We start from the raw sequence: 54,524 nt of genomic DNA on the forward strand, positions 1-54,524 counted from the left end.
CGGCGGACAGCCGCGACCGGCTCTATGCCGAGGCGCATACCCTCTCGACCGGCGTGGTCGCCGCGGCCTTCGGCCTGCGCCGCGCCGGAATCGACATCTCGCCGGAGCTGCGCGCCATGGCGGCCGCCTGCCGTCCGCGCGAGAAGGCGCCACCCCACGCGATCGCGGACGCCGCCGAGCGCGTCGCGGCCTATGTCAGCCAGGCCGCGCCAGCCGGGCTGTAGACCGGACGATTCAGCTCGCGCCGATGCGGGTCCGGCTGAAGGGCAGGCTGCGGATGCGCTGGCCGGTCAGGGCGAAGACCGCATTGGCGACGGCGGGCGGCACGCCCGGCGTGCCCGGCTCCCCGATCCCGCCCATCTGCGCGCCGCTTTCGACGATGCGGACGTGGACCCGCGGCATGCGGTCGCGGCGCAGCACCGGGTAGGTGTCGAAGTTGCGCGTCGCGACCTCGCCCCGCTCGAACTGCACCTCCTCCGCCAGGGCGGCCGAGAGGCCGATCGCGGCGGCGGATTCCACCTGTTCCGCAATGGTGCGCGGGTTGACGATGCTGCCCGGGTCGATCGCGATCCAGAGGTCGTGGACCACCACCTCGCCGTCGCGGGCGGAGACCTCGGCGATGGTCGCGACCTCGGACCCGAAGGGCGAGGCGAGGGCAATGCCGCGCGCGCGCCGCGAACCGTCCGGCGCGTCGTAGGGCCCGCGCCGCCAGCCGCCGGACATCCCCGCGACCGCATCGAGCAGCGCGCGATGTCGCCCCGGATCGGGCAGCAGCGCCGCGCGCAGGGCGAAGGGGTCCTTGCCGGCGGCTTCGGCGACCTCGTCGAGGAAGCATTCGAGGAAGAAGTCGTTCATCGAATGCCCGACCGAGCGCCAGAAGCCGAGGTTGATGCCGGGGGGATGCGGCACCGGCACGTACTCGACCCGCTTCGCGGGGAAGCGGTACGGCTTGCCGATCAGGCCTTCCATGATCGAGCGGTCGACCGGGGGCGTGCCGAGCGCGGCGGCGCCGAAATGGCGCGTCATCGGCCCTTCGCCATAGCCGGCGGCCTGGAAGGCCACGACCTCGCCCCGTGCGTCGAGGCCGGCGCGGAAGGTCGCGAAGGCCAAGGGGCGATAGGCGTCGCGGGCGAATTCCTCTTCCCGGCTCCAGATCACCTTGACCGGCTTGCCGGTCGCCTTGGCGAGCTGGATCGCCTGCAGATGCGCATTGGCCGACCCATAGGCGAAATGCCGGCCGAAGAAGCCGCCGAGCGGCGGGGAGTTCAGCCGCACCTGGGCGGGATCGAGCTGCGCTGCGCGGGCGGCCGTTGCCAGGAACTGGTCCGGCGCCTGGTTCGGCACCCACAGATCGAGCGTTCCGTCCGCGTTGAAGCGTGCCGTGGCCGAGGTGGGCTCGAGCTGGGCATGCGCCAGGTAGGGGGCGTCGTACTCGGCCTCGACGATCCGCGCGGCGCCCGTGAGGGCGGTGGCGGCGTCGCCCGCTTCCTCGGCCGTATTGCCTGGCGTACCGGCCGCTGCCTTGAGCCGTCCCAGCATGGCGGCCGCCGTGAAGTCGCCGTCCATGATCGGGCCCTGCAGCGCAGCCCAGGCCACCTGCGCCTGGTCGATGGCGCGCTTCGCCCGCCACCAGGTATCCGCGACGACCGCGACCGCGCCGGCGAGGCGGTGGACCGAGTTCACGCCCGGCAGCGCGCGGAGCGCGGCTTCGTTGGTCACCGCGGCGGGCTGCGCACCGGCCCGCGGGGCGTGCAGCACGGCGGCGAGCAGCATCCCCTCGACCTTCACGTCGATGGCATAGGTGACCCGGCCCGTCGCGCGGGCCCGCACGCCGAGCCGTGGCAGCGGCTGGCCGATGGTCCGGAACGCGGCCCGTTCGCGCAGCGCGACCTCGGCGGGCGGCGTGAGCGCCGCGGCCGCGGCGGCGAGTTCGCCGTAGGGGAGGGCGCGGCCGGACTCGGCATGGACCACGCGCCCGGGCTCGGTCGCAAGCGATGCCGCCGGGACGCCGAGCCGCGTGGCCGCGGCTTCGAGCAGCATCGCCCGCGCCGTCGCCCCCAGCGTGCGGAAATGCTGAAAGGACGACCGCACCGAGGATGAGCCGCCGGTGTAGCGCGCATGCCCCCCGGCCTGGAGGCGGAAATCCTCCCCGGGCGGAGCGCAGGTGACGGTGAAGCGGGCGGGGTCCGCGTCGAGTTCCTCCGCGACGATCTGGGCGACGGCCGAATCGATGCCCTGGCCGCCCTCGATGAAGGGATTCTGCAGGTGGATCCCGCCGTCGGGGGCGATGCGCAGATAGGCGCCGACGCGGGTCGCCCGGCGCTGCGTCGTGCCGGCGCCCTGCGCCCGCGGTGCCGGGCTCGGCATCGCCAGGCCCAGCACGAGCCCCGCGCCGAACAGGCGGCGGCGCGACAGGTTGATCGGGCCCGACCGCATCGCCGCGGCGCTCATGCGGCCCCGGCCGCCGCGGCGATGGCGCGGGCGATGGCGTTGTAGGTGCCGCAGCGGCAGATGTTCGTCATCGCGACCGCAACCTGCTCGGGCGTCGGCTGCGGCGTGGCCGCGAGCAGGGCTGTCGCGGCCATGACCTGGCCCGACTGGCAGTAGCCGCATTGCGGCGCCTGTTCCGCGACCCACGCCGCGACGACGCGGCGGCCCACGGGGTGGTCCTCGATCGCCTCGATGGTCGTCACGCGGCGGCCGGCGGCGGCCTCGAGCGTGATGGAGCAGGACCGCACGGCCTCGCCGTCCAGCAGGACGGTGCAGGCGCCGCACTGGGCGACGCCGCAGCCGTACTTCGTGCCGGTCAGGCCGAGATGATCGCGCAGCACCCACAGAAGGGGCGTGTCCGCCTCCGCCTCGACGCGCTGAACCGTTCCGTTGACGTTGAATTCGACCATCGTTTCGTCAGGGATCCCCATCCTCGCCGCAAGATGGTGCGGCGAGGACGGCCGGGGAAGCCCGGCGACGCATCACGGCCAGGCGACGGCCGGCGGCAGGGACATCAGGATCGCCTCGACATTGCCGCCCGTGCGGAGGCCGAACAGCGTGCCGCGGTCGTGCAGCAGGTTGAACTCGACGTAGCGGCCGCGGCGGACCAGCTGTTGCTGGCGCTCCTCCCCGGTCCAGGGCTCGTGCATGCGGCGGCGGACGATCGCCGGATAGGCCTCGAGGAAGGCGCGCCCGACATCCTGGGTGAAGGCGAAGTCCGCCTCGATGCCCTTGCCCGGCGTCCGATCCCCCAGCCAGTCGTAGAAGATGCCGCCGAGGCCCCGGGGCTCCTGGCGGTGGGGCAGGTAGAAATACTCGTCGCACCACTGCTTGAAGCGCGGGTACCAGTCCGGGTCGACCTTGTCGCAGGCCGCCTTGTAGGCGGCGTGGAAGCCGCGGGCGTCCTCCTGCGACTCGGGGCTCGCCGGGAACATCGGCGTCAGGTCCCCGCCGCCGCCGAACCAGGCGCGCGTCGTCACGATGAAGCGGGTGTTCATGTGCGCCGCCGGCACGCGGGGGCTGCGCATGTGGGACACCAGGGAGATGCCGGTCGCGAGGAAGCGCGGATCCTTGTCGGCGCCCGGGATCTGGGCGCGGAACTCGGGGGAGAATTCCCCGAAGACGGTCGAGACGTTGACCCCGACCTTCTCGAACACCCGGCCATGCATCACGGACATCACGCCCCCGCCGCCGCCGTCGCGGTCCCAGGCGGTGCGCTGGAAGCGTCCGGGCGGGAGGTCCCGGTGCGGGCCGCTGGCGAGTTCGTCCTCGATCCGCTCGAACTCGGCGCAGATGAGGTCGCGGAGATGCTGGAACCAGGTGCGGGCCGGTGCGGCCAGCGGATGGTCCACCGGGGCCGTGCCGGCGGTCGCTTCGATCATGTAACGCTCCCTAGCATGCGTCCGGGTGGCATGGACACCCTGCGTAACGCACCCTTATAAGGTCCGCCGCCCAGGGAATGCTGCGCGTGCGTGATGTCGCGCGCCTTTTCACGGGCGACCGGGGGGTCCGGCGGGGCCTCACGGAACTTGAGATTCGGCCGGTGTCCCCGTCATCCCTGGGGCGCCCCGGCAAGAGGGGTGGTGAGGTATGGCGGCAAGTGGTGGCGCCACCGCGTCCGAAGGGACGCCGCGGCGGGACTTCCTGAACCTGGTGACGGCGTCCTTCGCCGCCGTGGGCGTGGGCGCTGTCGCCTGGCCCTTCATCGCTTCGATGCAACCGGCGCGCGACGTGCTCGCGCTCGCCAGCACCGATGTCGACCTGGCGCCGATCGCGGCCGGTCAGGCGATCACCGTGATGTGGCGCGGCAAGCCGATCTTCGTGCGCAGCCGTACCCCGCAGGAGATCGAGGCGGCGCGCGCCGCGCCCCTGTCGGAACTGAAGGACCCCGCCACCGACCAGTCCCGCATCCAGCGCGACCCCTGGCTGATCGTGATCGGGATCTGCACGCATCTCGGCTGCGTGCCGCTCGGCCAGAAGCCGACCGACCCGCGCGGCGACTACGGCGGATGGTTCTGCCCCTGCCATGGCAGCCACTACGACACGTCCGGCCGCATCCGTAAGGGGCCGGCGCCGCTGAACCTGGCGGTCCCGCCCTACGCATTCACCTCCGACACCAAGATCCGGATCGGCTGAGGAACGCGACCATGTCCATCGGCCTGCACAACAGCGACATCCCGAACCCCGTCCTGCGCTGGATCGACCAGCGCATGCCGGTCTTCACCATGATGCAGAAGGAGTACGGCTCCTTCCCGACGCCGCGGAATTTCAACTACTTCTGGAATTTCGGCGCGCTCGCCATGGTCAACCTGGTGATCATGATCGCGACGGGCGTGTTCCTCGCGATGCACTACACGCCGCACACCTCGATGGCCTTCGACAGCGTCGAGCGCATCATGCGCGACGTGAACTACGGCTGGCTGCTGCGCTACGTCCACGCCAACGGCGCGTCGATGTTCTTCATCGTCGTCTACGTCCACATCTGGCGCGGCATGTACTACGGCTCCTACAAGGCGCCGCGCGAACTGCTCTGGATGCTCGGCGTCGTCATCTTCCTGCTGATGATGGCAACGGCCTTCATGGGCTACGTGCTGCCGTGGGGCCAGATGTCCTTCTGGGGCGCGACGGTCATCACCAACCTCTTCTCGGCCTTCCCGGTGGTGGGCGAGTGGATCGTCCAGCTGCTCTGGGGCGGCTTCTCCGTCGACAACCCGACGCTGAACCGCTTCTTCGCCCTGCACTACCTGCTGCCCTTCGTGATCGTCGGCGTCGTGTTCCTGCACGTGGTGGCGCTGCACATCACCGGCTCGAACAACCCGCTCGGCATCGAGCCGAAGGGCCCGCAGGACACCCTGCCGTTCCACCCGTACTACACGGCGAAGGACAGCTTCGGCCTGGTGATCTACTTCATCGTCTTCGCCGTGCTGGTGTTCTTCGCGCCGAACTACCTCGGCCACCCGGACAACTACATCCCGGCGAACCCGCTGGTGACGCCCGCGCACATCGTGCCGGAATGGTACTTCCTGCCGTTCTACGCGATCCTGCGCGCGGTGCCGGACAAGCTCGGCGGCGTGCTCCTGATGTTCGGCTCGATCGCGGTGCTGTTCGTGCTGCCCTGGCTCGACGGCAGCCCGGTCCGCTCGATGCGGTTCCGCCCGATCGCGCGCATCGCCTTCCTGCTCTGGACGGTGGCGTTCTTCGTGCTCCTCTACTGCGGCGGCAAGCCGGCCGAGGAGCCCTACGTGACCATCAGCCGGATCGCGGCCGCGTACTACTTCGCGTACTTCCTGGTGATCCTGCCGCTGCTCGCGCGGCTGGAGAAGCCGCTGCCGCTGCCCGAGAGCATCGCCCGTGCCGTGCTCGGCGGTGGCCCGCTGCCCGGCGGCGCCGCGGCCAAGCCGATGGAGAAGGCCTGACCATGTTCCGCACCACGCTCAAGGCCCTGGCCGTCCTCGGCAGCCTCGTTGCCTTCGCGCCGGCCCCCGCCTCCGCGGCGGGGGAGACGATCCACATCCCCGACACCCGCTTTTCCTTCGACGGGATCTTCGGGACCTATGACCGCGCGAGCGCGCAGCGTGGCTTCCAGATCTACAAGGAAGTCTGCGCCAACTGCCACGCGATGCACCTGCTGTCCTACCGCAACCTCCGCGCCCTCGGCCTGACCGAGGCGCAGGTCGCGGCGATCGCGGCGACGGTCCAGATCCAGGACGGCCCGAACGACGAAGGCCAGATGTTCGAGCGGCCCGGCCGTCCGTCCGACCGCTTCCGCAGCCCCTTCCCGAACCCGCAGGCGGCGCGCGCGGCGAACAACGGTGCCCTGCCGCCGGACCTGTCGGTCATCGCCAAGGCGCGCGAAGGCGGCGCCGACTACCTCTACGCGCTGCTGACCGGCTACGGCGACCCGCCCGCCGGCGTCACGGTGATGGAGGGGATGAACTACAACCGCTACTTCCCCGGCCACCAGATCGCGATGGCGCCGCCGCTGAGCGCGGGTCAGGTCGAGTTCGCCGACGGGACGCAGTCCACGCTCGAGAACATGTCCCGCGACGTCGCCACCTTCCTGCAGTGGGCGGCCGAGCCCGAGCTCGAGGAACGCCGCGCCATGGGCATCAAGATCATCCTGTTCCTCACGGTGCTGGCGGGGCTCGCCTATGCCGTGAAGCGGAAGATCTGGGCCAACGCGCACTGACGGCGGGGTGCATCGCCATGCCGTGAAGGGCCGCCCTCGGGCGGCCCTTTTCGTTTGCGGCGACGCTGGCTCGCGACTGCGATTCCTGCGATTTTGTCCCCCAAGGCATCCCGGCGGATCGAAGGACCGGGAGACCGTCAGGGAGTAGCGACATGAAGGTCAATCCGGGCGGGAAGACCCCCCGACACATCTCGGCCGCCGAGGCCGCGGCCCTCGTGAAGTCCGGCGACTGGCTCGACTACGGCGTCATCACCGGCCAGCCCGACGTGTTCGATGCGGCGCTCGCCGCCCGCAGGGACGAACTCGAAGGCGTGAAGATCCGGAACTGCCTGTCGCTGCGCCCCCGCGCGGTGCTCGAGGCCGACCCGGAGGGCAAGCACTTCCTGTGGTTCTCCTGGCACTTCTCCGGCTACGACCGGAAGAAGCACGACGCCGGCATCAGCCACTACATCCCGGTCAACCTCGGCGAGATCCCGGACTACTACCGCCGCTTCAACCCGCCCGTGGACGTCGCGATCATCAAGGCGCGGCCGATGGACGAGAATGGCTGGTTCAACTTCGGCGGCGCCAACCTGTGGCACCGCGCCGTCATCGAATGCGCCCGCACCGTCATCATCGAGACCAACCCCGCCATCCCGCACTGCGAGGGCGAGATGAACGGCGTCCATGCCAGCGAGGTCGATTTCATCGTCGAAGGCGACGGCCAGCCGCCGACCGAACTGCCCAACAGCCCGATCGGCGACGTCGACCGCGCCGTGGGGCGCCGCATCGCCAACGAGATCGAGGACGGCGCCTGCCTGCAGATCGGGATCGGCGGCATGCCGAACGCGGTCTGCGCGTTGCTGCTCGACAGCAGCGTGAAGGATCTCGGCATCCATACCGAGATGCTGACCGACGGCATCGGGGAGCTCTATCGCGCCGGGCGCATCACGGGCGTGGCGAAGCGGCTGCAGCCGGGCAAGATCGTCTATTCCTTCGCGCTCGGCACCAAGGAGCTCTATCGCACGATCGACCGCAACCCGGACTTCCAGTGCCTGCCGGTCGAGAACACGAACATGCCGCATGTCATCATGCAGAACGACAAGGTGGTGGCGATCAACAACACCACCCAGATCGATCTGCAGGGTCAGGCGGCATCGGAATCGGACGGCCACCGGCACATCAGCGGCACCGGGGGGCAGTTGCAGTTCGTCCGTGGGGCCTATGCCTCGAAGGGAGGCAAATCCTTCGTCTGCCTGGCGTCCACCTATGAGCGGAAGGGCCAGCGCCGCAGCCGCATCGTGCTGAACCTGACGCCGGGCAACGTCGTGACCACGCCGCGGTCGGACATGATGTACGTCGTGACCGAGTACGGCATCGCGAACCTCAAGGGGAAGTCCGTGGCCGACCGCGCGAAGGCGCTGATCGGGCTCGCGCATCCGGATTTCCGGGAGGACCTCGAACGGCAGGCCCGCGAGCACGGCCTGCTGCCGCGCCACTACTACTAGGGCCGGCGGGCGACGGCCTCGATCTCGATCAGCGCGCCGCGCACCAGCGCGGTGACGCCGACGCAGGTCCGCACGGGGCGCCCGCCAGGTGGCAGCGCCGCCGCATAGGCGAGGTTCATCGCCGCGTAGTCGCGCTCGAAGCCCGAGAGGTAGACGCGCACCGAGACCAGGTGCTCAAGCCCCATCCCGAGCGCCCGCAGCGCGCGGGCGAGGTTCGCCATGGTGCGCGTGGTCTGCGCCGTGATGCCCTCGGGCAGCGGCGCCCTCGGGTCGTCGAGGTCGCGCGGGAACTGGCCGGTCAGGAAGACGAAGCCATCCGTCTCGACCGCATGCGAGGACGGCGAGACCGAGGGCGGGAAGCCCGGCAGGATGTGGTGCTGCACGCCCTCAATCCTCCCGCTTCGCGCCGTCGAGCAGCGCCTGGCGCCGCTCCTCGGTCCGGCGGTCGTTGTCCTTCTCCGCCTTGGTCCGGCCGTGCTTGGTGCGGTTGGCGGCGGCCTGGGCCGCTTCCTCCTGCTTCGCCCGCGCCTTGCGCGCCCGGTTCAGGTTGACGATCTCGGCCATGCGGGGAGGATACGCGCGCCAACCGCCCGAGGGAAACGTCCATGCCCACCATCTCGCTGACCGCCGCCGACGGCCACCGTCTCACCGCCTATCGCGCCGGGCCGCAGAACGCCGGCCGCGCCCTGGTCGTGGTGCAGGAGATCTTCGGCGTGAACCGGCACATCCGGAACGTGTGCGAGCGCTTCGCCGCCGAGGGCTACGCCGTCATCGCGCCCGCGCTGTTCGACCGCGTCGGCCCGGGCATCGAGCTCGGCTACGAGGCCGCCGACGTCGCCCAGGGGCGCGAATTGCGGGGCAAGATCCCGGACGGGCTGACGCTGCTCGACGTGCTCGCGGCGGCGGCGGCGCTGCCGCGCGGGGCGAAGCGCGGCATCGTCGGCTATTGCTGGGGCGGCACCGTCACCTGGCATGGGGCGACGCGCACCAGCGCCTTTGCGGCGGCCTCTGGCTGGTATGGCGGCGGTATCGCCGCGGCGAAGGACGAGACGCCGCGCTGCCCGGTGCAACTGCATTTCGGGGAGCAGGACGCCTCCATCCCGATGACGGATGTCGCTGCGATCCGCGCGGCGCAGCCCGGCGTGGACCTGCACGTCTATGGCGGCGGGCACGGCTTTGGCTGCGACGAGCGCGGGTCCTATGTCGAGGCGGACTACGCGCTGGCGCAGAAGCGCACGCTGGAGTTCTTCGCGAAGCATCTCTGACGACAGGCGGGGGGAGAAGGGAACTTCTCCCCCCGGACCCCCCTCAACCTTCCTTGGAACAAAAAATCAAAGAAGGGAGGGGGTTTGGGGGAGGTTCTCCTCCCCCGACCTCGTCACATCAGTTCGTCGACCATCGCCCGTGTCGGCGTCGCGCCGTCCCGCGCCCGCAGGGCGCCTGCCGCCGACGCGAATCGCATCGCGCGGTCCGTCGGCATCCCTTCCGCAATGGCGAGCGCATAGGCGCCGTGGAACACGTCCCCCGCGCCGGTGGTGTTCGTCGCCTCGACCGGGAAGGCCGGCGTGCGGGTCGCCTTCCCGTGCCCGGGCAGCAGCCACAGCACGCCCTTCTCGCCTTGCGTGACGGCGGCGACCTTCACGGGGCCGGAGGCGAGCGCTTGGCGCAGTCCTTCCTCCGGGCTGCGGCCGGGCGCGTAGTTGGCGAGGCCCGGCACCGAGAAGATCGCGTGGTCCACGCGCGGCACCAGGTCGACCAGGATGCGCGTCTCGCTGCGCTCGCCGTCGAGCACCACCGGCACGCCGGCGGCACGGGCCGCGGCCGCGGCGGCCGCGACGCCTTCCGGCCAGCGCGGATCGCAGCACAGCGCCGCCGCGCCGGCGATCCGGTCCAGCGGCAGCCAGGCCGGATCGGTGCCGAGCCCGGAGCCGCGGAAGGAAACGATGGTCCGTTCCCCGCGCGGGTCGACCAGCACGGCGCCGACGGGCGTCCGCCCGCCGGGCACGCGCCGCAGGCCCGCGACGTCCACGCCTTCCTGCTCGAGCGACTGCGCCAGCGGCTCCCCGTTCAGGTCATCGCCCACCCGGCCCCAGAAAGCGGCGCGGCCACCGAGGCGCACCACCGCGATCGCGGCGTTGGCCGCCATGCCGCCGGCGCCGATGCTGTACGACCGGGCGGCGATCTTTGCGGGTGGCTGGGGTATGTCCTCGACCCGGAATGTGTGGTCAGCGACGACGTTGCCGAGGCAGATGACGAGAGGAGGAGCCGACATGATGCGCCGCAGCGTCACACAGGGTGGCCCTCGGCGCCAAGCATTGCCGGACGCGATCGCCGCGCGGGTCCTGCTGCTGCGCGACGACGCGATCGTGATCGACAAGCCGGCGGGCCTCGCGGTGCACCGCGGTCCGCGCGGCGGCGCGTCGCTGGAGGACTGGCTCGAGCCGCTGCGCATGGGCAAGCGGCACCTGCCGCAGCCGGTGCACCGGCTGGATGCGGATACGGCGGGCTGCCTGGTGCTGGGGCGGACCAAGCCGGCGCTCGCCGCGCTCGGCCGCTGCTTCGCCGAGGGTCGGGCGCGCAAGACCTATTGGGCGGTGGTGCGCGGCGGGCCGGCGGAGGATGCCGGGCGCATCGATGCGCCGCTGCGCAAGGTCTCGACCAAGGCGGCCGGCTGGCGGATGGAGGTCCATCCCGAGGGCCAGCCGGCGGTGACGGAGTGGCGCGTCCTGGGCCGCGCACCGGGCCTGGCCTGGATCGAGTTGCGCCCCGCCACGGGCCGGACGCATCAGTTGCGCGTGCATGCCGCCGCGTCCGGATGGCCGATCCTCGGCGATCCCGTCTATGGCGGCGGGGAGGGCGGCGGGCTGCACCTGCTGGCCCGCGCCATCGAGCTGCCGGTCGAACCGCCGCTCGCCACCGAAGCGCCGCCGCCCGAGCACATGCGCGCCGCGCTGCTGGCCTGCGGCTGGACCCTCACGCCCCCAGGCTGACGAAGCGCCAGGACCGCGTCGCCAGCGCGAGGTCCACCAGCCCCCGCACCTTGGCCGAGAGCAGCCGCGCGGAGGGATAGACGAACTGGATCGGCAGCGGCGGCGGCTCGAAGGCCTCGAGCACGAGGCGCAGACGGCCGGATCGCACGGCGTCCTCGGCCTGGTAGGCGAGCGTCTTCGCGATGCCGCCGCCCTGGCCCGCATGCCACAGCGCCGCGTCGATGCTGTTGGTGACGTAGCGCGGCGCGATGGCGTGCTTCTCGGCCACGCCGTCGCGCCAGAAGGTCCAGGCCGGCTCGGCGCCGAGCGAGGTGCTGTGGATGATGCGATGCCCCGCGATGTCCTCCGGCGCCGCGGGCATGCCGGCGCGGGCCAGGTAGTCGGGTGCTGCGACCCAGACGCGCCGCGTCTCGCCCACGCGCCGTGCGACCAGCGTGCTGTCCTCGAGGTGTCCGATGCGCAGCGCGACGTCGACGCCTTCCTCGACCAGGTCGATGTAGCGGTCGGACAGGGTGAGTTCGGCCGTCAGGTCGGGATGCTGCGAGAGGAACTCGCAGACCAGCGGCCCGGCATGCAGGCGCCCGAACATCACGGGTGCGGCGACGACTAGGTGCCCCGACGGCGCGGCGCGTTCGGCCGCGGCGGAATCCTCCGCCTCCCGCAGGTCCGCGAGGATCCGCCGCGCCCGTATCAGGAAGCGTGCCCCCGCATCGGTCAGCGCCACGCGCCGCGTCGTCCGCTGCAGCAGCCGCAGCCCGAGCCGGTCCTCGAGCCCCGCGACCAGCCGCGTCACGGCCGAGGACGACAGGCCGAGCCGCCGCGCCGCGGGGGCGAAGCCCTCGGCATCCGCGACCGCGACGAAGGCAGCCATGGCGTCGAATCGGTCCGTCATTATTGCTTATTCTGCATCGATCTCATTTCAATCGGAATGATTATCACGGAACACGCTCATAGCCATTCTCCCGGCCACGGACAAACCAGGAGAAAGCCCATGCCCCGCATCGCCACCCCCGCCACCATCGCCGAGGCCCCCGAGGCGACCCGCTCGCAGCTCGAGGCGGTGCAGAAGCAGCTCGGCTCCGTGCCGAACCTGTTCCGCCTGCTGGCGAGCAGCCCCGCCGGGCTGAACGGCTACCTCGGCCTGTCCGGCGCGCTCGGGAAGGGCGCCCTCGACATCCGGACGCGGGAGCGCATCGCGCTCGCGGTCGCCGAGTTCAACGGCTGCGGCTACTGCCTGGCGGCGCATGCCTTCATCGGCGCCAACATGGCGAAGCTCGACGCCGCGGAGATCGCCGCCGCGCGCGCCGGCCGCTCCGCCGACCCGAAGGCCGACGCCGCCGTGCGCTTCGCCATCGCGGTGACCGAGGCCCGCGGCCGCGCGGCGGATGCCGACCTCGCCGCGGTGCGCGCCGCGGGCTGGAGCGATGCCGAGATCCTCGAGATCGTCGCCCATGTCGCGCTGAACACGCTGACCAACTACGTCAACGAGGTTGCCCGCACCGAGGTGGATTTCCCCACCCCGGCCGCCCGCGCCGCCTGACATGCCAAGGGATGGCGGAACCCCCGCCATCCCCGCCCCTCCGAGGAGTGACGCCATGACCGAAGCCCCGTCGAGCGACGTCGCCTTCTCCCCCGCCGTCAAGGCGATCCAGGCCGCGCGGGGGTCCCGCGACTCCTACGCCCGGATGGAACGCCGCGGCGGCTGGCGCACCGAGCTCACCCCCGACATCGCCGGCTTCATCGCCGCCCAGCGCAGCTTCTACCTGGCCAGCGCCAGCGCCGAGGGGCAGCCGTACATCCAGCACCGCGGCGGGCCGCCGGGCTTCCTGCGCGTGCTCGACGCCGAGACCCTCGCCTTCGCCGATCTCTCGGGGAACCGGCAGTACATCACCCTCGGCAACCTCTCGGAGAACCCGAGGGTCCAGCTGTTCCTGATGGACTACGCCAACCGTCGCCGGGTGAAGATCTGGGGCGAGGCGCGCGTCGTGCAGGACGATCCCGCGCTGCTCGCCATGCTGATGCCCGAAGGTGCCCCGGGCCGCGCGGAACAGGCGATCGTCATCCGCGTCACGGCCTGGGACAGCAACTGCCACCAGCATATCCCGCAGCGCTTCGAGGCGGCGGATGTGCTCGCGGCGATCGAGAAGCGGGATGCGCGGATCGCGGAACTCGAGGCCGAGCTGGCGCAGGTCAAGGGCGGGGGGAGAAGGGAACTTCTCCCCCCGGAACCCCCCTCAACCTTCCTTGGAACCAAGGGGGGGTGAGGCGGGGGTTTCTTCCCTTCCGGGGCGGGGCGGGCGATCCTGGCGCGTGCCTTATCTCGTCGAACTGCTCCTGTTCCTCGCGCCCTTCGCCGCCTACGGGGTCTGGCGTCGGATGAACCCGACCACGGAACCCAGCACCATCCTTCTGGTGCTGGCCGGGACAGGCGTCGTGCTGATGCTGGCCGGGGCCTTCTGGTACGGATCCTCCCGCAGCATGGCGCCCGGCGAGGCCTACGTGCCCGCCCACCTGGAAGGCGACCGCGTCGAACCAGGCCATGCGGAACCGCGGCGGTGAGCGACGCCCCGGCGGAACGCATCCCACGGCCAGGCTTCCTCGACACCCCGGCCGTCGCCGCGGTCCTGGCCACGCTGCCGGGCGCCCGCGCGGTCGGCGGCTGCGTGCGCGACGCGCTCGCCGGCCGGCCCTCCGCCGATGTCGACGTCGCCGCCCCCCTGCCGCCCGAGGAGATCGCCGCCCGCCTGCGCGAAGCGGGCCTCAAGGTGTTCGAAACCGGCCTGTCGCACGGCACCGTCACGGCGGTGAAGGACCACGTCCCGGTCGAGGTCACGGCGCTGCGCCGCGACCTCCTCACCGATGGGCGGCACGCACAGGTCGAATGGACCACCGACTGGCGCGAGGACGCGGCGCGGCGCGACTTCACCATCAACGCCATGTCGCTGGCGGCGGACGGGTCGCTCTACGACTACTTCACGGGGCGGGCGGACCTCGCGGCCGGCGCGGTGCGATTCGTCGGCGACCCGGATACGCGCCTCGCCGAGGATTACCTCCGCGCCCTGCGCTTCTTCCGCTTCCAGGCGCGCTACGGCCTGGGTGCGCCCGATGCGCCGGCGATCGCGGCGATCCGCCGCGCGGTGCCGGGCTTGGCGCGGCTGTCGGCCGAGCGGGTGTGGATGGAACTGAAGCGCATCCTGGCGGTGCCGGATCCGGTGGCAACGGTGGCGCTGATGGCGGAAACCGGCGTGCTGGCGGCGGTGCTGCCGGAGGCGGAGGGACTCGATGCGCTGCGGCGGCTGGTCGCGGCCGGCGCGCCGGCCGACCCGCTGCTGCGGCTCGCGGCCCTGATCCCCGATGGCGAGGCCGGCCGCGCCGCGCGCCTTCGGTCCCGTCTGCGCCTGTCCGGCGCCGAGGCCGATGCGCTGGCCTGGCTCATGGGCAGGGCGCCCTTGCCGCGGCCCGAACCGGATGTCGACGGCGATGCCCTTCGGGTCTTCCTTGCCCGCCGTGAAGGCATGGCGCCGGAGGACGTCCAGCGCGAGGCCTGGCTGGCCGAGGCGCGCGACGGGCGCGACCGCAGCGCGCTGCGCGCGCGCATCGCCGCGGCGGATTGGCCGCGCTTCCCGCTGCAGGGGCGCGATGCGCTGGCGTTGGGTGCCGCGCCAGGGCCGGCGATCGGCCGCGTGCTCGGGGAATTGCGGGCATGGTGGATCCAAGGCGGCTGCCGGGCGACGCACGACGAAGCCCTCGCCGAACTCGCCCGCCGCATCGGCGGAGGGAGCGGCGGGACCTCACTCGGGGGATGAGTGGGGGATCGGTCCCGCCGCATTCACCGGAACGAAACAAGAACTAGCACAGGATTTCGGGCGCCCGCAAGCCCGTTGATGTGACGGTTCGCCGGCAGGGCGGATACCGCCCCCCGCCATTCCGGGCTATGCCGCCGCCCCATGGCCGCTGCCCTCGACACCACCACCCGCGCCCTGCTCCGCCGCCTCTGGTCGGCCTATGTCGGCCATCACCGGAAGGGGATCGCCGTCGCGCTGGTCTGCACCGTCGCGGTGGCGGCGATGACCGCGCTGTATCCGGTGGTCATCCAGCAATCCTTCGACCTGTTCACCGCGGGACGGGAAGACCTGCTCTGGGCCATCCCGATCGTCATCGTCGTGGTGACGGCGCTGAAGGCGCTCGCGCAGTTCGGCCAGGCGGTCGCCATCCAGTCGGTCGTGCTGCGGGTGATCGAGGCGGTGCAGAACGACCTGTTCCGCGCGCTCACCCGCGCCGACCTGGCCGTGGTGGCGCGCGAGGCGCCCGCCCGCCACGCCGCCCGCTTCACCACCGATGCCGCCCTGATCCGCGAGGCGCTGACCAAGTCGATCAACGCACTCGCCGACGTGCTGACGGTCGTCGGGCTGGTCGCGTCGATGGTCTATCTCGACTGGCAGATGTCGCTGGTGGCCGCACTGCTCTACCCCATCGCGGTGGTGCCGATCCTCAAGCTCGGCAAGCGCATCCGTCGTGCGTCGGGTGGCATGCAGGAACGGGTGGGGGAGGCCGCGGCCGCCCTGACCGAATCCTTCGGCGCCGCGCGCGTGGTCCGCGCCTACCGGCTCGAACAGGCGGAGGAAGCCCGCGCCGCCGGGCTTTTCGCGCGGCTGCGCGAGAGCCTCTATCACATCGCCCGTACCCGGGCCTCGCTCGACCCGATGCTCGAGGCGCTGGGCGGCTTCGCGGTCGCGGCCGTGCTGGTCTTCGTCGGCTGGCGCGTCTCGACCGGCGCGGGCACGCTCGGCGAGTTCACCGGCTTCGTGGCCGCGCTGCTGATCGCCTCGCGCCCCGTGCGCGCGCTGGGATCGCTGAACGCGGCGCTGCAGGAAGGGCTGGCGGGCCTCAACCGCGTCTTCGGCGTGATGGACGAACCGCGCCGCATCCTCGACGCGCCTGGCGCCGGCCCGCTGCCCGAAGGCCATGGCCAGATCGCCTTCGACGGCGTCGGCTTCACCTATGACGGCGTGCCGGACGCGGCGCTGGCGGGCCTTACCTTCGCCGCGCAACCGGGCCAGACGGTCGCACTGGTCGGGCCCTCGGGCGCGGGCAAGTCGACGGCGATCGCGCTGGTGCCGCGGCTCTATGACGTGACGGAGGGGCACATCGCCATCGACGGGGCGGATGTGCGGACGGTGACGCTCGCCTCGCTGCGCGACGCCATCGCCTATGTCGGGCAGGATGCGGTGATCTTCGACGACACGGCGCACGCCAACATCGCAGCCGGCCGTGCCGGGGCGACGCGCGCCGAGGTCGAGGACGCCGCCCGCGCCGCCGCCGCGCACGACTTCATCGCGGCGCTGCCGAAGGGCTACGACACGGTCCTCGGCCCCGGCGGGTCGCGCCTGTCGGGCGGGCAGCGGCAGCGCATCGCGCTGGCCCGCGCCCTGCTGCGCAACCCGCGCATCCTGCTGCTGGACGAGGCGACGAGCGCGCTCGATGCCGAGAACGAGGCGCTCGTGCAGCAGGCGCTGGCCCGGCTGCGCGCCGGGCGCACCACCCTCGTCATCGCGCATCGCCTCGCGACCGTGCGCGACGCCGACCGCATCGTGGTGATGGAGAACGGCCGCGCGGTCGAACAGGGCACCCATGCCGAGCTCATGGCGCTCGACGGTCTCTACGCGCGTCTGGTGCGGACCCAGGCCTTCGCGGGCTGATCGTCCGCGTCAGCGAACGAAGGTGATTTCCGCGCGGCGCGACTTGGTCAGGTAGGCGAGGGAGATCCCGCCGACCACCAGGATCGCACCCCATTCCGGCGCGTAGTCCAGCAGATGGACGAAGACGTGCGCCACCGGCACCTCGGCGCCGTAGAGCAGGTTCATGATCGCCGCGACCATCGGGATCGCGAGCACGTTGTAGCTGATGTAGTAGTAGAAATGGATCTCGAAGATGCCGGGGAACCGCCGCGACCGGCGCATCATGGTCGCGAAGGACACGAGGGCGAAGAGCAGGTCGATCACGATCAGCCCCGTCAGCGCGCCGCGCGCAATGGGGAAGTCCCCCGGCACGCCGAACAGCCAGGAGTCCGGATTGCCGTCCGGTCCTCGCAACGCGAGGACCAGGTCCAGCGTGGCGCGGATCGGTGTCATGCTCTGCAGCGCGACGAAGACGAACAGCAGGCCCTTGAAGCCCGGCGTGATGCCCTCCGACTCCCGCGCCGAGGAGATGTAGGCCACCGACACGACGAGGATCCAGAAGGCCGAAGCGACCGCGGGAAGCGCGAGCTGCATCCAGTACGACTGCGCATGCAGCGCGAGGAGATAGACGACGGTGTCGGTCATTGCCGCAGGCGTCCGGACGTTTCCTTCGCCGCCACTTTGGCCATGGCGGGCCGGCCGTCGTATTGACGCGCATCAAGCGTCAGGGCTTGTCACGCTTCGCGCGCTCCGCCTCGCGCAGGTAGTCTTCCGTCGTCCTGGTCGCCGGCCGCTCCGGGCCCGCATAGGGATCGATGCCGCCTGAGGTCGCCGCGTCGATGCGACATTCCTCGCAGAGGTCGAGCAACGCCTGGCGCCCCGGATCGGCGAACATCCAGTGCGCCGAGAGCTTCGCCTTCACCCGCGCGATCGAGGCCTTGGTGCCGAACAGCTTGCCGCAGCGCTGGCAGGCGGCGGGTTCTTCTTCCTTCACCACCTGCGGGACAGTGGCGGCCTCGGCGAAGTTCAGCCGCGGCTCAAGGCTGATGACCTTCTCCGGGCAAGTCGCGGCGCACAGGTTGCATTGCACGCAGGCATCCTCGAGGAAGCGGAGCTGCGGCCTCTCGGGGTTGGCCGAGAAGGCCGAGGTCGGGCAGACGCTCGTGCAGGCGAGGCAGAGCGTGCAGCCTTCCGTCCCGACCTTCGCCACGCCGAAGGGGGCGAGGGCGGGCATCGGCACGGTCTCGGCCGGCGCCTTGGCCGCGGCGCGCAGCGTCCGGAAGGCCTGCAGCGCCATCTCCCGCGGCGTGCCGATCGCCTGGTGGGTGGACGGTGCGAAGGCGAAGGGTGTGCGGGGCAGGGCGGTGAGCGCCTCGCCGAGCGAGAAGGGATCGTCCGTCTCGATCGCCGCCGCGCGCGGGCTCGCATGGCCGAGGCCGAGGCCGGCCAGCGCGGCGTTCGCATAGTCGAGGTTGCGAAGCAGCCCCTCCGCGCCGTGCTTGCGCCTCGCGGGCAGCAGCACGCGGATCGCCGACGCGCCCCAGGCGAAGGCGCCGGCGATGAGCGAAAGGTCGAGCGCGGTCGGCTCATTCACCTTCAGCGGCAGGACGCGCGCGGGCAATCCGTCGCCATGGCGGGCCAGGGCGTCGAGCAGCGGCTCGCCCTGCGCCTCGTCGTGCAGCAGCAGGACGGGGGCCTCGCCGCCGGCCTCGCGATAGGCGAGCAGCAGGGTGCGGATGCGCCGCGCCAGCGCCCGCGCCGGGGGCAGGGTGTAGGTCGCCGCGCCGGTCGGGCAGACCGCCGCGCAGGCGCCGCAGCCGGCGCAGATCTCCGCGCTGATGACGACCTGGTCCTTGAGCGGCCCGGTGCCCGGCGTGATGGCACCGGTCGGGCAGAGGTCGATGCAGCGCGTGCAGCCGTTCCGCTTGTTGCGCGCGTGCGCGCAGAGGCTGCCCTCGAAGGTGACGAAGCGCGGCTTGTCGAAGGTGCCGACGAGCTCTCCGGCCTGCGCGATGGCGCGTTCCACCGCCGCGGCATCGGCCGGATCGGCGCGCAGGTAGCCCTGCCGCACCTCATGCGTCGGGAACAGCGGCGGGTTGCTCGTGAGGTCGAGCACGATGTCGGCGCGGCTGGTCGCGCCGTCCTTGCCGGGCCCCCAGTCGAAGCGCGCGCGGGAGGAGGGGCGCGGCATGGCGGCGCCATCCACCGTCACCTCGAAGGCGCCGAGCCATCCGGTCGCGGCGCGCGCACGACCCCTCATCACCGGGAAGGGCACGGTCCGCGGCGGCGTGACCTCCTCCGCGTCGGTCAGCAGCACGGTGAGGTCGAGCCGGTCCTGCAGCCGCGCCGCAGCCTCCAGCGCCACGGCATCGCGGCCGAGCACCAGCGTCACGCCGTTGCTCTCGAGCAGCACCAGCGGCGTCGCGGGCATCGGCTCGGCGGCGGCGGCGATCAGCGCGGCCATCTTGGCGCCGGCGTTGCGGCCCTCGGTGGACCAGCCGGCGTGCTCGCGGATGTTGACGAAGGTCGGCGCCGGCACCTGCGCCGCCTCGGCCTCCTGCGCGAAGAGCGGCGCCTGGGCCGTGCAGGCGACGGTCAGCGGCCGCCCTGTCGCGAGCGCTGCGAGGAAACGGTCGAGCTGCGCCATGCAGAGCTGCTCGCCGGTCCGTACCTCGGCGCCGCAGCCGCGCGCGATGGCCTTCTCGTCGAGGCGCATCGTGTCTTCGCAGGTGCACACAAGGGCGATGCGCCCGTCCGTTCCACTCATCGACCGAAAGCCCCCGAGGCGCCCCAGATTGGACCTTGGGGCCTACGCGCATATATGCCGCCCGTCACGGGAGTGCGAGGGAGCGGCGTGTCCGAGGGCCTGCCCGAGTTGCCGAGCGTCTTCACCCCCATCATCGCACTGCGCGAGGTGGGAGACGCGATGGCGCGCGCGGTGGCCGAGGCGCCGCGCCATGGCGCCGGCACGCTGGTCTGGGCGCGGTCGTGGTCGCGCATCGAGGCGGCGGTCGTGCTGGAGCCGGAGCAGACGCTCGCCGCGGCGCGGCCGGCATTCTTCGCCGCCCTGACCGCCTTCGCGGATGCGGTCGCCCCCTACGGCCCCTCCGAGCTCCCGCTGACCTTCGACTGGCCGGGCGGTATCCGGGTGAATGGCGGGCTGGTGGGCCGCGCGCGGCTCGCCGCGCCGCCGGGCTGTGCCGATGATGCCGTGCCGGACTGGCTGGTGGTCGGCATCGAGGCGGCCTTCGCGGCGCCGATGGACGACGAGCCAGGCCGCGATCCCGGCCGCACCACGCTGTTCGAGGAAGGCTTCAACGACACGACGCCGACGGACCTGACGGCGGGCTGGGCGCGGCATCTGATGGCGAACCTCGCCGACTGGCAGGGCGGCGGCTTCCGCGTGCTGGCGGAACGTTACCTCGCACGGCTCGACCCGGCGCTGGCGGGCGGCGCGCAGCGCGGGCTCGATCCGGCGACGGGGGACCTGCTGCTGCGCCGCGGCGGAGCGACCGAGCGGCTTCGGGTCACGGGGGCGTTGGTCGCATGACCCGTCTGCTGCGCACCCTCCGGCTCGATCCTTCCGATGCCGTGGTCTTCCCGCTGGCGGCCGCGCCCGGCGAATGGGCCGTGCCCGGGGGCTTCTGCTACTGGGACGACAACCTCGAATCGCTGACGGGCAAGCGGCGGCAGGCCTTCCGCGCGGGCTTCCTCGGTCTTGGTTCCTTCGGCTGGTCGACGCTGGTCGAGGTGGCGGAGGCCGATCCCGCGCAGCGCGCGGCGGCGGTCGCGGCGCTCGCGGCGCATCTGCGCGCGGCCTATGGCGCGCCGGACGAGGCCGCGGCGCGGGCGGCGGCGGAGGAGGAGATCGCCTTCGCCGAATCGCTTTGCGGGCATCCGCCCGGCACCATCGTCGCACTCGCCCGCAGCGCCGAGGGCGGCGAGGTGCGCGAACGCTTCCGCACCCTGCACGAGCGCCCGCGCGCGGCGCGCGAATATGAGAGCATGCCCGTCTTCGCCGCCATCAGCGTCGAAGGCGAGGAGGAACCAGTGCAGCATCCCGACCTTGCGGCCATGGCGAGGACCCGCCGTTGAACGAATTGCTGTCTCCCGGCGATTTCTGGGTCGCCTCCGGCCATCACCTTTGCGACGTCGTCGAGCATGGGCGGCTGGCGGCGACGCCGGACCTCTGGCGCGCCTTCCTCGCCCGGCCCGAACTGATCCCGCCCGAGGAGGCCTGCGACGCCGAGCGTGCATTGCACGCCGCGCTGATGGCGGACCCGGCGCAGCCGGTGGACCCCGCGCGCATCGCCGCGCTGGCCGATGCCGATGCGCAGGAGAACTTCACGCAGTTCCTGGCCTTCCGCGACCGCGTCGTGCCGCAGCCGTCGCTCGAGGAAGCGTGGCTCGCGCTCTATCGCGAAGGCGTCGACGGCGTCCCGCCGATCCTGCTGCAGATGCTGACGCACCTCGTTGCGCGCGCGGCGCTCGAGGGGGAGGGCGATCCCTTCGTGCTGCGCGCCGGGGAATTGCTGTACCGTGCCCAGCGCGCCGGCATCCACCAGGGTGCCACGCTGCTCGCCGACGAGGAGGTGGTCGAGATGCGCGGCCGCGACGGCGGCTTCGGCGCGCTGGGGCAGTTGCTGGTCGAAGCCGGCGCGCCGCCGCGCGAGGTCGAGCTCGACGTGCTGAACGAGATGAACGGCACGGCCTATCACGGACGCTCCGACGCGCATGACTTCGCCCTCGACATCGCCGAGGGGCGGGAAGGCAGCCGCGGCGTCTCGCGCATGCTCGAACGCTTCATCCGCCACATGTTCGGGGAGGAGGTCGAGATCCGCGCCGTCCCGGTGATCGAGGACCGCGCCTGGACCTGGCATGTCGGCCTCGATGCCGAGGCGACGGCGATCGCCAACGATCTCTGGCACGGGAAGAAGGTGCGGCAGGAGCGGCTGGCGCGGATCCTCTGGCTGGGCGTTCTGGAATTCCGGGATGCGTCCCGCGTGCTGCCCCGCGTGGCGGGGCGGCCGGTCTACCTGGCGCTGGCGATGGATGCGGCGAACAGGGTGCGGATGAAGCCGCAGAACCTTGTCGCCGGCCTGCCGCTGGTCGCGAAGGAGGCCGCGGCATGACCCTCGAGATCCCGGGCACCGTGCGCGTGCCGGTCGGCGTGGTGGTGGAACGCCGGCCCGGTGCGACCCCCTGGGCCGAATACGCCTGGCAGGCGCGCGAGGTGATCGAGGACGCGCCCGAGGCGCCACCCTGGACGGTGCTGCGAGAGGAGGGCGGCCGCACCCTGTTCCTCGCCGGCACCGCCGAGGTGTCGCTGCATCCGACCGACACCGACAACTACATCCACAACCTGCAGCAGGACCCGCCGCGGGCCTGGGTGGTGCTGCGCCCGGTCGCCGACGCGCCGGGCTTCGCGCTCAAGACCGTCACCGTCGATGCGGGGGAGGCGCAGCTCTACGCCGAATCGGGGACCGACCTGCTCGAGGCCCTGCCCATGCCGCCCGGCCTGCGCCTGCTGCTCGAGCGCTTCGTCGCCGAGCACCACAAGGAGCGGGAGTTCCACAAGCGCAAGCGTGACCGCGCGGATACCGAGGCGCTCGGCCGCCGGTCGCGGATCGACGGGCCGTGAGCGGCGAGGGCTTCCTGTCGCGCTGGTCGCGCCGCAAGCGCGCGGCCGAGGCCGGCCAGCCGGACGAGGAACCGCAGGTCGCGCCGGCCGCCGTGGCGCCGTCCGCGCCCGAGCCGCCGCCGCCCGAGCCGGTGTCCGAGGAGCCGCCCTTCGACCCGGCCACGCTGCCGCCGGTCGAATCGCTGACGATCGAGAGCGACATCACCGCCTTCCTCCGCAAGGAGGTGCCCGAGGCGCTGAAGCGGGCCGCGTTGCGGAAGGCCTGGGCGCTCGACCCGGCGATTCGCGACTTCGTGGGCCCCGCCGACTATGCCTGGGACTACAACGCGCCGGATGGGGTGCCGGGCTTCTCGCTCGATATCGTGGGCGACGTGCAGAAGATGTTGGCGCAGGCGATGGGATTCGACGCGCCGGCCCGGCCGGCCGCCGCCGAGCCTGCGACGCCGGGCGGCGATGCATCGGGCGACGAGCCGTTGCCGGCGCCGGAGCCCGCCGCCCCCCCGGCGGACGCGCCCGTGCTGCTGGCCGAGGCGCCGGCCGAACCTCCGACCCCGGACCGCCCCGAGCCCGTGCAGCGCCGGCACGGCTCCGCGCTGCCGAATTGAGAGTGGGTCGCAACAACTCGTAATGATTTCAATGCATTGTGTTGTCGTGGACAGGCGAGTAAATCAGTCGGAAATTAGGGAGAGAGGGGAGACGGGTCCGGCATGAGTGCCCAGGGCACCGCCGTTGCCGCAGCCGACGCCCTGACGACGGAGCGTGCGCGGCTCTTTGCGCTTCTGGGGCGACTGCTGGTCGCCGCGCCGGATGCGCGCCTGCTCGACGCGTTGACCGCGCTGCGGAGCGGGCGAACGCCGCTGGGCGAGGCGTACGGCGCGCTGGCGAAGGCCGCGGCCGCCACCGATTCCGTGGCGACGGAGCGGGAGTTCCACGACCTCTTCATCGGGCTGGGGCGCGGCGAGCTGGTGCCCTTCGGTTCGTACTACCTGACCGGCTTCCTGCATGAACGCCCGCTCGCCGACCTGCGCGCCGACCTGGCGCGCCTCGGTCTGGAACGCGCCGACGGCGTCGCGGAGCCGGAAGACCACGTCGGATCGGAATGCGAGGTCTATGCCGGGTTGCTCTCGGGCAGCTTCGAGGGCGGGGCCGGCGAGGCGGAAGCCTTCTTCGTGAAGCATCTGCGGCCGTGGGCCGGGCGGTTCTTCGCGGATCTCGAACAGGCCCAGGCGGCGCGCTTCTACCGCGCCGTGGGGCAATTGGGACGCGTGGCGGTGGACATCGAGCAGGCAGCCCAGGAGTTGCCGCAATGAGGATGACCGGGGAGAGGCATGAGATGAGCAGGACCGAGAAGAACGTCGCCGAGCGCCGTGGCCTCCTGAAGGCCCTCGGCCTGGGCGGCGCGGCCGCCGCGGCGACGACCGTGGCGGCGAGCGGCGTGGCGGAGGCCGCGGACTGGGTCCGCGCCGATGCCGTGGCCCCCGGCATCGCCCGCAAGGAGAACGAGGCCGAGCGCGTCAAGGCGCGCTACCAGGCGAACAGCGCCGAGGTGCAGGCGTTCTACCGCACCAACCGCTACGGCAGCTGACGCCGGGAAGAGGGAGCGAAGCCCCATGCTGATCAAGCGTTCCGAGGCCCGCGCCGGCAAGCAGCGCCTGGCCGCCGCCTATTCCGGTCTGTCCTCCGGCGGTCTCGACCGTCGGGCCTTCCTGAAGCAGGCCGGGGTCACCGGTCTGGGCCTGTCCGCGCTCGGCGCCATTCCGCTGACGACGGTCCGTCCCGCCAAGGCGGGCCCGACTGATTTCTCGACGCCGGTCACGCGGGTGAAGAACATCTGCACCCATTGTTCGGTCGGCTGCACCGTGACCGCCGAGGTGCAGAACGGCGTGTGGGTCGGCCAGGAGCCGACCTATGCGAGCCCGATCAACCGCGGCACGCATTGCGCGAAGGGCGCGTCGGTGCGCGAGGTCGTGCACGGCGAGCGTCGCGTGAAGTACCCGATGAAGCTGGTGAACGGCCAGTGGCAGCGGATGACCTGGGATGCCGCGCTGGGCGAGATCGGCGAGAAGCTGATGGCGGTCCGCCAGGCCTCCGGCCCCGATTCCGTCTTCTGGTTGGGCAGCGCCAAGTTCTCGAACGAAGGCTCCTACCTGTTCCGCAAGTTCGCCGCCTTCTGGGGCACGAACAACGTCGACCACCAGGCGCGCATCTGCCACTCGACCACGGTCGCGGGCGTGGCCAACACCTGGGGCTACGGCGCGCAGACCAATTCGTACAACGACATCCGCAACGCCAAGACCATGATCATCATGGGCGGCAACCCGGCCGAGGCGCATCCGGTGTCGCTGCAGCACGTCCTCTCCGGCAAGGAGATGAACCGTGCGAACATGATCGTCATCGATCCGCGCTTCACGCGCACCGCCGCCCACGCCACCGAGTACATGCGCATCCGCCCGGGCACCGACATCCCGATCATCTGGGGGATGCTCTGGCACATCTTCGAGAATGGCTGGGAGGACAAGGAGTTCATCCGCCAGCGCGTCTACGGCATGGACGACGTCCGCGCCGAGGTCGCGAAGTGGAACCCGCAGGAGGTCGAGCGCGTCACCGGCGTCCCGGGGGCGCAGCTGCGCAAGGTGGCGGAGATGTTCGCCACCCAGAAGCCGTCCACGTTGATCTGGTGCATGGGCGCCACGCAGAAGACGGTTGGCACGGCCAATGTGCGCGCCTATTCGATCCTGCTGCTCGCCACCGGCAATGTCGGCAGGGAAGGCACCGGGGCGAACATCTTCCGCGGCCACTGCAACGTGCAGGGTGCGACCGACTTCGGCCTCGATGTCACGTCGCTGCCGGCCTATTACGGCCTCGATGAGAACGCCTGGCGGCACTGGTCGCGCGTCTGGGGCGTCTCCTACGAGAGCATGATCGCCCGCTTCGACAGCAAGGCGATGATGGAAACGCCCGGCATCCCCACCACGCGCTACTTCGACGCGGTGACGATGCCGGTGAATGCGCAGACCGGCCTCGCGCAGCGCGACAACTTCAAGGCCATGATGGTGTTCGGGCACGGCGGCAACACCGTCACCCGCATGCCCGAGGCGGTGAAGGGGCTCGAGAAGCTCGACCTGCTGGTCGTCGCGGATCCGCATCCGACCACCTTTGCCGTGCTCTCGGGCCGCAGGGACAACACCTACCTGCTGCCGATCTGCACGCAGTTCGAGACCAATGGCAGCCGCACCGCGTCGAACCGGTCGGTCCAGTGGGGCAGCCAGATCGTCAAGCCGATCTTCGAGAGCAAGGACGACTACGAGGCGATGTATCGCCTCGCGGGTGCGATCGACGCCGCGGCGCAGAAGCGGAACATGACCTTCCGCATGCAGGCCGAGGTGTTCAAGGACCTCGAGATCAAGGACAACGCGCCGACCGCCGAGAGCATCCTGCGGGAGATCAACCGCGGCGCCATCAGCACCGGCTACACGGGCCAGTCGCCCGAACGGCTTAAGCTGCACATGCAGCACCAGGACAAGTTCGACCTGGTGACGCTGCGCGCGAAGGACGATGCGCCGGCCGAGATCCGCGGCGACTTCTACGGCCTGCCCTGGCCCTGCTGGGGCAAGCCGGAATGGCGCCACCCGGGCACCCACGTCCTCTACAACACCAACCTGCACGTGAAGGAAGGCGGCGGCACCTTCCGCGCCCGCTTCGGGGTGGAGCGCAACGGCGTCTCGCTGCTCGCCGACGGCTCCTTCTCCAAGGGGTCGGAGCTCACCGACGGCTATCCGGAATTCACCACCGCGGTGATGGCGCGGCTCGGCTGGGATGCGGAGCTGACGGAGGAGGAGAAGGCCTCGATCCAGCGCCAGGGCGGGACCGCCTCCTGGGCCACCGACCTGTCCATGGGCATCATCCGCGTGACCATGGAACACGGCGTCATGGCCTACGGCAACGCCAAGGCCCGCGCCAATGCGTGGAACCTGCCCGACCCGATCCCGGTGCACCGCGAGCCGATCTACACGCCGCGCACCGACCTGATCGCGCAGTACCCGACGCTGTCCGATCGCCGCGGCTTCCGCCTGCCGAATATCGGCCAGACGGTGCAGAACCGTGCCAAGGACCTCGCGCCGAACTTCCCGATCATCCTCTCCTCCGGCCGCCTGGTGGAATACGAGGGCGGCGGCGAGGAGACGCGGTCGAACCGCTGGCTCGCCGAGCTGCAGCAGGACATGTTCATCGAGATCAACCCGCGCGATGCGGCGTCGCGGAACATCCGCGACGGCGCCTGGGTGCTCGTGAACGGGCCCGAGATGCCGCAGGGCAAGGCGGTGAAGGTGAAGGCCCTGGTGACCGAGCGCGTCGGCGCGGGCGTCGCCTGGATGCCCTTCCACTTCGCCGGCTGGTTCATGCAGGAAGACCAGCGATCCAAGTATCCGCAGGGCACCGATCCGATCGTGCTCGGCGAATCCGTGAATGCCGTCACGACCTACGGCTACGACCCGGTGACCTTCATGCAGGAGACGAAGGTCACCCTCTGCCAGATCCGCGCGGCGTAAGGGAGGAACACGATTATGGCCCGCATGAAGTTCCTTCTCGACTCCGACCGCTGCATCGAGTGCAACGCCTGCGTCACGGCGTGCAAGAACGAGAACGAGGTGCCCTGGGGCATCAACCGCCGGCGCGTCGTCACGCTGAACGACGGCAAGCCGGGCGAACGGTCCGTCTCGATGGCCTGCATGCACTGCACGGACGCGCCCTGCGCGGCCGTGTGCCCGGTGTCCTGCTTCTACACGACCGCGGATGCGATCGTGCTCCACGACAAGGACCTGTGCATCGGCTGCGGCTACTGCTTCTACGCCTGCCCCTTCGGTGCGCCGCAGTATCCGCGCATCGGCAACTTCGGCAGCCGCGGCAAGATGGACAAGTGCACCTACTGCGCCGGCGGCCCGCAGGCCGACAACTCCGAGGCCGAGTTCATCCAGTACGGCGCCAACCGCATCGCGGAAGGCAAGCTGCCGCTCTGCGCGGAGATGTGCTCGACCAAGGCGCTGCTCGCCGGCGACGGCGAGGTGATCGCCCAGATCTACCGCGAGCGCGTGCAGCGGCGCGGCTACGGCGCCGGCGCCTGGGGCTGGCGCACCGCGTATCGCGAAACCGTGGCGATCTGAGAAGGAGCGAAGAGATGAAGATCCGCATCCTCGCCCTGTTCGCCGTACTGATGATGGGCGCGGCGCTGCCGGCCTTCGCGCAGGGCACCGCGCGCGAACCGTCGGTCGCCGACGAGATGGCGATCCAGTCCCTGCTGACCGGGAACCCGGTGCATGGGCGCATCACCATCCCCGATCAGCGCGCGGCGAACCTGATCCAGCCGCAGGGCCGCGAATGGCGTGAGTTCCACAACGTGACGCTCGCCTGGGTCGGCGGCATCGCGGTCGTGGGCATGCTCGCGATCCTCACCGTGTTCCGCATGGTGAGGGGCCGCATCCCGATCGAGGGCGGTCGGTCCGGCCGCACCATCCAGCGCTTCAATGTCTTCGAGCGCGGCAATCACTGGATGGTGGCGTCCTGCTTCATCATCCTGGCGCTGTCCGGGCTGAACCTGACCTTCGGCCGGCACGTGCTGCTGCCGCTGGTGGGGCCGGTCGCGTTCACCGAGATCAGCCATTGGGGGAAGATGGCCCACAACTTCCTGGCCTTCCCCTTCACGCTCGGCCTCGTCTTCATGCTGCTGCTCTGGATCAAGGACAACATCCCGAACGGCACGGACATCCGCTGGCTGAAGGCGGGTGGTGGCCTGGTGGGCCATGGCGAACCGGAAAGCGGTCGCTTCAACGCGGGGCAGAAGGGGATCTTCTGGATCACCGTGCTCGGCGGCGCCGCCGTCGCGGTGTCGGGCTACATGCTCGTCTTCCCCTTCTTCTTCACCGACATCCAGGGCATGCAGCTCAGCCACATCGTGCACAGCATCATCGCGGTGCTGATGATCGCGGTGATGGTGGCCCACATCTACATCGGCACGGTGGGGATGGACGGCGCGGTCGAGGCGATGACGACCGGCCAGGTCGACCTGAACTGGGCCAAGCAGCACCACAACCTGTGGGTCGAGGAGGAGATGGCGAAGGGCCGCGGCGCGGCGCCGCCGGCCTCGGCCAAGGCGGCCGGCGCCGATTGACCGCGCCCCCTTCGGGTCGCATGACAGGCGGGCGCACGGTTCAGGCCGTGCGCCCGTCGCATTTTCGGGGGATGCGCAAGTGACGCGGATCATCGGCCTCGCCGGCTGGAGCGGGGCAGGCAAGACCACGCTGATGGTGAAGCTGCTGCCGGCGCTGATCGGGGGCGGGCTCGCCGTCTCCACCCTCAAGCACGCGCATCACCGCTTCGACGTCGATACGCCGGGCAAGGATTCGTATGAGCACCGCCGCGCCGGCGCGCAGCAGGTGATGGTCGCCTCGGGCGCGCGCTGGGCGCTGATGACGGAACTCCGCACCGCGCGGGAGCCGACGCTGTGCGAGCTGCTCGCGCGTATGGACCCGGTCGACCTGGTGATCGTGGAAGGCTTCAAGCGCGACCTGCACCCCAAGATCGAGGTGCACCGCGCCGCGAACGACAAGCCCTGGATGCGGCCCGACATGCCCGGGATCGTCGCGGTCGCCTCGGACGTCGCGCCGCCCTACGACCTGCCGCGCGCGCATCTCGACGATGTCGCGGCGATCGCCGCCCTGGTGCTCGCCCATGCGGTGCCGGTCACGGACATCGCCTGGGCCGTGCGGCAGGAGGCCTGAATGGCGCAGCTCAGCGACGACTGCTTCGCCTTCGGTGGCGCGCTGATGTCGGTGGAGGAGGCGCAGGCCCTGATCGCCGAGCGCGTCCCGCCGGCCGTGGCCGCCGAGCAGGTGCCGCTCGCCGCCGCGCGCGGCCGCGTTCTCGCGTACGACCTGGTCGCCCCGATCCCATTGCCGCCCTTCTTCAATGCTGCGGTGGATGGCTGGGCCTTCCGCCATGACGACCTGGCCTACGGCGCGGAGACGCGCCTCGACGAAGTGGGGCGCGTCGCCGCCGGCCATGTGCCGGCGCGCCCGGTCGAGCAGGGCCAGGCCGTGCGGGTCTTCACCGGCGCACCCATGCCCTATGGGACCGACACCTGCGTCATGCAGGAGGATGTGCGCCACAGCGGCCGGTCGATCCTGGTGCCCGACGGCCTGAAGCGCGGCGCCAATGCCCGGCCCGCCGGCGAGGACGTCGCCCAGGGGGCCGTGGCGCTGACCGCCGGCCGCCTGCTCGGCCCGGCGGAGATCGGCCTCGCCGCAGCCCTCGGCCAGCGGACGCTCGCGGTCCGGCGGCGGCCGCGGATCGGCGTTTTTTCCACCGGGGACGAGCTCATGGAACCCGGTGCGCCGCTCGGCCCGGCGCGGACCTATGACAGCAATCGCTTCACGCTTCTGGCGCTCCTCGGGGGCCTGCCCTGCGAGGCGGTGGACCTCGGCATCCTGCCGGACGACCGCGAACACACCGCCAAGGCGCTGGCCGCCGCCGCCGACCATCATGACCTCCTGTTGACGAGCGGAGGGGTCTCGACCGGCGAGGAGGACCATGTCCGCGCGGCGATCGAGACGCAGGGGCGGCTGGTGTTCTGGCGGCTCGCGGTGAAGCCGGGCCGGCCGGCGGCGATGGGCGTGGTGGCGGGCACGCCGGTGGTCGGGCTGCCGGGCAATCCGGTGGCGGCGGTGGTGTGCTTCCTGCACCTGGCGCGGCCCTTGTTGATGCGCCTCGCGGGCGCTGCCGACCGGCCGCTGCCGCGCGTCGGCGCCGTGGCGGATTTCGCCTATCGCAAGAAGGCCGGGCGCCGCGAATACGTGCGTGTCACCCTCGCAACGCAGGACGGGCAGACCATGGCGCGGAAATTCCCGCGCGAGGGGGCGGGGCTGCTGTCCTCCCTGACGGAGTCCGACGGCTTCGCCGAGTTGCCCGAGGCCGTGACGGCGGTCGCGCCGGGCGACCGCCTCACGGTGCTGCCCTTCGCCGGCATTCTCTGAGTGCCGTCGACCACCTCGGGATTGCTGTTGTGCCTGTTGGGCCTGGTGCTGCTGCGACAGGACATCCGCAGCCTGTGGCGGCGGATGCGGTGGCGACGCGCACGAGCGACGGTGCTGTACCAGCCGACCTCCGCGGGGCCGGCCTGGCGGTTCGACTTCGTCCTGCCGGACGGCGCCCCGGTCAGCGTGCCGACGAACAGCCTGCGCGACGTGGCGCGGCGGGATGGGCCCGGGCCGGTGACGATCCTCTACGACCCGCGCGCGCCGTCACGGGACGTCGAGATCGTCGGCCGGCCGGGGCTCGGCGCGCTGGTCGGGCTGGGGCTCGTCGGTCTGGGGCTCGCGACCCTGGTCCGGTAGGTGCGCGTCAGATGCGCGCGCCACCCGTGGTGAAGGCGACCTGCACCGTCTCCTGGACCTTGGTGTCCAGCACATAGGCCGCGCCGACGGCGATGACGACCGCGATGACGATGCCGGAAATGATGGCCTTCATGACTGCGCTCCCTCAAGCGTTCAGACCTGTTCTATGGGGCGGCAGGGCCTGCTTGCAACAGCGGCAGCAGCGCCTCGGCGGCTGCGAGGTCCTCGGGCGCATTGGCGTTGAAGAAGGGATCGACGGGCCGGTCGGGCCAGTCGACGTGGGCGCAGCCGTGCCGCGCCGTCCAGCGGTCGATCTTGCGCTCGCCCCCGGTCAGCGCGGCGCGCAGGTCGGACCGCAGCGCGACGGGCCACAGGCCGACCGGTGGGTGCGTTTGGCCGCCCGACCGCGCGCAGGCCAGCGGCTGGCCGGTCTCGTCCCGCGCCGCATGAAGCCGGGCCACGAGATCCGCCGGGATGAAGGGGGAATCGCCGGGCACCGAGACGACCCAGGGCAGGTCAGGCCGGTGCTCCGCCGCCCAGTCGAGCGCGGCGAGGATGCCCGCCAGCGGACCGGGATGGTCCGGCAGCCCGTCCGGCACGACCGGCAGGCCGTAGCCTGCGAAGCGCGCCGGGTCGCCATTCGCGTTCACGATCACGCCCGCGACCTGCGGCGCGAGCCGGCCGAGCGCGTGGTCGAGCATCGGTTTCCCGCCGAGCACCCGCAGCGGCTTGTCGCCGCCGCCCATCCGTCGCGCCAGGCCGCCCGCGAGGATGACGCCGAGCGTGTCAGCCCTCATCGCCGGCCGCCATCGCCTCGGCGCTGTTCTTGCGCCAGTGCTTGGCACTCTCCTCCTCGACATAGGAGAGGTCGGCGTCGAAGACGATGCGGTCCTGTCCGGCGAGCGCGACGAAGCGCTTGCCCTTGCAGCGGCCGATCAGGGTCAGCCCGGCTTCGCGTGCGAGGTCCACGCCCCAGGCGGTGAAGCCCGAGCGCGAGACCAGGATCGGGATGCCCATGCGCACCGTCTTGATGACCATCTCCGAGGTGAGGCGGCCGGTGGTATAGAAGATCTTGTCCCCGCCGGTCTCGTCGTTGCGGAACATCCAGCCGGCGATCTTGTCCACCGCGTTGTGGCGGCCGACATCCTCCATGTAGACGACCGGCTGGTCCTGCCGGCACAGGGCGCAGCCATGGATCGCGCCGGCTTCCAGATACAAAGTCGGCAGCGTGTTGATCCGGTGCAGCAGGCGATAGAGCCACGACGTCCGCAGTTCCGCCTGCGGCAGTTGCACCTGCGCGAAGCCTTCCATCAGGTCGCCGAAGGCGGTGCCCTGGGCGCAGCCGGAGGTCAGCGTCTTCTTGCGCAGCTTCTGCTCGAAGTCGGTCCGCTCGGGCGTGCGCACCACCACGACGCCGAGGTCGTCGTCGTAGTCGACGCCCGTCACCACCGCATCGTGCCGCAGCATGCCCTGGTTGAGCAGGTAGCCGATGGCGAGGTCCTCGGGCCGGTCGAGGATCGTCATCATCGTCACGATCTCCTGCCCGTTCAGGTAGAGCGTGAGCGGACGTTCGACGGTGACGCTGGTCTCGACCGGCTTGCCGGCGTGGTCGATGCCGGTGACGCGGCGCGTCAGGCGCGGGTCGGACGGGTCGGGCTGGACGCGCAGCAGGTCGGACATGCCCCGGAGATGGGCGGGAAACGGCCGCGACGCAAGCGAGCGCCCCGGCCGGCTGCCGTGTGGCTGGCGGGCGATGCGACCGATGCCGGAATGACGGCGGAAGGAATGCCCATGGCCCGGGTCTACAGCGCCCGGGGCCGGCTGCCGGGCTGCGCCGCGCCTGGCTGGCCTCGCCCTGAGTGGATCTGGCGATGGCCGGTACAGTTGGGCGCGGCGGCCCGGGGCGGCGGATGTGCCGCTGCGGTTCGAGGTCTGGCCGCACCTGATCCATGCGTGGAGGCCGTGGTCGCCGCGGCTGGCGGATGGGCGCTGGCCCCGGCCGGGGCGTGCCGCCGCCGTGTCTAGGGCAGGTAGATCCCGCGCCCGGCGTAGTGCCGCGCGAAGGCCGCGACCGACAGGCGCGCATCGGCCTGCGAGGGAGGGGTGTCGCCCGAGGGATTGTGGAAGCGCAGCGCGCCGTCCGCGGTGCCGAAGACAAGCACCAGGTGGCCGCCGCGGGAGGGCGGTTCCACATCGCCCCGCCGCACCCAGGGATGGACCGAGGCCATGAACAGCCCGCCATCCGCGACAAGGGAGGCGATCTCCTCGGCCGGCACGTCGACGCGCACCTCGGCGGGCAGGCGTGGGACCTCGCGCAGCCAGGCGACGGCAGGCGCGTAGACCAGGCCGCGGGTGAAGCCGTCCGGCTGGACCACATAGCCGCCGCGCACCGTCAGGTCCCGCGCCAGGTCGAAGGCGCGCGGCGGCGTCAGGCCACGCGCGGCCACCGCCATCCGCAGGCAGGCGACGCCGCAGAGATGGTCCGCCCAGGTCTCGTATTCGGCCGCGCTGCCGGCACCGGAGCGGTGCCACAACGGGTCATCGGCGGCCTTCAGCGCGCCGGACAGGATCTGCGCGATCCTGTCGGCACTCTCCCATTGTCCAAACCAGGGTGGGATCACCGTGGGCCCTGCGCCCGGCCCCGCCGCCAGACGTCGTCGGGCGGGGACCAGTTCGCGGTGTCGCGCAGTTCCTTCGCGAGGCCCTCGGCCATGGCCTCGAAGATCGCCTTGCCCTTCTCGGCGGTGGCCGCGCGGGCATCGCCGCGCACGCCCGTCACCGGCGCGCGTTCGCTGAAGGACCAGAAGCGCGAGGAGACCTGCTGCCCGGCATCGAAGTTGCCCGGCGAGACGGAGTTCGCGATCTCCTCATGCCGCACCTGCGACGGGTCGAGGTGCAGCCAGATCGACGTCTCGCCCTCGCAGGCGTGGTGGATCGCCTTTTGCGCCGTCAGCGCCGCCGAGATCGCCGCCGGCGCGACCTTGGTGATGGTCGTCGTCAGCACGGGGATGCCGAATTCATGCGCGAGCTCGCGCGCGGAGACGGCCAGCGGATCGATGTTGCCGCCATGGCTGTTGAACAACATCACCTTCGAGAAGCCGTCCGCCAGCAGCGAGCGCACGATGCAGCGGAGCACGCCGGCGAAGGTCGCGTAGTCGAGGCTGATCGTGCCGCCGAAGGGGAAGTGGTGCTCGGACAGGCCGAGCCACATCGGCGGCGTCACCACCGCGGGCAGGTCGGCGCAGAGTTCCGCCGCGCGGACGCTGACGGAATGGCCAATGAAGGAATCGGTCCAGACCGGCAGGTGCGGGCCATGCTGCTCGAGGCTCGCGACCGGCACGACCACGACGGCGTCGCGTGCAGCGAGGGCGCGCAGTTCCGGGGCGGTCAGTCGTTCCCAACGCACTTCGGTCATCTCAGCCGCGCCCCATCGCATAGAATTCGTCGTTCGGCCGCAGGCTGGTCACGTTCGCGAGCCGGTTGGACATGCCGAAGAAGGCGGCGATCGCCGCGATGTCCCAGATCGCCTCGTCGTCGAAGCCGGCCTTGTGCAGCGCCTTGTGGTCGTCGTCGTTCACCTCGTTGGCGCGGTCGGTGACCTTCAGCGCGAATTCCAGCATCGCCTTCTGCTTGTCGGTGATGTCGGCCTTGCGCCAGTTCGCCGCGACCTGGTCGGCGATCAGCGGGTTCTTGGCGCGGATGCGCAGGATCGCGCCATGCGCCACCACGCAGTACTGGCACTGGTTCCGCGACGACACTGCGACGACGATCATCTCGCGTTCCGCCTTGGTTAGGCCTTCCGACTTGTCCATCAGCGTGTCGTGGTAGGCCATGAAGGCGCGGAACTCTTCCGGGCGATGCGCGAGCATCAGGAAGACGTTCGGGATGAAGCCCGACTTCTCCTGCACCGTGAGGATCCGCGTGCGGATGTCCTCGGGCAGGGTGTTGATGTCGGGGATCGGGGTGCGTGCGGCTGGCTTGTTCTTCATGGCGCGGACGATGGCGCCACGGGCGGGTGTCAGTCCAGCCCCAGCAGGCCGCGGGCGAAGTCGCGCGCCTCGAACGGCCTGAGATCCTCGGCCTTTTCGCCGACTCCCACCACATGCACGGGAAGGCCGAAATCCTGGGCCAGGGCGACGACGATGCCGCCCTTGGCAGAGCCGTCGAGCTTCGTCACCGCGAGGCCGGTCACGTCCACCATCTCCTTGAACACCTTGACCTGCTGGACGGCGTTCTGGCCGGTGGTGGCATCGAGCACGAGCAGCACGGAATGCGGCGCCGTCTCGTCCACGCGGCGGATGACGCGGATCACCTTCCGCAGTTCCTCCATCAGGGCGGATTTGTTGTGCAGCCGGCCGGCGGTGTCGACCAGCAGCACGTCGAGGCCTTCCTGCTTCGCCGTGGTGAGCGCGTCGAAGGCGAGGCCCGCGGCGTCGGCGCCCGGCTTGGCGGGCGGGAAGAAGCGCGCGCCGGTGCGATCGGCCCAGACCTGCAACTGCTCGACGGCGGCGGCGCGGAAGGTGTCGCCGGCGACGAAGCCGGCCTTCAGCCCCTGGTCGCGGTACTGCTTGCCGAGCTTCGCGATGGTCGTCGTCTTGCCGGTGCCGTTCACGCCGACGACCAGCACGACATGCGGCGCGCGGGCGGTGTCCAGCGTCATGGGCTGCGCGACCGGCGCCAGGATGGCGGCGATCTCCTCGGCGAGCGTCGCCTTCACCTCCTCGTCGCTGACTTCCTTGCCGAAGCGGGTGCGGCGGAAGCCCTCGACGATGCGGCGCGAGGCCGCGACGCCGAGGTCGGCGGCGATCAGCGTCTCCTCGAGCTCCTCGAGCGCCGCATCATCCAGCTTCCGCTTCGTGAAGAGGCCGGTGACGCTGTCCGTGAGTTTCGCCGTGGAGCGCGCCAGGCCGGCCTTGAGGCGGGAGAACCAGCCGCCCTTGGCGGGTGCCGGATCCTCGGCGGGCGGATCGGCGGCAAGCGCGGTGGGTGGTGGGATTTCGACCGGGATGGGCTCGGGCGTGGGTTCGGGGACCGAGGGCGGGGTCTCGGCCGGGCCGGGCTCGGGCGTCTCGGGGCCCGTGGGCGGCGCCTCGGGCGGGCCGGGGATCGGCAGTTCGGGCGGCCGGGGCTGTTCCTCGGGCTCCGCGCCCCGGAAGCGGCTGAACAGGTTCTTCAGCATCAGGCGGCCTCCGCCAGCAGGGCATCGCCGGTCGCGGCGGTCACGCGCAGGCGGCGGATCTCGCCCGGCGTCGCGGCGCCGCTGGCGAGACGGAGCGGCGCGAACTGCTCGGTGTGGCCGCGATCGGCATGTTCGAAAAGCACGGTTTCCTCCCGCCCGATCCGCGCGGCGAACAGGCGCGCGGCGGCCTTGGCGCCGGCCTCGCGCAGCCGGGCGGCGCGTTCCTTGCGCAGTGGCACCGGCAACTGCGGCATGCGCGCGGCGGGCGTGTCAGGACGTTCGGAATAGGGGAAGACGTGCAGGAAGCTCAGGCCGCACTCCTCGACCAAGGCGAGGGTGTCGGCGAAGTGGTCCTCGGTCTCGGTCGGGAAGCCGGCGATGAGGTCGGCGCCGAAGACCATGTCGGGGCGCAGGCGGCGGGCGCGGTCGGCCAGCGCGATGGCATCGGCGCGCAGATGGCGCCGCTTCATGCGCTTCAGGATCAGGTCGGCGCCGTGCTGCAGCGACAGGTGCAGATGCGGCATCAGCCGCGGTTCCTCGGCGATCAGGCGCCAGAGGTCCTCGTCCACCTCGACCGGATCAAGGGACGACAGCCGCAGACGCGGCAGTTCCGGCACCAGCGCCAGCAGCCGCCGGACCATCTGCCCCAGGCTCGGCCGGCCCGGCAGGTCCGGGCCGTAGGAGGTGATGTCGACGCCGGTCAGCACGACCTCCCGGTAGCCGGCCTGGACCAGCGCGCGCACCTGCTCGACCACGGCGCCGATCGGCACCGATCGGGACGGCCCGCGGCCGAAGGGGATGACGCAGAAGGTGCAGCGGTGGTCGCAGCCCTGCTGGACCTGCACGAAGGCCCGCGCGCGGCCGGCGAATTCGGTGACCAGATGCGCCGCCGTCTCAGTCGCCGCCATGATGTCGGTGACGGGCGCCGGCGGCGCGTCGAGCCCCGCCCAGGTCTCGGGCTTCAACTTGTCGGCATTGCCGATGACGCGCTCGACGCCGGGGATCGCGGACCACTTCTCGGGCGCGATCTGGGCGGCGCAGCCGGTGACGATGATGCGCGCGCCGGGATTGTCGCGATGCGCGCGGCGGATGGCCTGGCGCGCCTGGCGCTCGGCCTCGGCAGTGACGGCGCAGGTGTTGACCACGATGGCGCTGTCGTGCCCGGCCTTGGTGGCCAGGTCGCGCATCGCCTCGGATTCATAGGTGTTGAGGCGGCAGCCGAAGGTCAGGACCTCGACGGTCATGATCCGTAGGCGCCCAGGTCCAGCGTGCCGGTGAAGGCGGTGGCCACCGGGCCGGTCATCAGCACGTGGCCATCGCTCTCGCGCCATTCCATGACGAGGTCGCCGCCCGGCATGGTGACGGTGGCGCGCCGGCCGGTCAGGCCGCGGCGCGCCGCATTGACGATCGCCGCGCAGGCGCCTGACCCGCAGGCCAGCGTCAGCCCCGCGCCGCGTTCCCAGATCACCAGTCGCATCCGGTCCGGCGCCAGCACCTGGGCGAAGCCGATATTGGCGCGGTCGGGGAAGATCGGGTCGTGCTCGAGCCGCGGGCCGATCTCGGTCACCGGGATGGCGTCGAGGTCGTCGACGAAGAAGGTCGCGTGGGGATTGCCCATGGAGCACGCCGCAGGGTCGGACACGGGCCCGAACGCGAGGGGCAGGTGGAGCGTGTCGGCCTTGTAGGCGAGCGGCACGTCGTCCCAACGCAGGCGCGCGGGCCCCATGTCGGCGCGCCAGAGTCCGCCGGGCAGGCGCTCCACCGGCAGGTCGCCGGCAATCGTCCGGACGACCACCCTGTCGGCGCCGCGCTCCTCGGCCACCAGGGCGGCGATGCAGCGCGTGGCGTTGCCGCAGGCCCCGGCCTCGGACCCGTCGGGGTTGCGGATGCGCATGAAGACGTCGGCGCCCGCGGGCGGCGGTTCCATGACGATGAACTGGTCGCAGCCGATGCCGAAATGCCGGTCCGCGATGGCGGCCGCGCGGGCGGGCGTCACCGGCAGCGCGCCGGCGCGCGCATCCAGCACGACGAAGTCGTTGCCCAGGCCGTGCATCTTGCGGAACGGGATCATCCTGATCCGCATATAGAGCGGCGGCGGCCCCGCCGGAACCCGCGGATGCTGCGGGTCAGCCGCCCATCAGCCGGTCGATCTCCGCCTGGGCCAGGTCGGGGGCTTCCGGATCGGCGACGGTCGGCGCGGCACCGCGGACCTCGACCTGCGCGGCGGCCGGCGCGACCGCGCCGGGGACCAGGCCCTCGAGCATCGTCTCGACCTGCTGGAGCTGGCGGATGGCGCGGCGGATGCGCTGGCCCGTCAGATCCTGGAAGGAACAGGCCTGGAAGATGGCGTTCACCCGTTCGGTCAGGGCGGCGATCGCCTCCGGCTCCCGCGCGCCGTGGTCGAGCCAGGCCTGGATGGCCTCCGCCGCTTCGAGGATGGTGTCGGCGGCGGCCTCGGTCGCCTGGACCACGGCTTCCAGCTCGATCCCGGAATTGCGCGCCCCGGTCGCGGGGATGGCGATCAGCCGGGCGATCTGGGCATGGACCTCGGCGATGCGGGCGGTGATCGCTTCCTCCCCCATGCCCATGAGCTGCACGGAGGAGGCGATCTCGGCGCTGAGTTCGGCGATCCGGCGGTCGACGAAGCCCCGCAGGGCCGCGAAATGGGGCGCGAGGGCCTGGTCGAGCGCATCGGCGGGCAGGGCGAGGTCGTGGGGCAAGGGCAGGCCTTCGGTGCCGGCGGGAGAGCGGCGCCATCATCGCCCTGCGGGGGTGAAGGCCCGGTTTCCATGCCGCGGGCCCGCGCCCCTTGCCCCGGCCCCCGCCCCCCGCTATACGCCCGCCTCCCGCGTCGTGGCCCCATGGACATGCCCGGCCGGGAACACGCGTCCCCGTCGCATGGTGTGATGGTCCCGGGCGCGCCGACCCCGAATAGGAGGGCCAAATGTCCAAGATGAAGACGAAGTCGAGCGTGAAGAAGCGCTTCCGACTGACCGCCACGGGCAAGGTCAAGGCCGGCGCCGGCAACAAGCGCCACATGCTGACGGCCAAGACCAACAAGATGAAGCGCCAGAATCGCGGCATGTACGTCCTGGACAAGCAGGACGGCGATACCGTGAAGCAGTGGCTGCCCTACGGGCTGGACCGGTAAGGAAGGGGACGCACCATGGCTCGTGTAAAGCGCGGCGTCACCAAGCACGCCCGTCACAAGAAGGTTCTCAAGCTCGCCGAGGGCTATGTCGGCCGGTCCTCGACCGCCTACCGCCCCGCGCTCGAGCGCGTCGAGAAGGCGCTGCAGTACGCCTATCGCGACCGCCGCAACAAGAAGCGGGAGTTCCGTGGCCTCTGGATCCAGCGCATCAACGCCGCGGTCCGTGAGCATGGGCTGACCTATTCCCGCTTCATCGCCGGCATCAAGGCCGCGGGGATCGAGATGGACCGCAAGGTGATGGCGGCGCTCGCCTTTGACGAACCGGCGGCCTTCGCGGCGCTGGTCGAGCAGGCGAAGGCGAAGCTGGCCTGATGGTGCGCGCGCCCTTCGGGCGCGCGCCTCAGACGCCGGGCGGCGGCCATCCGGCCGCCTTGGCTTCGCGGCTCTAGCCGCGGGCCGCGTTCGCGGCCTCGGCCCGCCGATAGGCGAGCCGCAGGTTCGGCGAAGCCGGGTCTCAGGCCTGCCTCGCTACCCCCGGGGGTTCCCCCGGGCCTCCTCAGCGTTTAGCAGAGGGCCGCATCCCGGGTGACCGGGGCGCGGCCCTTCGTGCTTTCCGGACATGGTGCCAATGACCGACGACCTCGCTTCCCTGCAGGCCGAGACCGAAACCGCCCTTGCCGCCGCCGCGGATCTCCGCGCGCTGGATGCGGTGCGCGTGGGGGTGCTCGGCAAGTCCGGCAGCCTCACGGGCCTGCTCAAGGGGCTGGGCGCCGTGCCCGCCGAGCAGCGCAAGGAGCGCGGCGCCGCGCTGAACCGCCTGAAGGGTGCGATCGAGGCGGCGATCGAGGCGCGCCGCGTGGTGCTCGATGCCGCGGCACTCGATGCGCGCCTTGCGGCCGAGCGCATCGACGTCACGCTGCCGCCGCGCGCCTCGGCCCCCGGCACCGCCGCCGATGGCGGCATCCACCCGATCGCGCGGACGATGGAGGAACTCACGGCGCTGTTCGGCGCCATGGGCTTCAAGGTCGCCGAGGGGCCGGACATCGAGGGCGACTGGTACAATTTCGGCGCGCTCAACATTCCCGACCACCATCCGGCGCGGCAGGACCACGACACCTTCTACCTGCCGGAAGTGGATGGGAAGCGGCCGGTGCTGCGGACGCACACGTCGCCTGTGCAGATCCGCACCATGCTGTCCCAGGAACCGCCGATCCGCGTGATCGTGCCGGGCCGCACCTACCGCGCCGACCACGACGCGACGCATTCGCCGATGTTCCACCAGGTCGAGGGTCTGGTGATCGACCGCGGCATCACCCTCGGCCACCTCAAGGGCTGCCTGATCGACTTCCTGCGCGCCTTCTTCGGCATCGCCGACCTGCCGGTGCGCTTCCGGTCGTCCTACTTCCCGTTCACCGAGCCCTCGATGGAGGTGGACATCGGCTGGTCGCGCAAGACGGGCGAACTCGGCAAGGGTGGCGACTGGCTGGAGATCCTGGGCTCGGGGATGGTGCATCCGAAGGTGCTGGCCAATTGCGGCATCGATCCGCGCGAGTGGCAGGGCTTCGCCTTCGGCATGGGCATCGAGCGCATCACCATGCTGAAGCACGGCATCCCGGACCTGCGGCCCTTCTACGAGGCTGATATCCGCTGGCTGCGCCATTACGGCGCGGATCCGCTGGCGCCGGCGACGCTGCATGAAGGGGTGTGACCTGCGAGGGGGCGCCGCCCCCTCGCGCTCCTCTGCCGAGGGCCGAAAGGCCCTCGGGACCCATCACCGCGCCACCCGCCAAGGTATCGGTTTCCAAAGGCCTTTCGGCCTTTGGCGGGGTGGTTCGGAGGGGCAAGGCCCCTCCGAGGCTCTGACGCAGGACTGACCCGATGAAGTTCACCCTCTCTTGGCTGCGCGACCACCTCGAGACGGATGCGTCCGTCGACGACATCGCCCGCACGCTGAACGCCATCGGCCTCGAGGTCGAAGGCATCGAGGATCGCGGCGCGGCCCTCGCCTCCTTCCGCATCGCCCGCGTCATCGAGGCGGTGCAGCACCCCAATGCCGACCGGCTGCGCCACCTGCGCGTCGATATCGGCGACGGGCGCGAACTGTCCGTCGTCTGCGGCGCGCCCAATGCGCGCACGGGGATGATGGGTGTCGCCGCGCTGCCGGGCGAATTCGTCCCCGGCACCGGTATCACGCTGAAGGCGGGCGAGATCCGCGGCGTGAAGTCCGAGGCGATGATGCTGTCGATGCGCGAGATGGGCCTCGGCGACGACCACACCGGCATCGTGGACCTGCCGGCGGATGCGCCGCTCGGCGCGTCCTACGTGACGTGGGCGGGGCTGGATGATCCGATCATCGAGATCAGCATCACCCCGAACCGCGGCGACGCGCTGTCGGTGCGCGGCGTGGCGCGGGACCTGGCCGCGGCGGGCCTCGGCACGCTGAAGCCCTGGTCGGCGCCGAAGGCTGCCGCGGCTTACAAGGCACCGCTGAACTGGAAGATCGAGGATCCGCGCGCCTGCCTCTGGGTGCTCGGCCGCGCGGTGCGGGGCGTGAAGAACGGGCCTTCGCCGAAGTGGCTGCAGGATCGCCTGGTGGCGATCGGGCTGCGGCCGATCAGCGCGCTGGTGGACATCACCAACTTCTTCACCTTCGACCTCGGCCGCCCGCTGCACGTCTTCGACGTGGCGAAGGTGAAGGGCACGAACCTCACCATGCGCATGGCGCGGGACGGCGAGACGCTGACCGCGCTGAACGGCAAGGACTACGCGCTGACGGCCGAGGACGGCGTCATCGCCGACGAGGCCGGGCCGGAAGCCCTGGGCGGCGTCATCGGCGGCGAGCATTCGGGCTGCGACGAGACGACGACCGAATGCTTCATCGAATGCGCGCTGTTCGACCCGGTGCGGATCGCGCTGTCGGGCCGCCGCCACGACGTGCGCACCGATGCGCGCGCGCGCTTCGAGCGCGGCCTCGATCCCGCCTTCCTGCCGGATGCGCTGGAAGCGGCGACGCGCATGATCATCGACCTTTGCGGCGGCGAGGCGAGCGAGATCTCCGAAGCCGGCGCCGAACCAGCCTGGAAGCGCTCCGCCACGCTGCGCTTCGAGCGCGTAGCGTCCTATGGCGGTCTCGACCTGCCGGCGGATGAGTCCGTCGCGCGGCTCGAGCGCCTCGGCTTCACGATGCAGGCGCGAGATGCGGCGAGCGTGACCGTCGCGGTGCCGTCCTGGCGCAACGACGTCGCCTCCGACCTCTCGGCCTATCGGGCCGGCGGCGGGGCGCTGGCCCAGTTCGCGGGGCTGGACCCTGCCCGCGCGGCGAAGGCCGCGGAAGGCTGCGCGGCGATCGAGCCGGAATGCGACCTGGTCGAGGAAGTGCTGCGCCTCGGCGGCCTCGATGCCGTGCCGACGGTCTCGCTGCCGACGAGCGGCGTCATCCCGCCGGCGGCCTTCACCCCGAAGCAGGCGCGGGCGGCGCTGGCGCGGCGCGTGCTCGCCGCGCGCGGCATGCAGGAAAGCGTGACCTTCGCCTTCATGGAGGCGAAGACCGCGGCCCTGTTCGGCGCCACGCCCGATGCGCTGCGCCTGGTGAACCCGATCGCGGCGGACCTCGACCAGATGCGCCCGACGCCGGTGGCCTCCCTGCTGCTGGCGGCGTCGCGCAACGCGGCGCGCGGCTTCGCCGATGTGGCGCTGGCCGAACTCGGCGCGGCCTATCGCGACATCACGCCGGACGGGCAGGCGGCGGTCGCCGCGGGCGTGCGGCACGGCGCGACGCCGCGGCACTGGGCGGAGGCCTCGCGCGGCGTCGATGCCATGGATGCGAAGGGCGATGCGCTGGCGGTGCTCGCCGCGCTCGGCGTGCCGATGGCAGCAGTCCAGGTCACGGCCGATGCGCCGGGCTTCTACCATCCGGGTCGCTCCGGCGTGGTGCGGCAGGGGCCGAAGACGGTTCTCGCCACCTTCGGGGAGATCCACCCCAAGGTGCTCGAGGCGCTGGACCTCCCCGGTCCGGCGGTGGCCTTCGAGGTCTTCCTCGACGCCGTCGCCGAGCCCAAGCGCCGCAAGAAGGGCGCGCCGGACCTGCCGGCCTTCCAGCCGCTGAGGCGCGACTTCGCCTTCATCGTCGAGGACAAGGTGACCGCCGAGGCCCTGCTGCGCGCCGCGCGCGGCGCCGACAAGGCGCTGATCACCGATGTCGCGCTGTTCGACGTCTATCGCGGCAAGGGCGTGCCGGAGGGCTCGAAGAGCCTCGCCATCCAGGTCACGCTGCAGCCGCGCGAGGCGACGCTCACCGACGCGCAGATCGAGGCCGTGGCCGACCGGGTCGTCGCCGCGGTCGCCAAGGCCACGGGCGCGGTGCTCCGCGCGTGATGCCGGGGGCGGACAGCAAGGGCCGGAACCTGGCGCTGCTGTCCGCTTCCATCGTGCTGGTGCTCGCGGTGTGGTTCGCGGGCACGGCGGCGGTGCCGGGGCTGATCGCCTCGGGGCTCGTCACGCCGGGTCGCGCGGCGCTGCTGACGGCGGCGGTGCAACTCGGCTTCGTCGTGGGAACGCTGGTCAGCGCGGTGCTGTCGCTGGCGGACCGTCTCGATCCGCGGCGGCTCTACCTGGCCTGTGCGCTGGTCGCCGCGGCGGCGACGCTGGCGCAGACGCTGGTGGCGCCGTCCGGCACGGCCGCGGTTGTCCTGCGCTTCGTCGCCGGCGCGACGATGGCGGGCGTCTATCCGGTGGGGATGAAGCTCGCGGCGTCCTGGGCCAAGGGGGACCTCGGCCTGCTGATCGGCATCGTGGTGGGGGCGCTGACGCTCGGCTCGGCGCTGCCGCATCTGCTGCCGACGCTGCTGGGCTCGCTCGACTGGCGGGCGGCCTATGGCGGGGCAGGGGTGCTGGCGGCGGCGGGGGCGTCGCTGGTGCTGGGCTTCCGGCCCGGGCCGCTGCTCGGCGCGCGGCCGCCCTTCCGGCCGGCACAGATGCTCGAGGCCTGGCGGAACCCGGGGCTGCGGCTCGCGAACCTCGGCTATCTCGGCCACATGTGGGAACTCTACGCCATGTGGGCCTGGATCGGGGTGTTCCTGGCTGGGCTGCTCGGGCGGCCGCAGGTGGGCGGCTGGGTATTCGGCATCGTCGCCACGGGTGCGGCGGGCTGCGTGCTGGCCGGGCTGGCGGCGGACCGGTGGAACCGGGCGCGCGTGGCGGCGCTGTGCATGGTGGTCTCGGGCGCCTGTGCTCTGGTGATCGGCACGGCATCGGCCTGGCCGGCGCTCGCACTCGGCATCGCCTTCCTCTGGGGCTTCACGGTGGTGGCGGATTCGGCGCAGTTCTCGGCCTGCGTCGTGAGCCTGTCGCCGCCGGACTATGTCGGGACGATGCTGACGGTGCAGACCTCGGCGGGGTTCCTGCTGACCGCGGTGGTGATCGGCGTGCTGCCGTATCTGATGGCGCTGCTGACGCCGGCGGCGGCCTTCGCGCTGCTGGCCGTCGGGCCGCTGCTCGGCGCCATCGCCATGTGGCGGCTGGCGCCGATGCTCGATCAGGCGTCCTCGCCCAGATAGGCGGTCGCGTCGATCTCGACCAGGCAGTCGGGCGATCCGAGGCCGGAGACGATGCAGGAGACGCGATGGGGCGGGTCCACGGCGAAGTTCGCGAAATAGACCTCGTTCATCGGTTCCCAATTGGCGCGGTCCGTCACGTAGACCGTGCACTTCACCACGTCCTTGAGCGACCCGCCGGCTTCCTCGATCAGCATGCGGATGTTGTCGATCGCCTGTTGGGTCTGCGCGCGCACGTCGCCGATGGCGAACTTTCCCTCGGGATCGCGGCCGGTGAAGCAGACGAACATGAAGCCGCCCGCGATGGTCGCCTGGGCGAAGGGGCGGGTGGTCTTGAAGACGCGGGGGGACGAGACGGCACGCTTCGGCATTTGAGAACCCTTGCAAGGATGGGGCGCCGTCCCGGCAAGGGCCGTGCCGCGGGCAGAATAGGCAATGCCGGGACGGGCGCCAGGGCGGCTGGTGCGCGGTTTGCTACGGTCGCGGCCGGACAACCCCGGGAAGTGCACTCATGCTGCCTCGTCGCCTCGTCCTTGCCACCCCGTCGCTGCTGGCCGCGCCGCGCCTGTCGCGCGCGCAAGGCGCCCGCCCGATCCGCCTGATCGTCCCGAACCCGCCGGGGGGCCAGTCCGACACCATCGCCCGGCTCTACGCCGAAGCGATGCAGGCGACGGCGGGCCAGGCCGTGGTGGTGGACAACCGTTCGGGCGCCAATGGCCTGATCGCCATGGATGCCGTGTCGAAGTCCGCACCCGATGGCACAACGGTCGGCCTGTTCAGCATCGCGCTGTTCACGACCCTGCCGATGATGATGGCGCGCATGCCGCTGGACGTGGACCGGGACCTGACGGCGGTCACGAGCATGGTGACCAGCACCGTCCTGTGCGCCGTCACCGAGCACCGTGCCCGCGAACGCGGCTGGACGGATTTCCGCGCCATGGTGGATTGGGCGAAGCGCCCCGGAAACGGCCTGACGAACGGGGCGGCGAGCAGCGGCGGCGCGTCGCACCTCCTGGTCGCGACCATCGCGAAGCGCAGCGGCGCCGACATGACCGTGGTGCCCTACCGCGGCGGGGCGCCGGCGCTGAACGATCTGCTCGCCGGTAGTATCGACATGTGCTTCGACTTCATGCCGGCGCTGATGCCGCATGTGCAGACGGGACGGCTGCGGGCCCTCGCCGTGGGGTCGCGCGAACGCCTGCCCTTCCTGCCGGAGGTGCCGGGCATGGGCGACTTCCCGGACCTCGGCATCGTCGATGTCGACCTGCAATCGTGGAACATCGTCACCGGCCCGCCGGGCATGCCTGCCGAGGCCCAGGCGCGCCTGGTGGCGCTGGTGCGGGGCGCGGGCGCGTACCCGGGGCTCGAGGACAGGTTGCGGACCCATGGCCTGCTGGCCATGCCGCCGCTCGAACCGGCGGCGGTTCGGGCCCGCATCCAGGCCGAACGCCCCCGCTGGCGTGAAATGGTCGAGATCAGCGGCGCCCGGATCGAATAGGCCGGCCCGGAAGTGCTTTCACTTGGGGGCCGCCTGCCTTATCTCCCCGATGAACAGACCGCCTGGGCCCCCCATTGCCCGGCCCTCACGGATTCCCATGACCGATACGCCGCTCGACCTCATCCGCAACTTCTCGATCATCGCCCATATCGACCACGGGAAGTCCACGCTCGCCGATCGCCTCATCCAGGCGACGGGGGCCCTGTCCGCGCGAGAGATGAAGGAGCAGGTGCTCGACAACATGGAGATCGAGCGCGAGCGCGGCATCACCATCAAGGCGCAGACCGTGCGCCTGACCTATCCGGCGCAGGACGGCAAGACCTACGTCCTGAACCTGATGGACACGCCGGGCCACGTCGACTTCGCCTACGAGGTCTCGCGCAGCCTTGCGGCCTGCGAGGGATCGCTGCTGGTGGTCGATGCCTCCCAGGGCGTCGAGGCGCAGACGCTCGCCAACGTCTACCAGGCGATCGATGCGGGGCACGAGATCGTGCCCGTGCTGAACAAGATCGACCTGCCCGCCGCCGAGCCCGACCGCGTGAAGCAGCAGATCGAGGACGTGATCGGCCTCGATGCCTCCGACGCCGTGATGATCAGCGCCAAGACCGGGCTGAACATCGAAGGCGTGCTCGAGGCGATCGTGACGCGCCTGCCGCCGCCGAGCGGCGATGCGTCCGCCACCACCAAGGCGCTGCTGGTCGACAGCTGGTACGACGCCTATCTCGGCGTGGTGATCCTGGTGCGGGTGAAGGACGGCTTCCTGAAGAAGGGCCAGCGCATCCGCATGATGTCCTCGGGCGCGGTGCACACCATCGAGCAGGTCGGCGTGTTCAAGCCGAAGCTCGTGCCCACGGACAGCCTCGGGCCGGGCGAGATGGGCTACGTCACCGCCGCCATCAAGACGGTCGCCGACACCAACGTGGGCGACACCATCACCGACGACCGCAATCCGGCGGCCGAGCCGCTGGCGGGCTTCAAGCCCTCCATTCCCGTGGTGTGGTGCGGCCTCTATCCGGTGGATGCGGACGACTTCGAGAAGCTGCGGGAGTCGCTTGCGAAGCTGCGGCTCAACGACGCCTCCTTCCACTACGAGACGGAGACGTCCGCCGCGCTCGGCTTCGGCTTCCGTTGCGGCTTCCTCGGCCTGCTGCATCTCGAGATCATCCAGGAACGCCTGTCGCGCGAGTTCGACCTCGACCTGATCGCGACGGCGCCGTCCGTCGTCTACAAGGTGCACCAGACCAACGGCGAGATGTTCGAGCTGCACAACCCGGCCGACATGCCGGACGGCAGCGTGCTCGACCACATCGAGGAGCCGTGGATCAAGGCGACCATCATGCTGCCGGACGACTACCTCGGCCCGGTGCTGGCGCTGTGCAACGAACGGCGCGGGCAGCAGGTGGAACTGACCTATGTCGGCGCCCGCGCCATGCTGGTCTATCGCCTGCCGCTGAACGAGGTGGTCTTCGACTTCTACGACCGGCTGAAGTCGGTCAGCCGCGGCTACGCCTCCTTCGATTACCAGATGGACGGGTATTCCGAAGGCGACCTCGTAAAGATCTCGATCCTGGTGAACAACGAGCCGGTGGATGCGCTGTCCTTCATGGCGCATCGCAGCCAGGCCGAGCGGCGCGGCCGGCAGATCTGCGAGAAGCTGAAGGAGTTGATCCCCCGGCAGCTCTTCAAGATCCCGATCCAGGCGGCGATCGGCGGGCGCGTCATCGCGCGCGAGACCATCTCCGCCCTGTCCAAGGACGTCACCGCCAAGTGCTACGGCGGCGACATCAGCCGCAAGCGCAAGCTCCTCGAGAAGCAGAAGGAGGGCAAGAAGCGCATGCGGCAGTTCGGCAAGGTCGAGATCCCGCAATCTGCGTTCATCGCCGCACTCAAGATGGACGCCTGATACGCGTCATCGCGCGGAGGCATACAACCGTCCGGCGGCATTCATCGGTGCCGCGGACGTTTCGGCCTTGACTTCCGGTCCTTCGAACTTGATGTGCGCCTCAGGAACGCATTGGCGCAGACGTATTCGCCACGACCGGGAGAACGCCTCATGCCGCAGTTCAAGCGCCGCGACATCGTCGCCGGCCTTTCCGCCATCGCAACTTCGGGGCTCGCCGCGCCGGCGGTGGCCCAGGGGGCGTATCCGAACCGTCCCATCACCATGGTGATCCCTTTCGCCGCCGGCGGCCCGACCGACACGGTGGGGCGGCTGATCGCGCAGGCGATGAGCACGGATCTGGGCCAGCCCGTGGTGGTCGAGAATGTCGGCGGCGCGGGCGGTACGCTCGGCGCGCAGCGCGTCGCGGGCGCCCGTCCGGACGGGTATTCGATCCTGCTGCATCACATCGGCATGGCGACGATTCCGACGCTCTATCGTCGCCTCGCCTATGATCCGGTGAACGGGTTCGAGACGCTCGGCCTCGTCACCGAAGTGCCGATGACCCTCATCGCCCGGCGCAACATCGAGGCGAACAGCCTCGCCGAGCTGGTCGCACTGATCCGTCAGCGCGGCGAGAACCTGAACTACGCGAATGCCGGTATCGGCGCGGCCAGCCACCTCTGCGGGCTGCTGCTCATGAAGGCGGTCGACACGCGCATGACGACGGTGCCCTATCGCGGCACGGGTCCGGCGATGAACGACCTGGTGGCTGGCACGGTCGACATCATGTGCGACCAGACGACCAACACGACCGAGCAGATCCGCGCCGGCACCGTGCGCGCCTTCGCCGTGACGACCGAGCAGCGCGTGGCCGCGCTGCCCGATCTGCCGACCTCGGCCCAGGGCGGGCTGCCGGGTTTCGAGGTCAGCGTGTGGCACGGGCTCTACGCGCCCAAGGGCACGCCGGCGCCGATCGTGGCGCGGCTGAACCAGGCGCTGGTGAAGGCGCTGCAGGACGAGGGCATTGCCCGGCGCTTCGCGGATCTGGGCACCGCCCCGGTCGCTGCGGCGCGCGCGACGCCCGAAATCCATCGCCAGTTCTGGCAGGCCGATATCGCCAAATGGCGGCCGCTGATCCAGGCCGCCGGCCAGTTCGCCGATTGACGAAAAAGGGCGCGGCCGCGGGTTGCCCTGCGGACGCGCCCTGACTATGTTCCGCCCCCTCCGGACAGGTGGCCGAGCGGTCGAAGGCGCGCGCCTGGAAAGTGCGTATACGTCAAAAGCGTATCGAGGGTTCGAATCCCTCCCTGTCCGCCAGACCCCCGTTTCCGGGGTTTTTTTACGTCCCAAGCGTGGCCGTAATCCGTTGAAAATACGCAAATCTAGTGTCTGACCGTCCCCGGTCATCCCTGCCTTACCCGCGTCTCCATCGTGGGTATGGTCAAGGGTTCGATTGACCGAATTGGCTGGATGGACGAATCTGCCACCACCAGACGGAAGGCAGGCGCCAATGGGTAAACTGACGGCCAAGCAGGTGGCGGCGACCACCACGCCATGCGTGATTGGCGATGGGGATGGGCTGTGGTTCCAAGTCGGCGGACCGACTCAGCGTTCTTGGATCATGCGCTACACGTCGCCCGTCACCCGGAAGACGCGAGAGTTCGGTCTCGGCTCTTACCCTGCTGTAAGCCTCGCCCAAGCCCGTGAGGCACGCGACGCAGCCCGTGCGTTGATCCGGGAAGGCAGGGACCCCATCGACGAACGGAAGGCGCGCGCGCTTCCTGTGGACGTGACGAGGGGCATGACGTTCCGCGCCGCCATGGAAGCGACCATCAAGGCGCGTACGCCGTCATGGACGGACCCCAAGGCCCCCGATACGTGGCGCAACAGCCTTTCGCGCCACGCGGCATCGTTACTCGACAAGCACTGTTGCGAAATCACCACCGCAGACGTGCACGCAGTTCTGGAACCCATCTGGTCCACGATGGCGCCGACCGCGAAGCACATCCGCGAGCGCATCGAAACCATCTTGGACTACGCCGCGATGATGGACGGTTGGGCTGACGACAAACCCAACCCTGCTCGATGGAAAGGCCGCCTGTCAGTCCTGTTGCCGAAGATCGGTGCCGTGCACACACCGGCGCATCACGCCAGCCTGCCCCACGCGGACGCACCGGCATTCGTCGCTGACCTGCGCCAGCGTGAAGGTGCGGGGGCTCGCGCGCTGGAACTTACCATCCTCACTGGCCAACGCACGGGGGCGATCATGGCAGCGAAGTGGGCTGACTTCGATCTGACGGCCACGGTCTGGAACTGTCCCGCCGAGGACATGAAGGCGAAGGAAGCGCACACGGTGCCGCTCACCCCGGCGATGCTGCGCGTGCTTGAAGCCATGAAGCCGCTGCGAAGGCAGGACCAAGGCGATTGGGTTTTTCCCGGTCAAGGCAAGGCTGGGCACATCAGCAACGGCGCCATGACGGCGGTACTCAAGAGGATGGGTAGGTCCGCCCTGACGGTGCATGGGTTTCGCAGCACAATCCGGGACTGGGCAGCAGAAGAAACGGACCACATGGCCGAGGTTGCGGAGGCCGTGCTTGACCATGTGTTGCCGGGCGGTGCGACGCGCGCGGCGTATCAGCGCGGAGACCTGCTGACCAAGCGGCGGCGTCTGCACGAGGACTGGGAGAAATACCTAGGAGCCTGACCCGGCATCCGGGTTGTCAGGCATCGGACAAATCCGCATCCGAAACGTTTATCAATTTGACGCGGCACTACCCCGGTTCCGTATAACGTCCCTCAGCGGTCCACAGCATACCAACCCCGGACCGCCGAAGATTTGGAACATTTTTTTTGTGGAACCGATTGCCGTTACGCTTCCGGAGGTGAAGCGCCTTACTTCTCTTTCTCGTTCGACCATCTATCGTCTGGCTCAGGCAAATAAGATCGAAACCAAGAAGGTCGGCGCCCGCACCTTGTATAAGGTGGACAGTATCCGTGACTTCCTGAACGGATGCCCGCCCGCCAACATCACCGGGAAACTCTGACGACCGCCCGTATCCCAACCCCAACGGACGCAGATAGTCAAAATCAGGTCGTTTCGTGTGCCAGAAATGGGATGAATTTCCTCATTTTGGTGCATTCTACCCCGAACCAACCAGAATTGCCGGAATAAATAGGAATGTTCCCGATGCAATCATGCCTCGGGTAGTTCCGAGGCAAACATGACAGATACCGAATCGCTACTCACACGGGCACAGGCCGAGAAATACCTCAACCTTCCGCCGAGGACCCTCGAAAGGGTCCGCATCAATGGCGGTGGACCGCCCTTTATGAGGGTAGGTGCGAGGACGCATCTGTATTCCCGCACTGACCTCGATGCGTGGGTACAATCCATCCGGTCCACACCGGACGCCTGAAAAGAGGAAACGCGGCCAGTTACCACCGGGCCGCGCTTCATTTAACTCCAACCGACTGTATTTATGATGAACCATAATAACGATGCGGACCACCGCACGTCCATTGCCAACCGCTTGATTGAGCGGACTACGCACTACCAACAGCGGTCCGGCGAACTGTCCCGGATCGAAGGCGAGACGACCCGCCGGGTGATGCTGCACCCCGAGACCGAGGAACTGATTACCGTTCCACCGACCCGCGCGGACATCGACGCGGAGGTTATCGCCGCCCTGATGGCCGATGGCATGTCGAAGCACGACGCCGAGGTTGCGGTCTTGCTGGAACGTCGCGCGCAACAGGCGGGTGAACTGATCGAGAAGCGACTGGTGGAACGCTACACCATGTGGCCTGAGACCGACGCGGAGGTTGCGGTGTCCGCACATCGCGCGGGAGTACGTGCAGCGGATCGCATCCGCACATCGGAGCGGATGCACGACCGCATCGAACAGGAAGTCTCGGATCGCCACAGGAAGGCCGTAGAAGCCCCCACGACGATTCCGGCGCCCACCTCCCCCGCACCGCTCGCGACGGCTACCACGCCTTCCGCAACGGCTGGCGTCACGCTTCGCGCGCAGACCTCCATCCGCCGCAGGGTTGTGCGCTTTAGCCGCCACACCCGCTCAATGGAGATCGAGAACTACAGCGCGGCGACCGGGCAGGTTTGGCACGATTGCAGCGGCGAACTGGCCTTCCGCATCTCGGACATGCTGGAAGGATGGCGCGCATTTCCGGTGGGTGGCGTGCAGGAAGTAGTTGGGGCTTATGGTTCCGGCACCACCTGTCCTGCCGGGTGTCCGGGTAACGGGAAGAACGGACAACCCGCGCAATGGCATTCCTTCATCCGCATCCCCTGCCGGGTGGGTGTCGATAGGAACTGGCACAACCTCGAATACACGGACGCGGAAACCGATGCAGCGGTGCAGGCAGCTATTGCGCAGGCCAAGGCACAGGACCCGCACTGTGTTGGTGTAGTTCTGAGCCTCACCGGAGCCGTTGATCTGGCGTCCGGTGGTGTCGCACCGGCTTTCGCTGGGAGGCCGCTCTAATGCCTCCACAGCACGTCTCCATGATGACGCACGTCTACACCGACAACGAAGGACAGGTACGCCCCCTCGCAATACCCGCTGGAGGAACAGGACGCTGAGAAGCGCCGCTACATCCAGTGGGAGCTCGACCTGCCCGAGCAGATTCGGCGTGACGGCGATGCCCGCTTCAGCGTGCTGGTGACGGCATGACTGCCCTTCATCGCCGCGCCGCGTTGCTTGCCGCGGGCGGGCTGCTGGCGCGCCCCGCCCTGGCGCAGGGCTGGCGCCCTGCGCAACCCGTGCGCTGCGTCATCGGCGCTGCGGCAGGCGGCACCCTCGACATCCATGCCCGCGCAGCCGCCCCCGTGCTGGCCGAGCGCATGGGCCAGCCCGCCGTGATGGAGAACAGCGGCGGCGCGGCGGGGCGCATCGCCTCGGCGCTCGTGGGCCGCGCGGCCCCGGACGGGCAGACGCTGCTGGTCGCCTCCGGTGACGGCATCATCATCTCCGACATCCTCTACGGGCCGACGCAGGGTCGGCTGCGGTCGCGCCTGAGGCCGGTGACGATGACGATCATCGCGGCGCAGCTGCTGGTGACGCATCCGCGCAGCGGCATCCGCAGCGTGCAGGACTACCTGGCTCGGGCGCGCAGCAGCAATGGCGTGACGCTCGGCGTGCCCGGCTATGGCGGCATTGCCCACCTGATCAGCGAGATGGTGAACCGCGGCCTCGGCGACATGCGTGTCACGCACGTTCCTTATCGTGGCGGCGGGCCGGCGACGGTGGATCTGCTGGCGGGGCAAATCGATGCCATGATCATTACTCTGCCGGCGGTAACCGAACATGTTCGCCAGGGCCGCCTGATCCCGCTCGCCGTCTCCACGTTGCAGCGTGACGCGGCCATGCAGGATGTGCCGACCATCGCGGAGAGCCTGCTGCCTGGCTTCGACGCGCCCAGCACCCAGGGCGTGTTGGTGCCCGAGGCGACGCCCGAGCCGATCGTCGAGGCCTGGGCTCAGGCCTGGCGCGCTGCGCTACGCACGGAGGCAGTGACGCGCAGGCTGACGGACCTTGGCTTCGTCATCACCGCAACGACGCCATCGGAGTTCGGCGCTTCGCTGGACACCACGGAGGCGCGCTTCGCCGAGGTGATCTCCGCTGCCGGCATCAAGGCGGAGGATGCATAGCCGGCGGCGATGTACACCCCAGGCGGCGCGGCGCATGTCGGCTCGCCTGCCGCGAACCTCCGCCTCAATCGGGTAAAGGGTAGCGATCCTCTGCAGCGTCTCCTGCGCGATCGGCGCTGTCCTGCCCTTCGCCAATGCGATGAGCTGCCGGCAGGTGTGCGACCAGCAGAACGCCAGTGCGGTGCCTTCGTCTCCCGCGTCGCGCATGGCGAAGCGGAGTCTACGCAGGCGCGCTCGGTGCGAGAAACTGCCGTACCGCCCGGAGGTGGGTGCTGCGGTGGCGGTACGTGTGCACGCCGAACGTCGGCGGCCGCGGCGGGACGATGACAAGCTACGGATCGTGCGAGAGACGCTGGCGCCTGGTGCGGCAATACAGATGGTGGCCGCAGTTCTTCCACAAAGATCTTTGCTGGCCCGGACAAGTTTCGGCCGGTCCGATGAATGAGTCCGATTGAGCGCCGCGCGATTTCGCCTTCCAAAGGGCCGCAGACCAGCGCCGCCGGGCGATTGCCTCCCACGGCCGAGGACGGAATCTCCCTTCGTGAGCCACCCACCACGGGAACTAGTATCATTCCGTAGTGCGACTGGTATCAGTCGTCGGTAGGCCACGACGATCGTGAGGAACCGGGCAACGAGAAGGCCGGCTAGATGTCGCTGCTATGGAGGTTGTCCCTCCGGGGCTGAGGTTGGAGGCTGTGGTTGCCACACCTTCAACGACCAAGCCGGAGCCCCGGA

Annotated in this window: 58 protein-coding genes, 1 tRNA gene and 1 pseudogene (1 of these 60 cut by a window edge); 39 read left to right on the plus strand and 21 right to left on the minus strand. The window is 70.6% G+C overall.

Annotated features, from left to right (window positions below):
* Window positions 1-224: the end of a hypothetical protein gene (locus GWK16_RS17705; protein ID WP_170055305.1), read on the plus strand. Its footprint begins 1,024 nt before the window's first position; 224 of the gene's 1,248 nt are visible here — the last part of the coding sequence; its start codon lies beyond the left edge, outside the window; the stop codon is at window positions 222-224.
* Window positions 225-234: 10 nt separating this feature from the next.
* On the opposite strand, the gene GWK16_RS17710 is transcribed toward GWK16_RS17705, so the two are convergent.
* The 3 genes from GWK16_RS17710 to hemF form a co-directional block, all read right to left on the minus strand.
* Window positions 235-2,451: a xanthine dehydrogenase family protein molybdopterin-binding subunit gene (locus tag GWK16_RS17710; protein WP_170055306.1), complete on the minus strand. Its 2,217-nt coding sequence runs from the start codon at window positions 2,449-2,451 to the stop codon at window positions 235-237.
* The gene (locus tag GWK16_RS17715) at window positions 2,448-2,900 is read right to left on the minus strand and encodes a (2Fe-2S)-binding protein (protein ID WP_170055307.1); all 453 of its coding nucleotides are present in this window, start codon (window positions 2,898-2,900) and stop codon (window positions 2,448-2,450) included. Before GWK16_RS17715 ends, GWK16_RS17710 begins: the two co-directional genes overlap by 4 nt.
* A 72-nt stretch (window positions 2,901-2,972) precedes the next feature.
* Window positions 2,973-3,872: an oxygen-dependent coproporphyrinogen oxidase gene (hemF, locus tag GWK16_RS17720; RefSeq protein WP_170055308.1), complete on the minus strand. Its 900-nt coding sequence runs from the start codon at window positions 3,870-3,872 to the stop codon at window positions 2,973-2,975.
* Window positions 3,873-4,080: 208 nt separating this feature from the next.
* On the opposite strand from hemF, the gene petA reads away from it, so the two are divergent.
* The 4 genes from petA to GWK16_RS17740 all read left to right on the plus strand — a co-directional run bounded on the left by petA (window position 4,081) and on the right by GWK16_RS17740 (window position 8,166).
* Window positions 4,081-4,626: a ubiquinol-cytochrome c reductase iron-sulfur subunit gene (gene petA / locus GWK16_RS17725; RefSeq protein ID WP_170055309.1), complete on the plus strand. Its 546-nt coding sequence runs from the start codon at window positions 4,081-4,083 to the stop codon at window positions 4,624-4,626.
* Between the two features lie 11 nt (window positions 4,627-4,637).
* On the plus strand, window positions 4,638-5,906 hold the full coding sequence (locus tag GWK16_RS17730; RefSeq protein ID WP_170055310.1) for a cytochrome b: 1,269 nt from the start codon (window positions 4,638-4,640) through the stop codon (window positions 5,904-5,906).
* 2 nt (window positions 5,907-5,908) lie between these two features.
* On the plus strand, window positions 5,909-6,679 hold the full coding sequence (locus GWK16_RS17735; protein WP_170055311.1) for a cytochrome c1: 771 nt from the start codon (window positions 5,909-5,911) through the stop codon (window positions 6,677-6,679).
* Window positions 6,680-6,831: 152 nt separating this feature from the next.
* Window positions 6,832-8,166, plus strand: coding sequence for an acetyl-CoA hydrolase/transferase family protein (locus GWK16_RS17740; protein ID WP_170055312.1), 1,335 nt, complete (start codon window positions 6,832-6,834; stop codon window positions 8,164-8,166).
* Here GWK16_RS17740 and GWK16_RS17745 read toward each other — a convergent pair.
* A complete protein-coding gene (locus tag GWK16_RS17745) occupies window positions 8,163-8,549 on the minus strand; it encodes a RidA family protein (RefSeq protein ID WP_211187508.1) in 387 nt (128 codons plus the stop codon). The two genes, GWK16_RS17740 and GWK16_RS17745, sit on opposite strands and share 4 nt — an antisense overlap.
* A 4-nt stretch (window positions 8,550-8,553) precedes the next feature.
* Window positions 8,554-8,730 carry a DUF4169 family protein gene (locus GWK16_RS17750; RefSeq protein ID WP_170055313.1) on the minus strand — a complete coding sequence of 59 codons (177 nt, stop codon included), beginning with the start codon at window positions 8,728-8,730 and terminating at the stop codon, window positions 8,554-8,556.
* A gap of 41 nt (window positions 8,731-8,771) precedes the next feature.
* Here GWK16_RS17750 and GWK16_RS17755 point away from each other — a divergent pair, with 41 nt between their 5' ends.
* Entirely contained in the window at window positions 8,772-9,431 is a 660-nt protein-coding gene (locus tag GWK16_RS17755) for a dienelactone hydrolase family protein (RefSeq protein WP_170055314.1), read from the plus strand.
* A 113-nt stretch (window positions 9,432-9,544) separates the two neighbouring features.
* Here the strand turns inward: GWK16_RS17755 and GWK16_RS17760 are convergent, their stop codons facing one another.
* Entirely contained in the window at window positions 9,545-10,438 is an 894-nt protein-coding gene (locus tag GWK16_RS17760; protein WP_170055315.1) for a PfkB family carbohydrate kinase, read from the minus strand.
* Between GWK16_RS17760 and GWK16_RS17765 the strand changes: the two genes are divergently transcribed.
* Window positions 10,437-11,156, plus strand: coding sequence for an RluA family pseudouridine synthase (locus tag GWK16_RS17765; RefSeq protein WP_248291446.1), 720 nt, complete (start codon window positions 10,437-10,439; stop codon window positions 11,154-11,156). The two genes, GWK16_RS17760 and GWK16_RS17765, sit on opposite strands and share 2 nt — an antisense overlap.
* Here the strand turns inward: GWK16_RS17765 and GWK16_RS17770 are convergent.
* Window positions 11,140-12,048 carry a LysR family transcriptional regulator gene (locus GWK16_RS17770; RefSeq protein WP_170055316.1) on the minus strand — a complete coding sequence of 303 codons (909 nt, stop codon included), beginning with the start codon at window positions 12,046-12,048 and terminating at the stop codon, window positions 11,140-11,142. The genes GWK16_RS17765 and GWK16_RS17770 overlap by 17 nt on opposite strands.
* Before the next feature lie 99 nt (window positions 12,049-12,147).
* On the opposite strand from GWK16_RS17770, the gene GWK16_RS17775 reads away from it, so the two are divergent.
* The 5 genes from GWK16_RS17775 to GWK16_RS17795 all read left to right on the plus strand — a co-directional run bounded on the left by GWK16_RS17775 (window position 12,148) and on the right by GWK16_RS17795 (window position 16,855).
* Window positions 12,148-12,696, plus strand: coding sequence for a carboxymuconolactone decarboxylase family protein (locus GWK16_RS17775; RefSeq protein WP_170055317.1), 549 nt, complete (start codon window positions 12,148-12,150; stop codon window positions 12,694-12,696).
* Window positions 12,697-12,751: 55 nt separating this feature from the next.
* On the plus strand, window positions 12,752-13,420 hold the full coding sequence (locus tag GWK16_RS17780) for a pyridoxamine 5'-phosphate oxidase family protein (protein WP_170055318.1): 669 nt from the start codon (window positions 12,752-12,754) through the stop codon (window positions 13,418-13,420).
* 46 nt (window positions 13,421-13,466) lie between these two features.
* The gene (locus tag GWK16_RS25775) at window positions 13,467-13,715 is read left to right on the plus strand and encodes a DUF6111 family protein (protein ID WP_170055319.1); all 249 of its coding nucleotides are present in this window, start codon (window positions 13,467-13,469) and stop codon (window positions 13,713-13,715) included.
* Window positions 13,712-14,962, plus strand: a complete 1,251-nt coding sequence (locus tag GWK16_RS17790) for a CCA tRNA nucleotidyltransferase (RefSeq protein ID WP_338144502.1) — start codon at window positions 13,712-13,714, stop codon at window positions 14,960-14,962. The genes GWK16_RS25775 and GWK16_RS17790 overlap by 4 nt, the downstream gene beginning before the upstream one ends.
* Before the next feature lie 141 nt (window positions 14,963-15,103).
* Complete coding sequence (locus tag GWK16_RS17795) at window positions 15,104-16,855, plus strand: ABC transporter ATP-binding protein (protein WP_170055320.1); 1,752 nt, start codon at window positions 15,104-15,106, stop codon at window positions 16,853-16,855.
* 9 nt (window positions 16,856-16,864) lie between these two features.
* Here the strand turns inward: GWK16_RS17795 and GWK16_RS17800 are convergent, their stop codons facing one another.
* Together GWK16_RS17800 and GWK16_RS17805 are read right to left on the minus strand one after the other, a co-directional pair.
* Window positions 16,865-17,479, minus strand: coding sequence for a hypothetical protein (locus GWK16_RS17800; protein ID WP_170055321.1), 615 nt, complete (start codon window positions 17,477-17,479; stop codon window positions 16,865-16,867).
* Window positions 17,480-17,558: 79 nt separating this feature from the next.
* On the minus strand, window positions 17,559-19,550 hold the full coding sequence (locus GWK16_RS17805; protein WP_248291448.1) for a 4Fe-4S dicluster domain-containing protein: 1,992 nt from the start codon (window positions 19,548-19,550) through the stop codon (window positions 17,559-17,561).
* A gap of 138 nt (window positions 19,551-19,688) precedes the next feature.
* Between GWK16_RS17805 and GWK16_RS17810 the strand changes: the two genes are divergently transcribed.
* The 13 genes from GWK16_RS17810 to GWK16_RS17870 all read left to right on the plus strand — a co-directional run bounded on the left by GWK16_RS17810 (window position 19,689) and on the right by GWK16_RS17870 (window position 30,859).
* Window positions 19,689-20,384: a biotin/lipoate--protein ligase family protein gene (locus tag GWK16_RS17810; RefSeq protein WP_170055323.1), complete on the plus strand. Its 696-nt coding sequence runs from the start codon at window positions 19,689-19,691 to the stop codon at window positions 20,382-20,384.
* Window positions 20,381-20,929: a DUF6505 family protein gene (locus GWK16_RS17815; protein ID WP_170055324.1), complete on the plus strand. Its 549-nt coding sequence runs from the start codon at window positions 20,381-20,383 to the stop codon at window positions 20,927-20,929. Before GWK16_RS17810 ends, GWK16_RS17815 begins: the two co-directional genes overlap by 4 nt.
* Window positions 20,926-21,966: a DUF6352 family protein gene (locus GWK16_RS17820; RefSeq protein WP_248291449.1), complete on the plus strand. Its 1,041-nt coding sequence runs from the start codon at window positions 20,926-20,928 to the stop codon at window positions 21,964-21,966. Before GWK16_RS17815 ends, GWK16_RS17820 begins: the two co-directional genes overlap by 4 nt.
* A complete protein-coding gene (locus GWK16_RS17825) occupies window positions 21,963-22,475 on the plus strand; it encodes a DUF3305 domain-containing protein (RefSeq protein WP_170055325.1) in 513 nt (170 codons plus the stop codon). Before GWK16_RS17820 ends, GWK16_RS17825 begins: the two co-directional genes overlap by 4 nt.
* Window positions 22,472-23,080, plus strand: a complete 609-nt coding sequence (locus GWK16_RS17830) for a DUF3306 domain-containing protein (RefSeq protein WP_338144503.1) — start codon at window positions 22,472-22,474, stop codon at window positions 23,078-23,080. The genes GWK16_RS17825 and GWK16_RS17830 overlap by 4 nt, the downstream gene beginning before the upstream one ends.
* Window positions 23,081-23,182: 102 nt before the next feature.
* Entirely contained in the window at window positions 23,183-23,785 is a 603-nt protein-coding gene (locus tag GWK16_RS17835; RefSeq protein ID WP_170055326.1) for a TorD/DmsD family molecular chaperone, read from the plus strand.
* Between the two features lie 23 nt (window positions 23,786-23,808).
* The gene (locus tag GWK16_RS17840) at window positions 23,809-24,060 is read left to right on the plus strand and encodes a twin-arginine translocation signal domain-containing protein (RefSeq protein WP_170055327.1); all 252 of its coding nucleotides are present in this window, start codon (window positions 23,809-23,811) and stop codon (window positions 24,058-24,060) included.
* Window positions 24,061-24,085: 25 nt separating this feature from the next.
* On the plus strand, window positions 24,086-27,022 hold the full coding sequence (locus tag GWK16_RS17845; protein WP_170055328.1) for a formate dehydrogenase subunit alpha: 2,937 nt from the start codon (window positions 24,086-24,088) through the stop codon (window positions 27,020-27,022).
* Window positions 27,023-27,037: 15 nt separating this feature from the next.
* Window positions 27,038-27,634, plus strand: coding sequence for a formate dehydrogenase FDH3 subunit beta (gene fdh3B, locus GWK16_RS17850; RefSeq protein WP_168040525.1), 597 nt, complete (start codon window positions 27,038-27,040; stop codon window positions 27,632-27,634).
* A 14-nt stretch (window positions 27,635-27,648) separates the two neighbouring features.
* Window positions 27,649-28,638 (plus strand): formate dehydrogenase subunit gamma, encoded by a 990-nt coding sequence (locus GWK16_RS17855; RefSeq protein WP_170055329.1) that lies wholly within the window; start codon window positions 27,649-27,651, stop codon window positions 28,636-28,638.
* Window positions 28,639-28,717: 79 nt separating this feature from the next.
* Window positions 28,718-29,248 (plus strand): molybdopterin-guanine dinucleotide biosynthesis protein B, encoded by a 531-nt coding sequence (mobB, locus tag GWK16_RS17860; protein ID WP_338144504.1) that lies wholly within the window; start codon window positions 28,718-28,720, stop codon window positions 29,246-29,248.
* Complete coding sequence (locus GWK16_RS17865; RefSeq protein WP_170055330.1) at window positions 29,249-30,499, plus strand: molybdopterin molybdotransferase MoeA; 1,251 nt, start codon at window positions 29,249-29,251, stop codon at window positions 30,497-30,499.
* Window positions 30,500-30,859 carry a DUF3592 domain-containing protein gene (locus tag GWK16_RS17870; RefSeq protein ID WP_170055331.1) on the plus strand — a complete coding sequence of 120 codons (360 nt, stop codon included), beginning with the start codon at window positions 30,500-30,502 and terminating at the stop codon, window positions 30,857-30,859.
* Window positions 30,860-30,866: 7 nt separating this feature from the next.
* On the opposite strand, the gene GWK16_RS25615 is transcribed toward GWK16_RS17870, so the two are convergent.
* From GWK16_RS25615 to GWK16_RS17915, 10 genes are all read right to left on the minus strand, one after another.
* Window positions 30,867-30,992 (minus strand): hypothetical protein, encoded by a 126-nt coding sequence (locus GWK16_RS25615; protein WP_277613645.1) that lies wholly within the window; start codon window positions 30,990-30,992, stop codon window positions 30,867-30,869.
* 31 nt (window positions 30,993-31,023) lie between these two features.
* Window positions 31,024-31,656, minus strand: a complete 633-nt coding sequence (gene mobA / locus GWK16_RS17875) for a molybdenum cofactor guanylyltransferase MobA (protein ID WP_170055332.1) — start codon at window positions 31,654-31,656, stop codon at window positions 31,024-31,026.
* Window positions 31,646-32,539, minus strand: a complete 894-nt coding sequence (gene fdhD / locus GWK16_RS17880) for a formate dehydrogenase accessory sulfurtransferase FdhD (protein ID WP_170055333.1) — start codon at window positions 32,537-32,539, stop codon at window positions 31,646-31,648. The genes mobA and fdhD overlap by 11 nt, the downstream gene beginning before the upstream one ends.
* Window positions 32,540-32,880: 341 nt before the next feature.
* Window positions 32,881-33,480 carry a hypothetical protein gene (locus GWK16_RS17885; RefSeq protein WP_170055334.1) on the minus strand — a complete coding sequence of 200 codons (600 nt, stop codon included), beginning with the start codon at window positions 33,478-33,480 and terminating at the stop codon, window positions 32,881-32,883.
* Entirely contained in the window at window positions 33,477-34,274 is a 798-nt protein-coding gene (locus GWK16_RS17890) for a creatininase family protein (RefSeq protein ID WP_170055335.1), read from the minus strand. The genes GWK16_RS17885 and GWK16_RS17890 overlap by 4 nt, the downstream gene beginning before the upstream one ends.
* Before the next feature lies 1 nt (window position 34,275).
* The gene (locus tag GWK16_RS17895) at window positions 34,276-34,848 is read right to left on the minus strand and encodes a peroxidase-related enzyme (RefSeq protein ID WP_170055336.1); all 573 of its coding nucleotides are present in this window, start codon (window positions 34,846-34,848) and stop codon (window positions 34,276-34,278) included.
* 29 nt (window positions 34,849-34,877) lie between these two features.
* Window positions 34,878-35,765 (minus strand): signal recognition particle-docking protein FtsY, encoded by an 888-nt coding sequence (ftsY, locus tag GWK16_RS17900; RefSeq protein ID WP_338144506.1) that lies wholly within the window; start codon window positions 35,763-35,765, stop codon window positions 34,878-34,880.
* Between the two features lie 272 nt (window positions 35,766-36,037).
* On the minus strand, window positions 36,038-37,282 hold the full coding sequence (gene mtaB / locus GWK16_RS17905; protein ID WP_170055338.1) for a tRNA (N(6)-L-threonylcarbamoyladenosine(37)-C(2))-methylthiotransferase MtaB: 1,245 nt from the start codon (window positions 37,280-37,282) through the stop codon (window positions 36,038-36,040).
* Window positions 37,279-38,109, minus strand: a complete 831-nt coding sequence (gene dapF / locus GWK16_RS17910) for a diaminopimelate epimerase (protein WP_170055339.1) — start codon at window positions 38,107-38,109, stop codon at window positions 37,279-37,281. The genes mtaB and dapF overlap by 4 nt, the downstream gene beginning before the upstream one ends.
* Before the next feature lie 55 nt (window positions 38,110-38,164).
* A complete protein-coding gene (locus tag GWK16_RS17915) occupies window positions 38,165-38,758 on the minus strand; it encodes a protein phosphatase CheZ (protein ID WP_248291450.1) in 594 nt (197 codons plus the stop codon).
* A 224-nt stretch (window positions 38,759-38,982) separates the two neighbouring features.
* Between GWK16_RS17915 and rpmI the strand changes: the two genes are divergently transcribed.
* The 5 genes from rpmI to GWK16_RS17940 all read left to right on the plus strand — a co-directional run bounded on the left by rpmI (window position 38,983) and on the right by GWK16_RS17940 (window position 44,744).
* Window positions 38,983-39,189, plus strand: coding sequence for a 50S ribosomal protein L35 (gene rpmI, locus GWK16_RS17920; protein WP_168040549.1), 207 nt, complete (start codon window positions 38,983-38,985; stop codon window positions 39,187-39,189).
* 15 nt (window positions 39,190-39,204) lie between these two features.
* Entirely contained in the window at window positions 39,205-39,561 is a 357-nt protein-coding gene (gene rplT, locus GWK16_RS17925) for a 50S ribosomal protein L20 (protein WP_168040551.1), read from the plus strand.
* A 256-nt stretch (window positions 39,562-39,817) separates the two neighbouring features.
* Window positions 39,818-40,897 (plus strand): phenylalanine--tRNA ligase subunit alpha, encoded by a 1,080-nt coding sequence (gene pheS, locus GWK16_RS17930; protein ID WP_168040553.1) that lies wholly within the window; start codon window positions 39,818-39,820, stop codon window positions 40,895-40,897.
* Window positions 40,898-41,067: 170 nt separating this feature from the next.
* Window positions 41,068-43,563 carry a phenylalanine--tRNA ligase subunit beta gene (pheT, locus tag GWK16_RS17935; RefSeq protein ID WP_170055340.1) on the plus strand — a complete coding sequence of 832 codons (2,496 nt, stop codon included), beginning with the start codon at window positions 41,068-41,070 and terminating at the stop codon, window positions 43,561-43,563.
* The gene (locus GWK16_RS17940) at window positions 43,563-44,744 is read left to right on the plus strand and encodes an MFS transporter (RefSeq protein ID WP_170055341.1); all 1,182 of its coding nucleotides are present in this window, start codon (window positions 43,563-43,565) and stop codon (window positions 44,742-44,744) included. The genes pheT and GWK16_RS17940 overlap by 1 nt, the downstream gene beginning before the upstream one ends.
* On the opposite strand, the gene GWK16_RS17945 is transcribed toward GWK16_RS17940, so the two are convergent.
* Window positions 44,723-45,112, minus strand: coding sequence for a RidA family protein (locus GWK16_RS17945; protein ID WP_170055342.1), 390 nt, complete (start codon window positions 45,110-45,112; stop codon window positions 44,723-44,725). The two genes, GWK16_RS17940 and GWK16_RS17945, sit on opposite strands and share 22 nt — an antisense overlap.
* A 140-nt stretch (window positions 45,113-45,252) precedes the next feature.
* On the opposite strand from GWK16_RS17945, the gene GWK16_RS17950 reads away from it, so the two are divergent.
* The 9 genes from GWK16_RS17950 to GWK16_RS17985 all read left to right on the plus strand — a co-directional run bounded on the left by GWK16_RS17950 (window position 45,253) and on the right by GWK16_RS17985 (window position 53,789).
* Entirely contained in the window at window positions 45,253-46,239 is a 987-nt protein-coding gene (locus tag GWK16_RS17950) for a Bug family tripartite tricarboxylate transporter substrate binding protein (RefSeq protein WP_170055343.1), read from the plus strand.
* Window positions 46,240-46,336: 97 nt separating this feature from the next.
* Window positions 46,337-48,142: a translation elongation factor 4 gene (gene lepA, locus GWK16_RS17955; protein ID WP_170055344.1), complete on the plus strand. Its 1,806-nt coding sequence runs from the start codon at window positions 46,337-46,339 to the stop codon at window positions 48,140-48,142.
* Between the two features lie 150 nt (window positions 48,143-48,292).
* On the plus strand, window positions 48,293-49,285 hold the full coding sequence (locus GWK16_RS17960) for a tripartite tricarboxylate transporter substrate-binding protein (RefSeq protein ID WP_170055345.1): 993 nt from the start codon (window positions 48,293-48,295) through the stop codon (window positions 49,283-49,285).
* A 62-nt stretch (window positions 49,286-49,347) separates the two neighbouring features.
* Window positions 49,348-49,438 (plus strand) — tRNA-Ser (locus GWK16_RS17965).
* Window positions 49,439-49,631: 193 nt separating this feature from the next.
* The gene (locus GWK16_RS17970) at window positions 49,632-50,825 is read left to right on the plus strand and encodes a tyrosine-type recombinase/integrase (RefSeq protein WP_170055346.1); all 1,194 of its coding nucleotides are present in this window, start codon (window positions 49,632-49,634) and stop codon (window positions 50,823-50,825) included.
* Between the two features lie 148 nt (window positions 50,826-50,973).
* On the plus strand, window positions 50,974-51,165 hold the full coding sequence (locus tag GWK16_RS25780; RefSeq protein WP_170055347.1) for a helix-turn-helix domain-containing protein: 192 nt from the start codon (window positions 50,974-50,976) through the stop codon (window positions 51,163-51,165).
* A gap of 177 nt (window positions 51,166-51,342) precedes the next feature.
* Window positions 51,343-51,537, plus strand: a complete 195-nt coding sequence (locus GWK16_RS25785; protein WP_338144505.1) for a helix-turn-helix transcriptional regulator — start codon at window positions 51,343-51,345, stop codon at window positions 51,535-51,537.
* A 66-nt stretch (window positions 51,538-51,603) separates the two neighbouring features.
* Window positions 51,604-52,623 (plus strand): hypothetical protein, encoded by a 1,020-nt coding sequence (locus GWK16_RS17980; RefSeq protein ID WP_170055348.1) that lies wholly within the window; start codon window positions 51,604-51,606, stop codon window positions 52,621-52,623.
* Window positions 52,624-52,808: 185 nt separating this feature from the next.
* The gene (locus GWK16_RS17985; RefSeq protein ID WP_170055349.1) at window positions 52,809-53,789 is read left to right on the plus strand and encodes a Bug family tripartite tricarboxylate transporter substrate binding protein; all 981 of its coding nucleotides are present in this window, start codon (window positions 52,809-52,811) and stop codon (window positions 53,787-53,789) included.
* A 9-nt stretch (window positions 53,790-53,798) separates the two neighbouring features.
* On the opposite strand, the pseudogene GWK16_RS25900 reads toward GWK16_RS17985, so the two are convergent.
* Window positions 53,799-53,996 (minus strand): annotated as a pseudogene (locus GWK16_RS25900) (IS66 family transposase); the annotation flags it as partial.
* Window positions 53,997-54,524: the final 528 nt, after the last annotated feature.

Origin of the sequence: Neoroseomonas marina (genome assembly GCF_012927745.1) — a bacterium.
Lineage (GTDB): Bacteria > Pseudomonadota > Alphaproteobacteria > Acetobacterales > Acetobacteraceae > Neoroseomonas > Neoroseomonas marina.

Coding starts and splice junctions, on each gene's coding strand:
- GWK16_RS17980 (WP_170055348.1), top strand. CDS start 51,604: ATGAACCATAATAACGATGCGGACCACCGCACGTCCATTGCCAACCGC.
- mtaB (WP_170055338.1), bottom strand. CDS start 37,282: ATGACCGTCGAGGTCCTGACCTTCGGCTGCCGCCTCAACACCTATGAA.
- GWK16_RS17845 (WP_170055328.1), top strand. CDS start 24,086: ATGCTGATCAAGCGTTCCGAGGCCCGCGCCGGCAAGCAGCGCCTGGCC.
- GWK16_RS17985 (WP_170055349.1), top strand. CDS start 52,809: ATGACTGCCCTTCATCGCCGCGCCGCGTTGCTTGCCGCGGGCGGGCTG.
- GWK16_RS17835 (WP_170055326.1), top strand. CDS start 23,183: ATGAGTGCCCAGGGCACCGCCGTTGCCGCAGCCGACGCCCTGACGACG.
- GWK16_RS17960 (WP_170055345.1), top strand. CDS start 48,293: ATGCCGCAGTTCAAGCGCCGCGACATCGTCGCCGGCCTTTCCGCCATC.
- GWK16_RS17770 (WP_170055316.1), bottom strand. CDS start 12,048: ATGACGGACCGATTCGACGCCATGGCTGCCTTCGTCGCGGTCGCGGAT.
- hemF (WP_170055308.1), bottom strand. CDS start 3,872: ATGATCGAAGCGACCGCCGGCACGGCCCCGGTGGACCATCCGCTGGCC.
- GWK16_RS17945 (WP_170055342.1), bottom strand. CDS start 45,112: ATGCCGAAGCGTGCCGTCTCGTCCCCCCGCGTCTTCAAGACCACCCGC.
- fdhD (WP_170055333.1), bottom strand. CDS start 32,539: ATGTCCGACCTGCTGCGCGTCCAGCCCGACCCGTCCGACCCGCGCCTG.
- GWK16_RS17760 (WP_170055315.1), bottom strand. CDS start 10,438: ATGTCGGCTCCTCCTCTCGTCATCTGCCTCGGCAACGTCGTCGCTGAC.
- dapF (WP_170055339.1), bottom strand. CDS start 38,109: ATGATCCCGTTCCGCAAGATGCACGGCCTGGGCAACGACTTCGTCGTG.
- GWK16_RS17710 (WP_170055306.1), bottom strand. CDS start 2,451: ATGAGCGCCGCGGCGATGCGGTCGGGCCCGATCAACCTGTCGCGCCGC.
- GWK16_RS17950 (WP_170055343.1), top strand. CDS start 45,253: ATGCTGCCTCGTCGCCTCGTCCTTGCCACCCCGTCGCTGCTGGCCGCG.
- fdh3B (WP_168040525.1), top strand. CDS start 27,038: ATGGCCCGCATGAAGTTCCTTCTCGACTCCGACCGCTGCATCGAGTGC.
- GWK16_RS17970 (WP_170055346.1), top strand. CDS start 49,632: ATGGGTAAACTGACGGCCAAGCAGGTGGCGGCGACCACCACGCCATGC.
- GWK16_RS17715 (WP_170055307.1), bottom strand. CDS start 2,900: ATGGTCGAATTCAACGTCAACGGAACGGTTCAGCGCGTCGAGGCGGAG.
- rpmI (WP_168040549.1), top strand. CDS start 38,983: ATGTCCAAGATGAAGACGAAGTCGAGCGTGAAGAAGCGCTTCCGACTG.
- GWK16_RS17800 (WP_170055321.1), bottom strand. CDS start 17,479: ATGACCGACACCGTCGTCTATCTCCTCGCGCTGCATGCGCAGTCGTAC.
- GWK16_RS17865 (WP_170055330.1), top strand. CDS start 29,249: ATGGCGCAGCTCAGCGACGACTGCTTCGCCTTCGGTGGCGCGCTGATG.
- GWK16_RS17805 (WP_248291448.1), bottom strand. CDS start 19,550: ATGCGCCTCGACGAGAAGGCCATCGCGCGCGGCTGCGGCGCCGAGGTA.
- GWK16_RS17740 (WP_170055312.1), top strand. CDS start 6,832: ATGAAGGTCAATCCGGGCGGGAAGACCCCCCGACACATCTCGGCCGCC.
- GWK16_RS17780 (WP_170055318.1), top strand. CDS start 12,752: ATGACCGAAGCCCCGTCGAGCGACGTCGCCTTCTCCCCCGCCGTCAAG.
- GWK16_RS17825 (WP_170055325.1), top strand. CDS start 21,963: ATGACCCTCGAGATCCCGGGCACCGTGCGCGTGCCGGTCGGCGTGGTG.
- GWK16_RS17940 (WP_170055341.1), top strand. CDS start 43,563: ATGCCGGGGGCGGACAGCAAGGGCCGGAACCTGGCGCTGCTGTCCGCT.
- GWK16_RS17765 (WP_248291446.1), top strand. CDS start 10,437: ATGATGCGCCGCAGCGTCACACAGGGTGGCCCTCGGCGCCAAGCATTG.
- GWK16_RS17855 (WP_170055329.1), top strand. CDS start 27,649: ATGAAGATCCGCATCCTCGCCCTGTTCGCCGTACTGATGATGGGCGCG.
- GWK16_RS17735 (WP_170055311.1), top strand. CDS start 5,909: ATGTTCCGCACCACGCTCAAGGCCCTGGCCGTCCTCGGCAGCCTCGTT.
- GWK16_RS17890 (WP_170055335.1), bottom strand. CDS start 34,274: ATGACCGAAGTGCGTTGGGAACGACTGACCGCCCCGGAACTGCGCGCC.
- GWK16_RS17840 (WP_170055327.1), top strand. CDS start 23,809: ATGAGCAGGACCGAGAAGAACGTCGCCGAGCGCCGTGGCCTCCTGAAG.
- GWK16_RS25615 (WP_277613645.1), bottom strand. CDS start 30,992: ATGAAGGCCATCATTTCCGGCATCGTCATCGCGGTCGTCATCGCCGTC.
- pheS (WP_168040553.1), top strand. CDS start 39,818: ATGACCGACGACCTCGCTTCCCTGCAGGCCGAGACCGAAACCGCCCTT.
- GWK16_RS17730 (WP_170055310.1), top strand. CDS start 4,638: ATGTCCATCGGCCTGCACAACAGCGACATCCCGAACCCCGTCCTGCGC.
- GWK16_RS17750 (WP_170055313.1), bottom strand. CDS start 8,730: ATGGCCGAGATCGTCAACCTGAACCGGGCGCGCAAGGCGCGGGCGAAG.
- GWK16_RS17895 (WP_170055336.1), bottom strand. CDS start 34,848: ATGAAGAACAAGCCAGCCGCACGCACCCCGATCCCCGACATCAACACC.
- GWK16_RS17815 (WP_170055324.1), top strand. CDS start 20,381: ATGACCCGTCTGCTGCGCACCCTCCGGCTCGATCCTTCCGATGCCGTG.
- petA (WP_170055309.1), top strand. CDS start 4,081: ATGGCGGCAAGTGGTGGCGCCACCGCGTCCGAAGGGACGCCGCGGCGG.
- mobA (WP_170055332.1), bottom strand. CDS start 31,656: ATGAGGGCTGACACGCTCGGCGTCATCCTCGCGGGCGGCCTGGCGCGA.
- GWK16_RS17775 (WP_170055317.1), top strand. CDS start 12,148: ATGCCCCGCATCGCCACCCCCGCCACCATCGCCGAGGCCCCCGAGGCG.
- GWK16_RS17755 (WP_170055314.1), top strand. CDS start 8,772: ATGCCCACCATCTCGCTGACCGCCGCCGACGGCCACCGTCTCACCGCC.
- lepA (WP_170055344.1), top strand. CDS start 46,337: ATGACCGATACGCCGCTCGACCTCATCCGCAACTTCTCGATCATCGCC.
- GWK16_RS17795 (WP_170055320.1), top strand. CDS start 15,104: ATGGCCGCTGCCCTCGACACCACCACCCGCGCCCTGCTCCGCCGCCTC.
- rplT (WP_168040551.1), top strand. CDS start 39,205: ATGGCTCGTGTAAAGCGCGGCGTCACCAAGCACGCCCGTCACAAGAAG.
- GWK16_RS25785 (WP_338144505.1), top strand. CDS start 51,343: ATGACAGATACCGAATCGCTACTCACACGGGCACAGGCCGAGAAATAC.
- pheT (WP_170055340.1), top strand. CDS start 41,068: ATGAAGTTCACCCTCTCTTGGCTGCGCGACCACCTCGAGACGGATGCG.